Here is a 53,800-nt window from a genome sequence, read left to right as displayed (position 1 = left end):
GGCTGCTCATCCGTTAAGTCTGCGACCTCTTCTGCAGCAATATCAACCGGTTCTAGCGGACTTAGCGCCATACTATACGCCTCCTATCCGGTCGAGAATGACGTAAACTTGCGCGGACTCATTGGACGCGACGATTACGCGGTCACCGGCCGCCAGTGCTGCGCCGAGCTTTATATCCGCGTCGGTTACCGTAATTGACGACGTTTGCCCGTCTATTTCCACGGCTCCACCGCTTATCGTAGCTTTGCGTGTATGCTCCGTCAGATGCTCGCAGATAGCGAGGTCGTCCGCGTCCAATTCTACCGGCATGTTATCGATTTTGATGCGCAGATTAGGAGGCGCGGCCGTTACCGTCGCAAACTCGATATCTACGTCTTTGTTGTAGCCTAGCGTCTTGATTAATGCTTGGAACTGACTAGGCTTGCTTCCTTCGATTAATTGCGTCAATGCTCCGCACCTCCTAACGATTGCTTATCGATTGTATAAATGAATCCGATGCTTTCGGCTTTTTCGTCTTCTTCGCTTTAGTCGTCTTGCCGGCCGCTTTCTTTTTCTTCTTCTTAACTTCGGCCTTCTTAACCGGATCGTCTTCGTATTCCAATTTCGGCAGGTCGTCCGTTTTGGATAGCGTGACGTCCATCAGATGCACGCCGCCTTGGAACGTATGAGTATCCGCGTTAACGTAAAACCCGCCCACCAAGTCCGTCATGCTTTCGAACGCGTAAACGGCTGTACCGGCCACTACGTCCGCAATGCCGAGCGCTTCGACCGATACCTCTTCGTTTACTTTTGCGAGATCCTTTAACCGTTGCTTGGCGAGCTGTGTTATCGCGGATTGCTTAAGGTCGGATTCCGCCTGCTCTAAATGCTGCATAAGTCCGTACTGCTTCACCATGGCCGCGTCCGTTTCCGTAGCCGTCAGCGGCTTCTTATCGTCGCCACCGATTACCTTAACGGATGTGCGCGTCTCCTCTATCGATCGCGACCGGCTTGCACTCGTAATATTGACACCGTCTTCGAGCATCCAACGCACGGCTCCGTCCTTCTTCTCGCGTAGATGGAGTTTACCGTTGCTCGCGACCGGAACGAATTTGCGTCCGTTCTGCTTGCGCGTTTCAGTGAGAGCGGTAACGATCATGTCCCATAACGTCATATTGCGCAGTATCAACTTCGGAATAACGTAGCCTGTCGCCGAGATATCGCCCGTTGGGATTCCGTAAGCCTTGCCGATTTCCTTAACGATGGCTTGCGCAGTCATATTCACAAATTTGCGCGTATCTACGTTCTTCGTGAGGTAGACATTCTCGTCGTGCGCGATTAGCGTCGCGTCGCCGCGGTTGTTCACGCTGTATTCGAAAATGATGCCGCGGAACAGGCCGACCCCGTCCGCATAGAAACGGATCTCCTTACCGACTTCGATATCAACCGCCTGCTCCTCGCCATTTATCGTATTGGACAGCGATACCTGCAGCGTACGATGCGGCTTCGCGACGTCTCCGGACCATTTGACGGATTTAACGAGCGGTTCGATGTAATACTTGCCGTCGTACAATACGCGAATATTCGTCGCCATTACGGTATCACCAACTTCATGCCAGGCCGGATAACGTTCGGATTTGCGCCGATCGCCTTTTTATTAGCGTCGTAAATCTTCCGCCAATCGTTTCCTTTACCGTAAACTGTTGCGCTGATCTTAAAGAGCGAATCGCCGGATTTAACCGTATAGGACGACGGAACGACTCGCGTACTCGGCCGCTGTGCTGACGTTGTTGCCTTCGGTGCGGCTGCGCTACTGTTCGCGTTGGGATCGCCCTTCTTCGCGACCTTAATAAACGTGTATTCTTTGAGGTCGAGCGTGTAGTAAATATCGCTAGGCTCACCGCCGCGCTCCTCGTATTCGAAATTACGAATTGTGACCGCGATATTAATCGGCGTGTTGGTGACGATGTAGCGGACGGGCTTTCCTGACCGCTGCCACCGTTCGATTGTCTTAACGTATTCCCACGGATCTAATAGCCTCGGATGTTCGCAGAAGGAGGCGTTATAATCACGCGGAAACAAAGAAGACAGCGAAAACTCTTTCTGGCGGCCGTTACCGATAATGGTATACTCGCCGAGATTAGAGACTTCGATGTCTTCGTAACTGTGCGCAGATGCTACGGTAATTGTTGCCGGATTGACCGGTAACCACATCACTTCCGCGCCGTTATTAAATTTCAGCCAAAACTGCGGCTTTCCTCGCGCCATGTATTCGCCTCCTTACTGTGATAGATCGTGTACCAACCTACCTACGAACTCCTCATAATCCATTCCGTTGTTGATGTGGATAGGTCCGTTAATATTCACGACAGGCGCCATCCGGCCCCCATTCGCTCCGCCTTCACCGCGCCAACGTTTCGCCTCTTCGCGTGTGAGAACCGCTTCGCCGGCGTGCAATGACGCGGGGTAATTGTTATACGGAACATTGCGGAGTCCGCCTGCGTGTCCCTTACCGCTAATCATTCCGCCGATCGTGGACCATACGCTTTTATTGCCGAGTTCTTTCGACAAGCGCGTATACTCTGCGGCCTGTTCTGGCGTCATTTCTCCGGATTTAAACTTCTTATTCAAATCGCTAGTCGTCTTCATGCTGTTAAATCCCGCAACCGTAGCCGCACCAGCTCCGCCAACTACTGCGCCAGGCAAGCCGGCAAACGCTCCGCCAGTGCCTCCGCCAAGAACCGCCGCAGCAACAGGGTCCTCTTTGATGGCCGCGATAATACCGGATACGAGTCCTCTACCGAGTTTTAGTCCGACTTCTGTAAGTCTTGGGACGGCCGCACTCAATCCGTCAACCATAACCCCTGTGACTTTCTCGGTTATGAGTTTGAAGGAGGCCGCGCCGCTCTCACTCCACCATTGGTTAAAGTCGTCCATCAACGTATTGAAGATGAACTTTACTTTGCTCTCCAATGTTGTGAGCTTCTGAAATTCCGGATTGTCTGTAAAATTCGTCTTGATGTACGCTTTCGCACGGTCAACCATCGATTGGATTCCGGCCGTAATCTGCGGACTGTACGCCTCGATGAAATCCGCAGCTCCATTCGCGATATCCTTAACGAGTGGCAGTATTGGCATCATGCCCGCAATCTGCAGCGTCTCGAGTGCGCCACGGAATTGCTCAACCGCACCGGCCGCGTTATCCATCTTCTTACGCGCAACATCGAGCGCCGTTACCTTCGACATTTCCTCGCGGAACTCTTCTACGCCTTCCGAACCCTCTTTAAACAGGATCGTAGCCGCACGTACCGCGTCCGTACCGAACATCAGTTTAAGCGCATGCTGCCGCTCTTGGTTCGTCAACTTCGCCATGGATTTACGCAAGGTTCCCGCGATATCGTTCAGCGATTTGATATTACCGGCCGCGTCGAAGAACTGGTTCGATCCGTCCGCCGTCACGAGTCCGAGTGCGCGGAATAATTCGATTTGCTCGTCCGTTACCGGCTGCAGCGTTTGAAGCATCGTTTTCAATGACGTACCGGCGTCCGATCCTTTAAGGCCGCGGTTCGCGAATAGGCCGAGCGCAACGTTAACGTCTTCGAAGTTCATGCCGAGACCGGCCGCAACCGCCGAAGACATCGAAAGGGAGTAGCGCAATTCCTCGACGCTTGTTGCGGATGCGTTCGCCGTGCCTGCGAGAATGTCCGCCGCCTGTGCCGCTGTCATGCCGTCTTCCTGGAACGCGTTAAGCGCGGTCGACATAATTTCCGCAGCCGCTGCGAGATCAAGTCCGCCAGCCGTCGCGAGGTTAAGTGCCGCCTCCAATGCGCCCGATTGGACGGTTGCTGGCCGTATGCCCGCCTTGAGCAACTCTTCGATGGCTTGCGCAGCTTCTAGCGCGTTATACTTCGTAGCCGCGCCCATTTTGAGGGCGAGCGCCTGCATCTGCGCCATTTCCTTTTCGGTAGCGCCTGTTAACGCTTCGATTGACGACATTTGCGCCTCGAAGTCCATCGCCTTACCGAGCGATTTCCCGCCGAAATATGCCGCCGTGCCGAGCGCTGCGATTCCGCCGAATAACGCGCCCTTACCGATGCCGGCGCCCATGCTGCGGAAAACGTTCTTAACCTTCGTGTTGAGTCCGTCCATCGCCCTTTCCGCGTTCTTTGTGGCGCGCTCAACTCCGGACAATTCACGTTTTACGTTGGTCGACGCGGAACTTGCGGCTTGCTGCGCCCTGGCGAGCATCTTATTGGTGTCCGTGAACTCCGAGCTTGCTTTTTTGGCGCGATCTAGTTGCTTCTCTAAGTCCTTTAGCGTCCGACTTGCGCCATCGTCTTTAATTCGGATGCGCCCTTCGAGATTAAATGCCACTTACTCGCCGACCTCCTCCCTGTGCACGATTTTGCGCTCTCTCTGCGGTTTTCCGTTCCTTTTCCTCGTCTTCCAGGACTAAGAGCATCGATGCAAATAGGAAGATTTGATGACGTTTTTCCTTTGCGTAAATTTCATCAGGCGGGATGTGGTGCCGCTGGAAAATAACATGAAGAAGGAACGGAACACCCCCCGCCTTGATTAGTTTTTTGCGTCGTCGATTAACTCTTCCTCATTGCCGAATCCAGACAATTCAAGGATGGCGCGCATTACCTTCACCATTTCGCCTGGTAGCAACGCTTTTGTGACGCAATCAATGTCGTCAGCGGCTTCGTACTTTGCCTTGAGTGCTTTATCGTTAAAGTCCGGATCAACGCAACCCTTGACGATGACCAGCGTGTTAAACATCTGATCGTCCGTTACCTTACCGCCCTTACCATCCGGTTTAGCGGCGCGGTCATTAATCTTGCGCAGGTCTTCATTGCCGAGCGCCTTGACGGTGAAATGTGTTTTTAAACGTGCGATGTATACTTCCTTAGTAAGTTCAAGCGTTGCGCCGAGCAGCGCGTCTAATCCTTTAGCCATGCGTTTATCCCTCCGAAAATTAAAAGAGCGAACCGGAGTCCGCCCTCTTGTCGTTTATTTGCGTTTTTAGTTCGGTCTAATTGCGTCGATAACTTCGTAACCAGAGAATACGAATGTGTACTCCTGCTCGACGATCGCGCCGACTTCGTAATTGATTACCGGAATGTTGTCGAAAGTAACGTTTTTCAAACGAACGCGATATGCTCCGAAAGATTCCGGATCATCGAGAACGACCTGCAGCTCGGTTACGAACGGCGAACTCGCGTCATCCGTTACCTGGTTCATTTTCTCGATCCATTCCGACGTAACGAAATATCCGGAAATGCTGCCGGAACCTTTAAGCGTGGTCGTTTTGTTTCCGAGCCAACGCGTACCAGCAAGGCGAATCTCCTCCATGCCGATCTCGATGTTCGCTTCGACAGCGGTTGTATTCGTCAGCCAGTTACCGTCTTGGTCGTAAAGGTAGCCGTAGTTACCGCTTATGACGCGCTTGGCGTCCATTGGTCCTGCCATCTATGATTCACCGCCTTAAATGTTAATTGTGAGGAAGATTCGTTCAATGCTGTCGACTTCGACGTAGCTGATCGTGAGGAATACGGAATCGCCAACGCTAGGACGGTTCGGGTCCAGCGCTACGGCCGGCGCAGTTAGAACACCCTCGGCCTCAAGCGTTTCAAGGTACGCTTTAATTGCGATCATCAGCGTTGCCTGGCCTGCCGCATTGTTGTTCAATTTACCGATGTAGTTGTCGGTAGCCGTGCGCGTAATGTCGGTCGCAATCGCTTGCCGTGCGCGAATATTCCGGATCTTCTTGCCGGATGTGGTGGCGCCACTTTCGATTTTCACCTTCGCGCCATCATGTACGAGCAGAAGCGAACCGGCTTCGAGTGCTGCCGTTATCTGCGCGTTAGTCAAGCGTTTGTTTACGTCCTCAAGCGGTGCCGGATCGTACGTAATCGATTCGTTAATCGGAGTGCCTGCGATGTCGCCCGCCACCCACGGCGCGTATTCTGCGGATGTGTATGTCTCCGTGCCGATAACGCCGCCGACCGTCACGTTTACGATGTAGTCATCGCTGTTAAGCGTTGTCCGTGCGATGCCTGCCGCTGGATCTGCGTCGGATGCTGCGTCGCCACCGATCACAACGAAGAAATGTTTACCTTCCTCGCGATTGCGTTCAACCCACGTTTTAGTTGCCGCTTGCTGGTCCGGATCGGACTCGCCGTCGAATACGAACACGTTGAACGGTCGCGTATCGAATGCTTCGCGCATATCGACGTAATCCTGTTCCACTGGCGCTGTCGGCATCGTGTAGACGAGAACGTCACGCGCACCGCCTTGAAGCGCGAGTAGAATCGACTCAACGTTAGCGAGTCCGAATTGTGCTGCGGCCTCAGATTCGGATGCCACCGTATAGAACGTTTTGGCTGTCGCTGTATTTGCGTAACTCAGCAACGGAATAGCGACGGTACCGCGTGCGCCTCCGTTGATCTGAGCGGCCGCGGCTTCTTTGAAGTTAATGTAGATGCCTGGGCGCTTTGGTAGCGCTGTTGGGTCCCATTGACCTGCTGCCATGTGAGTACCTCCTTTTGAGTATAAAAAGAGCGCCCCAATTCAGGACGCCCGTTAAATCCGTCGTACGTTGACGTTATTAATTTTTGGATACTGCGTTTGGTTTCGCGCCTCTCTTACGCTCGTATCAAGCACGCCGATAATTACGAACAGGCCGTTCTCAGTCTTGGCCGGTTGCGATACGGAAAACGCATTAACGCGGATATGCTCGATCAACTCCGACTGGTATACCGCAGAACCTAGCGCATCCATATTCGCCAGCACTGTGTCCGGCCTGTTCGCAACGTGGACGATTTGATAGGCGCGATCTATCCGGAAGTGGTAACGCGTTTCCGTCTCGCGGTCTTCGTCAATCATCCGCACATAGAACGAATTAGGCGGAGGTTGCGCCGGTACGTCTTGCTTTCCGGTCGTCGCGGTCGGGAATAACGCTTTGATATACGCTTCTATCGCGACCGTGTCCGTTATTACGCTCAAATTACGTCATCCCCTTCCGCTGCAGCTCCGCCTCGATTGCGTCTTCAATTAGCCGGTGCATACGCGATTCGCTATCGTTCTTCGCTTGCTCTAAGAAGTCGAGGACCGTGCCAGGCTCGCGCGCTGTTCCACCGCTCTTGGCCGCCACATCATGCAGATATAGCGAGTAGTTGAAGCCGTTATTAAACGCATTCGCAACGACCGATCCCGTTATACCGTCCGGTCCCACTTTCGGCGTCGTATGGTCGATACGTGCGCGCAGATTACCGCCGCGGCGACCTTTATAACGGCCGATTGGCGCAATGTTCGTCGCCTTCAATTGCCAGTATTCAAGCGCATCCTCAACGCCATTGACCGCGCCATCTTGGACGGCCTCGCCCGCCTTATCCATCATCTTCGCGAATTTAGCGAAATCCATTTCGAACTCGATCGACATTAGACGAACACCTCCGTTATCAAAGGCGTCCCATCAACGCGCCGCTTAACCGCAATCCGGACCGGTTCACGCTCGACGATTACGCCGATTTCGTTCTCATACCGGATCTTGTCGCGGTATGAGATACGCGCCAATCCTTCGAGTACAATGCGGAGCTGAACGACGGCCTCATCGCCGTATTGATTCGCGACCGTACGCGTCTCTTCTTGAACGAAGCAGTCAAGCGTAAATGGCGGAAGCTCGATCGGCTGCCCCCACCCGTCATCAACTGCACTAGGCTTAACGGTGACACTCTGGCCATCAGTGACAGCGAGCATCAGGCGGCATTCATAGCGATTTAATCCGCCGAGTCCTCGCGCATCAATGTCCGTCAGAATGTACCGCTGATTATGGCGCCATATCTTAAGCGCGGTGTAAATGCCGACTTCCGGATCGAATGACGCCGTGTAATCGTTGTTGTCGAACGAATAGTCGCCGACAGCTCGCGCCGGACTTCCGTTCGGTACGCGCGGTTCCGACCATATGACGTTAGCGACCGTTTGGCGGCCGTCTGTGTGCTCGACGATAACGGATTCGGTGCGGTGCTGCTTAATGTCCGCCCGATTTGCGCGTATAAATTCGACGTCTGCGTCCGTTAACATTACCGCACCTCCTCCGATAAGATGTATTGCGTATAGGCCGTACAGTACGGATGAATGTTGTAGATGTCTGCGTCACCTGGTAAGAAGATGCCGGCGCCGAGTCCGTGGCGGTTCTGCTGCGATACCGATACGCATTTCTCCGATTGATGGACGCCGGGAATAAGGCGAAGCGCGCTAACGAATTTCGATTTCTCGGCCGTATAACCTATCGCGGTTCTGTATGCCGTATTCGCCTCCGTTATTGCGAGTCTTCGCGCTTTCCAGGCTTCCGTATCATATACGCCCCTTATCTCACGTACCATTTTCGTCGTTGTGTCTCCGCGGATGATTCCGCGCCGCAGCACGTTACCCATTTCCGCACGCTGATCACCGGCAAACTGCCATACGCGATTCGATAGCGTTAATCCGTCAGGTCCGGTACGTTGCGCCAGGTATTCCGCAATATTGCGCGGCGTTGGCTTGCGTCCATTCAATCCGGACAGAATCTCGCTTTCAGCCACCTTCGCAGTCAAAACGAAATCAGCCGATAAGCCGAGCGCCTTCTGGAACGCCGTAAAAGCGTCACTATACGCAATATCTACGCTGTCTTCCATCGCACCGATTAACGCCGATTCGGTGACGTCTCGGATCTCGCGTTCGACCGCCTCTAGGTCGCGGAGTAGAGTATTGACGCGCGATCGACTTATCGTATTGTCCTTATTCGCGTATTCCTCTATTAAATCCACGACCTGCAGGCGCGTACTTGCGACATCCTTAACGACACTGTCGGACATATCCTCGGACGCTTCGAGATAGGCGTCATGCAATTCGGCCAATAATTCGTTTAGCTTGCGTTCGTTCTCCGTCACTGGCGCCACCACCAGCCATAACGCCTCGGCTCCGTTATATCGCGGTCAAGACGACGCGCCACCTTAAACGTTGAAGCCGATTTGCGTCCGATAATTACGCCCCGTTCACGCTCATACTCCGCAGCAAGATCGGCGGCGAGTTTGCGGTACTGTTCTGAGACCATCGTCTTATCTACCGCCTCTTCGCCATCCGTATACTTGAAGTAATGCGCAACCGAGAACGCAATCGCTCGAGCGCCTTGTATCTGCGCCAACGTTATAACGAGCGGCGTCTCATCATCCGGAATGTCTGCGGCAGTTAACGGCGAGTATCCGTATTGGTAGAGCGCCTCGATTAACCACGCATCGATGTCCGCGGGCAATACGCCGGGAACGTTGCGAAAACGGGCGGCCAAGCGCTCAGTTAATTCGGGCAATGTCGCCATACTGCCGCCTCCTTATTTGCCGCGTTTGGATTTCGTTGTTTCTGCGGGCTTATCTTCCGACTTCTCCGCTTTCTTTTCCTCTACTACGCGTACATAGCCGATGCTGGCGAGGTGTTTCGCGGTCTTCGCTTCCACGTCGAGAACCGCGCCTTTACCTTTGCCGTCGACTATCGCATCGAGGACTTCGACCTTTACGTTAGCCATTATTACGGAGTGTAAACGTCAGCGTGGAAGATGAGAGATGGCGCTTCAACCGCAGGGAAACCGGCTGCTACCGTGCGCAGAATCGACTGAATCGGCTCGTCTTTGTCCTTGGCTTCCAAAACAATACCTGGTTGGAAGTTGTTCTCGACAGTTGGACCGTAGAGGTAATTACCTACGCCCTCGGACAGCATTACAACGCGATTAACCGGGAAGAACTCGATTGTTTCGTCTTGGCCGGTATAGATGTCCTTAACGGTCACCTTGCGGTTGGTAACGACTTGAACTGGCGGCAGTCCGTACCCGCCGAGTACGCTATTCAATTCGTCTACACTTACGCGAGTAGCTCCGCTATTCAATCCGCGTGCTTCGGTTACGATTACGGTATTTTTCAAGAGCAGCGCCTGAACTTCGCGGGACATCAGAATAACGTCCGGAGCTTTACCGTTGGCAACCGTGTATGCGTCAACCCAATCCAGCAGGTCGCCGATAACGTCCGCGCTGATGTCGCTCCATGCGGAAGTACCGGTCAATGCGACTTTATTCTCCGCAGGGATACCGAAATCGATTGTGACCTTGACGCCGTTTTTGTTGTATGTGAAAGTGCCTTTAGTCAGTGCTTCCATCTTGATAACGTCAACACGGCGGGCGATTGCGTTGACCAAGTCTACGCCTTTAACAGTCAAACGGTCGATCATCGACTGTCTTTCGCCATCATTGCGGGCCTGGTTCAGCGCGAGCAATTCTTCTTCGGTTGCGATGTATTTCAGACCCATCTTTGCAATCTCGCCCATTCTGGACGCTACTGCATCGCGGTCAACAACCGGAGGCTCGGAACCGTAACCGATCATTGCGCCAATGTGTTGGGATTTCTTGATGATGTCGTACGCAAAGGTATTAGAGAAGATGCGGTCGTCCGGGAGGAAGCGATCGCCAAGCGTTGGAACCTCGTTTCTGTCCGCCAGTGTTGCGTCTACCAAGCCGCGAAGTGCGGGTTTTTGAAATTGCTCAAGATATGTGATACCTGCCATTTAAATTTCCTCCTAATGTGTGTTTTTGGGCGCAAAAAAGACGCCTCCGATTTTCGAAAGGCGCCTGCTTTTTAGATATGAGTTACGAAACGAATCATTGGCGTTACTGCTTTGAAATCCGCGAGTGCTGCGTTCGTCGGCAACTTCGCTTCATACACGGAACCGCGAACGATTACCTCGCCAACAACAAAATCGGTAGCTCCATCGGATACCAGGTCGATGTTCAAGATTCCGAAATTATCGAAGCCTGTTGCGGTTGTGAACGGTTCGTATTTACCGGAAGTAGTGTTGCGCGCGATGAGCGTTCCAACTTCGACTGTGCCGGCCGGAAACTTCGTACCGTCAAGCGTTGCGCCACCTTCGATAAATTGGAGATGCTCGGACGCAAGAATGTTCTTTCCGCCTCTGAATGCTGTTTGAGATGTTTTCAAGCTATAAGCTGGCATTTGTTTTCCTCCTTGGTTTTGGTTATGTCAACGAATCCAATTAACGGCGCAGTTTACCCGCGGCTTTCAAGCGTTCATACTGCGTCTTGCCGACGTTAGTTAAATCGCCTGGCTTCGGATCTGGCTTGCGGCCGTTCCCCGGATTCGGGTCGACCCCGTTTGCTTTCGGCGGCATGTCCGCAATGACTTCGGCAATACTCGCCTTAATTGCGTCTTCATCCTCGCCGGTTACGTACTTGCTAACGCGCGCCAATTGTTCCGCCGAATATCCGGCCTCAATCAGCAATTGCGTTTTCGTAGCGTTGAGTGCTGCCGTTTTTGCTTCGGTGCGAGCGCGGTCGAGTTCCGCCTGTGCGCTCTTGTACAGCGCTTTGTATTCCTCGTTTTTCTCGCGTTCCTTGCGTTCGGCTTCCGCCTGTGCGGCCGCTTTCTCGTCGTCGAATTTCTTCTGCTGGCGCGCTAGGCGATCGTTGAGTATCTTGTCGATATACTCCTGCTGCTCTTTGTTAAATTCGGGCTTGGCCGGCTTTTGGTCTGCGCCTTCCTGTCCGCCATTTTCGCCGCCTTCCTCCGCAAATAACTGCAGGTCAAGCGGTAATCTAAATCGTTGTTTCATCGCAATACCTCCGTTTTAAAGTCGCGTCGACTATTACGTTAAATGACCGCCAGTTTAACGACATGCCGTAAGTCGGTCACGCTATTCGAGGATCTCGATAACGTAACTATCTTCGTTCTCTTCGACGATCTGCCACCACTTGGCCGCCGTATCCGGACGCACTGGATCGTCAAATGATCCGGTCCCGATTTTCGGTACGTTTACAATCACGGCGCCACCGCCTTAATCTCGAAATCGTCCCATACGCCACTTGTTCCGTTGCCGTTGCGCATACCGAAGCACTTGTTATCGATAAGCGCGGTATCCGTGACGGACACGACTTTCAGACCGTTATAGTAGGCGTCGATATTGGCGTCGTTAAGCACGATCTCTAATTCAGCCCACTCGATACCGCTCGGCGGATTGTACGAACCGAGTGCGTTCCAGGCGCCGGCGACGTTCTTATATAGGCGGCCGTCCTTGCCCCATTGGTAAAAGTTATCGCGAGAATCCGGATTGTATCGGACGATGATCGACGCATCCGATGCGCCCATTTGTACGCGTGCCTTGACGGATACCTTGTCCGCGCCAGGCAGGTTAACGTACGCAATCTGATCGTAGTCCGGACTCGCAATAATCTTCGCGGTGTTACCCGATATGCCCCAACTTCCCGCAAACACGGACCACGGTTCGCCTAACGCGGCGGCATCCGCACGATTAAAGTCATCCGCAAATAATACCGATGGCTCAGCGTTTATCTTTGTCGCGCCCATTCCTACGCCTACTCCGATAATCATCGTTAGTACACCGCGACAATGCCGGTCGCCGTCGTTCCGGTCGCCTTAACACTAACAACTGATAACGGATGTACAATGCCGGCAGCCAATCCGGTAAATTTGACTTCGCTTCCGCCGGCCATGACTACGACAACGTCTCCGGGGCTGCCTACGTACAGCCCTTTCGTCGCGCCACGCGTTAAATTTGCGTTATTGTTGGGCGTAACTGCCTGTGCATCGACCGCATTAGCGCCGGCCAAATGCGTGACGGTTGAGTTTGAAAACCTAGACACTACCGTTTCCTCCTTGGTACGGGTCTGTCTCCGCTCGTCTTTCCGCCGTCTCACCTGCGATTTCTTGCTTTTTCGCCGCAACATTCTCTACGCCTAAACGGCGCATAGCTCCGGCAATGGATTCAAATCCTGACGCGGTTTCCTCCGTCAACAACTCAACGAGTGACTTGCGATTATCCGGCAACGGAAGAACGAATTTAATCTCGTTTGAATAGTCGTTAATCGACCGTATAATCGTTTTGTCGTACGCAAAAACAGCGCGATCGAGGCGCGCCTTAAGGTAGCGTATAGACTTTTCGTGCAACTCCTGCAGTCCGTCCTGCCATTCGAGCCAATGTTCTTCGGTTTCCTGTATGATCGATTGGAATAGTACGTGTAGCGCGTCACCATTGAGTCCGCCGAAGTTTAGTTCTTGCGGTACAACGTTAGGGAGCGACGTAATCTCGTGCAATGCCGCTTTCAATCGCGAATACTGTCCGTCGAATGCCGCGGACCAAGAGAACGTACCTTCTATCCGTTTGACGTCCGGCTTGGTGTCTGCGCCTGGGCCAGCAACTACTTCTAGACTTGCACCGGGGGCAATCTGCACCTTATCGGCCGTTCCTGCAGGTACGTTTAAAAACGCCGTCATCGCGAACATTTCGAATTTAAGCGAATCAGCCGCGTCCTCATTCATCGCGTTAAGGCGATCGGTAACAGCGCGCATCGCTTCGATTTCTGACGTATCCATTTCCTCGCCAGACAATCCTGGCACCGCGAACGCTACGAGCGGTAGGAAATCGATTCCCATCGACGCCTTCTCCGTAATCGTGTGGTAGCGTTTCAAGTCCGTAGTATATTCGGCGTCTTCGTAATAACACGCTCCACCTTCGAGCGTAAACGATTCTTTGCGGATGAGCGTCCGCCCGCCCTCTTCGCGTTCTGACACGAAGTGGCCGCCGATCAATAGCGTCATGTCTTCGTCGGAATAAACAGGAACAAATTCGGTATCCGGCCGCCATACCCAACGCAGCTTACCGGTATTCGTGTCAAATACGATCTTGCATACGACGCGGCGGGCGATAAGGTAATCGCGAGCTGCCTTCGTTAAGGACGTGCGCATCTTGTTTTCGCGCCATAACTGATACAGCAACGATTCGTAATTTGCGGCAACCTGCGCCTGCGCTGGCGTGGGCTCTTGCGGAGTCGGAACGTTAATTCCGTGTTGGCCGCCCATCAACCAGCGCGCTTTCTTATCGATAAACGATTTGAAATAGTTCGTCGGGAATCGCGTCGGATCGTAGTCTAGTCCGGGTGGACGCGGCATATCTTCCGCAGCTACTAATTGGCCCGTCTCCGGGCTAACGTGCTGCTTGCCGGCGTAGTATTCGTAATCTCGTAGTTGGCGGTCGATCCTGCGCCAAGTCTGCGCCCCCAACGCCTGCTGCAGCGGAGAGAAAATAAGGCGCTCGTAAAAGTCCTCGCTAATCGTCTCATATGGCGCTAAGTATTTCGCTAACATTTGCGTCCTCCTTTCGATTGATTATCGTGTTCGCTTGCGTGTATTTCGGATATACCCTGCCGATGACTGCGCAACAGATAACGCCATGGACAGCGCATCGGGTCCGTCATCGTGGTTATGATTCGGGTACAATTCGAACATTTCGAGTAGTAGTCGTTGTTCGCGTTTAAAGCGTATTCGTCCCGCCTGAATGTCCGGCAGTAACGCCTCAATCCGCAGGCTTTTCCTTGTGCGCTGCTTTATCTGTTTCAGGCGCGTTTGTGACGGATAACCGCGCTTTTGTAGAGCCTCCGCTAATTTCTGCGCGAACCATTCCTGCGCCTGCTGCGCCTCAACGCCTAACCCTTCGTAGTAATATTCAAAAGTCTTATCTACTGCGGTGTTGAGTAAGACGTCTGGATGGATGCGTTGCATAAACACGTCCAGGACATAAAAAATACCGCTCGGTGATTTGCCGACGGTAACAATCGCGCTATAGTCGCCTTTCTCTTTTCCCATCGCGAAGTCAATTCCACAGTAAATTTCTAGTTGTTCGCGGTCGATGTCTGTATCAACGTAGTAAACGAAGTCTTCCGGCTTAAATACCTGCGATTCCTCGTCGATCGGGTTGCCGAGGTACTCCTGATTGAACGCCTTGGTACCGATAGCCTCGCGCTTTTCCATGAAATACTTGTACGTATAGGCTTGCGGCCACAATACTTCCGTACCGCGCAGCATTTCCGCCTCGTTCTCCGCATAGAAGGCGTCGGCCTCGTCTTTTGCTTCGTCTCTGTCCGCGTTATAAATCTCGCGCCATTGTTGCCATAAGTCCTCGCGCTCAGACCAGCGTAGAATCGCCGGGAACTTGCGCGAGATAAAGTCCTTACGCTTAGTCAGTACGTGATTCAGCAGTGAGTCATAATGAACGATAGTTCCCATGTATACGCAAATGCCGCCGAAGCCTAGCGCCTCGAGCATTTCCGTCCGGAACCAGTTAAGGTTCTTCGCGCGGAGTTCTTTCGTATTCGTGTTGTCGCCGGATTCCAAATCGTCGAGCAAAAACAAGTCTGGCCGATGTGACCCGTGACGGAGTCCGCGCATCTGCGTACCCATGCCCTTCGCTTCGACTTTCGTTCCGGTTAGCGTGATAAATTCGTACTTGTTGTCCGTCTCGTTCATCGACTTTCGCGGATGAAGTAAAACGCCGAAATCTTCGCGCAGCTTCTCGTTGAATACGAGCTGATTACGCGCCCATTGGATAAAGTCGCCGGCTACGTCCGTTGTCTCCGAAACCTCGACGATATAGTGCTTGTGCCGATATACCGCTTGGTGGCACAGATACGAGTTCGATAGATAGGCGGTCTTGGCGTGGCGTCGTCCTACCGACCATCCGACGTTCGATTCGATTCCGCCGCGCGAGATATCGTCCAGCAGCGAACATAGCGTCCGGTGAAACTCCGCCGCGTCTTCGTATTTCTGTCCGGCTGGTATCAAATTATCGGGATTGCCCGGATTTAGGTCCTCCGAGAAATATTCGTATGTGAAATAGAGCAAATCGTACTCAGCGCGATCGATACGCTTGAGCCGCTTTAACTCCGCAATCGTAGCGCGCAATGATTCTTCGTGATATGTCGTTGCTCGGCCGGCTTTGACTAGGTCGCGTAGTTTCTTGGCGCGCTCACTAACGAGCTTGATGCGCTCTTCTCGCGCAGCTTTATCAAGCCAGGCATCGTTGACAAATGCGATTGGAACGCACCTCCTTCGTTATTCTTCGCCGTCGACTTCCGCCAGCAGTACGTCCAGCTCTTCGAGTTCCTGCGTGATTTCTTTGTTCGAACGCGTTGACGTAGCGTCTTTAGATTCGACGGCGACCTGCTGCGTAATGAGACCGTGCCGCTTAAAGTAGAGATCGATACCCTTGACGCTTGGTTGCGGTCCGTTTATCGTCTTCATTAGCTGGCGGTAGACGTACGCACGCTCAGACGCTAGGAAATCATCCGCGACATAATTGACGTACTCAATAAAAGCGCGATTTTGCGTACGCCACTTAAACAGCGATTGGCGGCTGATGCCGATTTCTTCAGCGATTTCATCGAATGACTTGCGCTCGTCTTCCGCTGCGAACTCGCGCTCAACGCATAGTAGCGCGGCTTTAATTTGGCGCCCTTCTAATCGTGCTTCGAGTGCGGCTTTCTTCTTATCGGACATGGTTGCGTCCTCCTTCCGTAAAATTAGCGTGGATTTAGCGTTTGATTGCGCTAGGTGACCGTTTATACTCCGGAAACACAAAAACGCCTAAATCAACGGTCAGATTCGGCGTAGAGTATATGCTTGCGTTTGAGATTACGTTAACCCCTCGGTTATAAAATTTTGCGAGAAATGTTCGGACGTCAGGTGGCGCTCACTTTTCGTAACCACCCCCGGGGGCCTACGCTTTAGTGCTTTACAGTACGGACATGTGCACAAAACATGGGTTTTGCACATAAGTCTAAACGGAAGAATCCGCATGGTTACGCGGTTTTCATTTTTCGTATCCATTTTCACGCCGATATACACGCGATATTCATCGTTTATACACCGTTTATGCATGAAAATAACGCTGAACCCCGTGAGTTTTCGAAGGCTGTCCGTCCGGAGCGTTTCAGCGGATAATCGCAGGGTTCCGTCAACTAACGAAGCCACTCGTAAAAATTTCGCTTCTATTATATACGCTAATTTCCGCCTATATTTCGCAGGTTTACAGCGTAGATACTGTCGCAGTACATTTCCGGCTTAATTCGTACCTATATACCGCGAGTAACTCCGCATCAGCCCAGCCTTGATTTAACCGTACTGCTGCGATTAGCTTTCCGGACGTGTGTACGAGTTCTACGCCAAGCGGTACCTTTACGTATTCCCATTCGCCATTAATCCGCGACTTATACCAGTCAACGAACGCTCGGTATGTCGTATGGTCAACGATTTCCATAGCGCAATCCCCTTCCGCTATCCATACCGTAAAAGAAGGATAAAGAATAACAATACGCCAGGAAATAACGCCATGTATACGATCGTCTTTACGGTATCCCAAACGTGATCATGACGCCATATAGCGCTTCTTGCGAAAGCGAAACACGCTATAAATAACGCAATGTGAACGCCTAGCAATACGTACATTACCGTTAACATAGCGCAATCCCTCCGATTAAGGCTAACGTTAGTGTTAGCGTTATTGTTTTTGATTTGCCTACATGAGAGGCTTCTTTGAGTGGGCTTCATGCATCTAGAAGCAAAGGTCTAAAGCCTGCCGCGGCCTTCTGGCCTTGCCCCAGTCCGGCTAACACCGTCCTGGAATTATGACAATTAGACCGCGTAAATCTCTTCTCCTAAAAGAATAACGCAGACAAAGATTATATGATTCACGACGTCGCCGTTAGGCGGCGGAAGTGACGGACGTGATCTTCGTCCGACTTATAGCGCCACTACAGCGCTAGTAACTCCGTCTGGCAATCCGTCTTCAAATTCGTAATTATAGTCGTCTGCCTTTGCGTAGCTGTTAAACGTCTGATACCGGTCCTTACCTTGCGCCAACAGAACGAAAGTATCACCGTTATTGTCCGTAATCTGAATACCGTATTTTTGCGTCATATTATCGTCTCCTTTGATATTATAGATAAGAAGGAATCTATTTCGCGTAAGTGAGTAAACGGGAGATAAACGGCGAAAACTTTAGATTATTCCCGATTTCCTCCCGTTTTTGAGTGTGCAAAAAAGGTCTTGTATTTCGGCCATTTCGTGCAAAAAAGGTCGTGTATATAGGCCAATTTATGGTAATTCCTACGTAGTCTCGAACCGTTGTGCCGCGAAAAGTGTCCGCAAGGTTCCGTCCGGTTCGCCTGATTTACGATAGAACACGTACGGATTAAGCACCGTCAGCGTCTCGCGGTCGTCGTATTCTTTCGTCCATTCACCGGTAACTCCGGCCTTGCGCAATCTCTTCATGGCTGCGCGAGTCTTGTCCGCACTCATGTCGAGTACGCCCGCGATATGCTTCTCGTTGAGATAGCGCACGTCTTCTGGATTCTCCGCAAATGGATCGGAGCAGATAACGTTTGTATCCAGGTGAACGTACGGAAGCAGCTTGTACAGTATGCCGAGATCGGCCGCAGTCAATCGTACGCGCCGCAACGTAGTAAAGAACGTCTTAATTAACGCGTCCACTTCGTCGCCAGCTTTTTTGCGGAAATGATAGCGGTCGCTCAGCGTATACGTACCGTTGGTGCCTCCGAATACGATGCTGTGCGCTTCTAGCTCGTCAAGCACTACGTTAGCTGTACGCTTAGATACGTTCCATATGGCGGCAAAGTCAGCGGCCTTAAGAGGCTTCCCGTCGCGTCCATTGTGTACGAGCAGTCCCGATTTAAACGCAATGTACGGCTGCAGGAGCAGCACATAGCCGCAATACTTATTCGATAGCGACTCCGTTATCTCGCGCATATTACGCATGTCCGAGAACGAAAAATGACGTTGGTCACGTTCGGCATATTTACGCCGGCGCTCAACGTCTTTCTGTTCCATCGATTTATATTCGTAAACGCGTCCGGCTTCATCTCGCGCCATGCGTCCGCTAGTTGGCGTTAGCGTGCCGATTGGCCCTCCGTTAAGAAGCTTCGTTACCTTACGCGTTGTTGCGCTACTCATTCGCATACACCGCCTTCTGTACCGCCTCCAACTCCCGTAACGCCTGCGCAGCTCTCTTCGCCTCGCGCTGGATCGCTTTGAGTCCGCGGATGGTTTCCGTGATGTCAACGTTGATGTTTACGTTTAGTTCGCGCGTTGATTGCGCCATTTATAACGTCCCCTTTGCGTCTATAGTGTCCGGAGTTTATCCGGTGATGTCCTAATCTCTAAGTCCGAAGAAATCGCAAAATATACGGTTAGACATGAAAAAGACGCCATTTCTGGCGCCTAAATCCTAGCGATAGTACTCCGGAACAGCTCGATATCCGATTTCACGGCAGGCTACGAACGGCTCCGTCAACTCTCCGCCTGTTTCCCGCAGATTATACGATATAACCGCGCCAGGCGACGTATCTTTCTTGTACTGCTCTGCGCGTTGTTTGTTGCGTATCTTTGCGTGTTCGTCCATATAAATCAATTCGTTTTTACCGCGTGTGCGACGAATCGGCTTGCGGTAGTCCTTTCCGTCTGACGCAAGGAATACGCCGACGGGAGCGTGCTTATCGCTCGTAGTATCTTCGTCTCCATCGCTTCTAATCGGTGTTTCTCCGCGGATATTAGTACGGGCAGAGCCGCGCCTTCCTTCGCGACGTCTCGATAATTGAATCTCGCTTAATATTGGATACTCGTTATGCTCCGATTTATACGGGTCAGGGTCCGTCAATTCCTCGCGCAGTACATAATCGGTCAGGCGCTCAAGCTGCGCCCGATCCGGTATCTCTCCGTTTGCTTCGATATAGCGGTCAATTAACGCCTGCACAGCCGCCATACGCTCCGTTCTGTCTGCGATATTGGCTGCGATGAGTGCCGTTGTGTCCTCGTTGAATTTCGTCTTAAAGTCCGTCATTGTCCGTCTCCTCTTCGTCAAATTCGACCGTTACCACGCCATATTCCCACCGCTCAAACACGCCGGCAATCGCCTCTGCAGCGCGGTCAATCGCTTCGCTAACGTTTTTCTGCGCAATCCCCATAATCCCGGCCGCCTTCGCTTGCGTTATGTCCCGCCCATATACCCACGCAATCGCCTCCGTCTGGCGCTCCGTTAAGTCGGCGCTGTTAATTGCGCTGTGCAAATCGATCAATATATCGCTGGCCGCCGTGTCGCCTTTGTAGCGCCGCTCGGCTATGCGGTGGCGATCGCGTAATAACGCCTTAACGCCGGCCACGCTATCGAGACAGTATTTCACCTCGTATGCTCGCGCCTGTTTTTCCGTATCTACTTTAACTGCGCCCATTAGACCGCCTCCAGTTCGCTTGAACTCGCGCTTGCCTGTTGCGCAAGTTCAGCTGTTTGTTTTAATCGATTAACTAGCGGACGGCCAACCGCTCGGATAACGTTAACCGTGACGGCATTTCCCGCCTGTTTATAGCGCTGTGAATCCGATATGCCTGCGGCGGCAACCGTATCATGTTGTGCGTCGGTAAATCCCTGTAAACGCCAGCACTCACGCGGTGTCAGTTTGCGGATGCGGTAGCGTGGATAACGACCGATTGCGACCCCGTGCTTGTCCTGCGCGGTGAGCGTGAACGATTCCTCTCCGTCGTCTTTAAAGCGGCGTCCGTTTTGGCGTTTCTCTTCGCGATCTGGCGTTAGGACTGCGCGGACTTCTTCCATTACGTGAGTCCTACGCCCTTTTCCGATATCGCCGGGCGATGTTCCCTTCGCGTAGTTGGCGTCCACTGTGTACGCCAAGCCAGAACCGTCCGAGTATTGTTCGAGTTGAGGTTCGATTACTTGTTTAGGTTCTTTGTAGTCGTTGGCCTGGGGAGTCGGGCAATAGTCGGGATAGATCCTAAACGCGTCCTTCGGTTTGGTATCGAGAATCTGCGGCTCCGCAATCTTCTGCTCTCGTCCGCCGCCGCTGACTACCGTAATAGTTGGCGCAAGGCCGTCGACGGAATAGACGCGGTTCATCTGGTCATTACCGTAGTGTTCGGGTGAGCCGGCTATGATCGGCGAATCTACCGCAATTAATCCGCCTGGGTTCCGTCCTCCGCCGTTTTGAGCTGTCATTGTAGGCATAATCCCGTCCGTGCTGTGAACACGATACTGTTGCGTATTCTTACCTACGAAACCAACCCGCTGAATGTCCGCATCTTTCTCGGAGATCTGCGCAATCAACTTCGCCGTCTTTTCCTCGCTAAGATAATACCTCTCGTCAACTTGCGTCTCCAGAACGTCCCTTAACCGCGTAGTCACTACGCTATTCTCAGGCCAGTCGAAGTTAAACGTACGTATGCCAAGCGCTTGCGCCCTCCGTTTAGCCTTCGCAACCACATCGCTGCCGGTTACGTCCCATTCCGCATGTTCCGCGTCACGATCACACGCAACGAAGATCCGCTCGCGATTCTGCGGCACTCCGAAATGTTTCGAATTGAGGACACGGAAGTCAATCGCATAGCCGATATCGTTAAGGATTGCGCACATAGTTTCGAACGTCTTGCCGCCGTCATGCGATAACAGCCCCTTCACGTTCTCCAGCAGCATCAATCGCGGCTGTTTAGTGGAAGCAATACGCGCAATCTCGAAGAATAACGTACCGCGCGCATCCTCGAATCCCTTACGCTGACCGGCGACCGAAAACGCTTGGCACGGGAATCCGCCGACCAGTACGTCATGATCCGGAATGATGTGCGCATCAACCTTCGTAATATCTCCGTGCAGTTCTGACGCGCCGTTATAGAGCGCACGATACGCCTGGCTTGCGTATTTATCGATTTCGGACGCGAAGACACACTCTCCGCCTAATCCGTCCAATGCGGAACGAAATCCGCCAATGCCGGCAAACAATTCGATGTATTTAAACGTCACCTAACCGCCTCCATATCGTTTACTTTTCGTTTAATTTACGTATAATTAGCGATAGAACCCCGTTAAAGGAGTGATAAACGATGTCCCAACGCTTTAATATCGAAGAAATTCCGCTCGTCAACTTATTCGTCGCAACGGACAAGCAGCGCCGCCTTCGCCTGTCATCGGACATCATCGCGCTGTATGACTTACGCAATGGCAACCGCGTCACACTCGGCTACGACCACACGGCGCAAGTAATAGCGCTCCGGCTCGCTAATTCTGCGTCAGATCCGACCGCAGCCAACGTCGATAAACGCGGCTACGTATCGGCGGCGCATTTCTACCGTAAGACGCAGATACCGCAAGAAGCGCGACGCTACGTGTTCATTGCGGATCAGGACGGTTGGCTGCTGTTTGAGGCGGAGACGGCGGATTAGATCGCGCGCTCTTTTCTAGCGGAGTCCTGTCGTCATATGGCGCGCCTCTGTCCGCGTCAATCCGTCCGTAAAAGTAGCCGGCGCGATAAGCCTCGCGGTATATCTCAAGCGGAGACATTGCGCAACACCTCGTCAACCTTCGCGTACAATTCCGCCAGCGTGCCGTCGTTAACGATTTCGTAGTCGACGTCGAAACTGCGCACATGGCTTTCGGTATCATGCGTCAAATCGCGTAGATTGAACGTGTCGCCGGACTTGATGGCGCGATCGATGCGGAGGGCTTCCGGAGCTGTTACGCGGATGATGACGTAGCCTTCCGAGCGGCAGCGGACAAATTCGTTAGGCTGGCGGAGGTCGCTGATGACTGCGCGGAATTCTTTACCGTACATATAGTAGTCGCCTACGCTCCAGTCCGCGGCTTCTTCGATATTATCAAAACACTTCCGTACCCATATATCCGGATCGCGTTCGCGACAAAATTGTCCGAATGTCTGATACCCTTCGCGTGGCTTCGTTTTGGACGGACCGAATATCTTGTGATAATGGCGCTTAAGCTCGTCGCCGAAAGCGAACGGAGTGTATCCGTATTGGCGTGCCAGGTATTCGGCAACGGCGTCCTTGCCGCTGCGCATTTCGCCGGTGATTGCGATGTTAGGTAGCGCGGTCATCAAGCGCCCACCACCTCGCGGCTGTCATCGATAATATGAGCGTTAGGGATACCGACGCACTGGCTGTATCCGCCCTGGCTGCGTCTTCTTTCTTTGGTAACTACTCCGGCAACGTCCACATAATTGTGTTCTACGCGAATCACTTTGCCTGCATCGCCGATATCGTAGTAGTGGCGTACCCCATCCGCGTTATTACCGCTGATTATAACTACGTCACCCACACGCGGCTCCTCCGGATTCGGCACGTTCAAGTATTCCGCCGGCACTTCGAGACCAAGCGCACACCGAAGCGCGATCGCACGTCCGATATGAGCGTTAAATACGTCGTTTGGTGCGGCTTTGGCGATGCCTTTGCGGAATGGTTTACCGCCTCTTATCACCGAGATTAAGGCGACGACGGTGCGTTTTTTGCGGTTAACGATAAAATCGCACTTATCCGTTATAGAAGATCCGTCTTTATCCGTGAACCAGATAGTCGGACTGTATCCGGCATAGTAATTTCGGTCGAGCAACGCCTTAACGTCAGCCTTCGCACGCTCAACGATTTCGTCGCGGATTTGTTGAAGCGATTTAGCGCGCGGCATATTTGCGAAACTCGGCGGCATATCATCGGCCGACCCTTCCGCAACCTTAACGGCTGCCGCGACTTCACTAACGCTCATAGATAATTCCGCAGGGTTAGCGGATTCAATTACCGTACGCACTTGCGCCTGCAACTCGGCGACTTTCGCTTCGAGTCCGCTTACTTGCGTCTGTAGCGCGGCAATATTAGCGGCCACCTGGTCGAGCGGTGGCTGTTCGGATAGTGGGGCGGTAGGTGCGTCGGATTTGACGAATTCAACCGGTTCGAGTACGCGGTAGTCGCTATGCGGAATCGCGTTGTCCTCTCCGTTCAAATCCGTAATATCTACGCCAAAGTAATCGTGAGCCTCTACCTCAAATACCGCGCCAGGGCCGTAATTACGAGGATTGACCGAGCAATCCTCTAGCGCAATCACGCGCTCGCCTACCGCTGCCTTCCGGTCGACCATACGGAGGCGCTCGTTATCGATGCGGATAATTTCGGACGGTTCGAGGACTACGTATTCTTCATGCGCAGGGTTAAGCGTTGACCCGTCGTCCCATTTTCCGGATGTATCGATGAGATCCGAGTAATTAGCCGCTTTCGTTACGGTGTAAATTTCGCCTTTACGGTTCTCGCCGAGCATTTCCTCCGCGATAATCTTAATCCGTTCACCAACGGTCGCCTTACGCTTAACCTCGCGATATTCGCGTTCGATTCCGCCGAGGGATTCGTCTTTCAATACCGTGATATTTTCGTTCATTCCGATTCCTCCTCGATTTTTATACTCACCGTTTGCCTTCCGAATTGCTTTGCGTCGTGTAAATTCGCCATTAATACGTCAATCTTGCGCCCTTTAATCGCCGACCCAACGTCAGCAGCGACCGCGTCGATTTCCGTGCCGTCTGGCTGACGGATTGTGAACGCCGTGCCTAGCGCTATTTCGCGAGGGTTGACCGCAACGACTCGCCGCCCATCGACCGTAATGTGTTGGCGCACATCAAGGCCGGTATAGGTGACGCCGGTGCATCCGGTATCGCATAGCGCAATGTAGGCCGTAGCCGTGAAGGACCGCCACGTCTCCGGTTCTTCCGTGGCTTCGAATTGGCGCCACTCTGCGGATGAGGTCCGATGATTGCCTGTTTCACCGGAACTTTCCGTCTTTGCTTGCGCATGCTCTACGCCTGTATTAACGCCGGTAAATGCGACTGATACGGCAACTATGGCCGCGATTACTGCTCGGATGCGACCGCCTCCTCTTTCGAAAGTAATTCGCCAACAGCGACGGGGAATCGCGCCTCGATCAGCGTCAGCACCGCCTTGGCATACGCCTGAATCTCTACCTGCGCGTCGTGCTCGAGTCGTTGCGCTAGGAAATGCGCGATACTCTGCAGGCTGGCGGTCCAGTACCAGCGGACGTACATTCCGTAGGCTGGCAGGAATAGGCGCGCTTGTTCTGCGCAGATTCCCTCCCTTAACGCTTGAGCGTATAATTGGACGCCGTCCTCGATATACTCGGTTAGTATCGCGGACCACTGACCGTCATCTTTCTCGATTGGCTCTCCACTACCTTGTTTCGAATTTTCTGGCGCGCTTCTCCATTCGCCGACTTCCGGTACGTAAAACGTCAACTCCTCCGTAATATAGCGCCGGCTCGATTCGTTCCAAGCGTCGAGGCTATCGCCGGTTCCTTCCATGTGCGCCGAGCCGACGATGTACTTCCACCATTGGCGCGCGACCATTAATGGTGCATACACTTCGAATTGAGCGATTGCATGGCGGAATGGCGACGTATGGCCTTCTCGCGCGAGGAACTTGATTAAGCGGATATCGCGCTCGGTCAGCTCATGCGATTCCTTTGCGTAGGATACTCGCGCTGCATTTGCGACGGTTAAGTCCGATCCCATTACGTCGACTAGGCGGACATATCCGTTATCGAGTACGTTGATTCTGTCGGTCAATTTGCGTCCTCCTCACTTACGTATACGTTGACGGTGACGTCTGCGCAGTCGTCCGTTACATCGCGGAGCCATTGGCGGCCGTTCTCGTGCATCTCGCGCAATTTATCCGCTTGTTCTTCCGGACTGAGTGCGTCATAAATGGCGTCCAGTTCCTCGTCAAACGGAACCCGCGCAGTCATTTCGAAGATTAGTGTGCGTTTCATTTGCGTTCCTCCTTCGTTAATTTACCGTTAAGCCATTCCGCCAAGCGTACGAGTCCGATAGCGACCGCGAACTCTCGCCAGGCTTGCGCGTGTTCTTCCGCGAGTTCGGCGAATGATTTGCGCCGGCTCATTTGCCGATTAAGTCCGACACTGACGGAAGCGCTTCGAATGCTTTACGCATGTTCTCGGCCGCCTCTTCCGCCGTCACTCCGTAACCTTCTTTCGCGCTCGTTCCGTCCTGCCTGGCGTGATTCTCCGCATTCTTTTTGAGATAGATTGCGTAGACATCATCCGCAGTCAGTCCGACTTTGTCCGAAAGGCTTACGAGGAAGTGCCACATATCGATGACTTCGCCCTGCAGCGCTGTCTTATCGACCGGCTTCGGATTCTTCCACCACTTCCAGTTAACTTCGCGTCGGATCTCGTCAATTTCGGACTCCATTGCGAGCGTGATTCCGATAACCCACTCGTCAACCGTCTTATCGATGCCGCGTTCGGAAATGATGCGATCATCCAGCGCTTTTTGCATTGTGAAGATTTGCGTTAGTTTATCGTTCAATCGGCGTTCTCCTTTCGTTATTTGAGTGCGTCAAGAATCTCTTTGACGGTGTAATATTCCGGATTAACAACGTGCATTACGTAATCCGGCAGGCTTAGCAGACTCGCGGCGAATAAAATCAATGCGCCGATACCACCAATAAACCAGCCCATAAACACGTAAAATTCCATGTCTTCGTTGTACTTCTCCATTGTGAGCCGCGCCAACTTATATACGACAATCGGTATGACGACGACCACTGCCAGACTCAACAGTCCGTACGTAATCCCTTCCGCCACCATCTGACGCGTCATCACCTCGTAGACATGCGTCACGGCCACGCCTAATTGTTGCGCCAATGATTCGATGTACTCCGCAATCTTATCGTTCACTTTACGTCCTCCTTCACTTCCTCTAATTCAATCGCGGAAAATTTTCCGACTTCGACTTTCGCGTATCTGCCGCTCAGCTTCTTCGCTTCCTTGACGGCATTTTCACGTGTCTTATACGTCTTAATTTGGCCGTCTTTGTAGTAGCGATTCGGCTTACCATCGATTAGAATCACGTATTCCTTACCGTTCATATTCCGTTCTCCTTTCGTTTTACCAGCGTAATTTGTCCGCATGCTGCGCCAGCTTACCGCGGAAATTCACCGTCAACTCACAAACGGCCGCGTACGGTTCATTGCGGAAATGTTCGATGTACGGGACGAATCCGGATTTGCCTTCGTCCTTGAGATCGCACTGACCGTCGTGTCCGATAATGATGACGTGGCAGTCCGTGTGAATCCTCGTAAGCACCTTTTTAAGCTCGCCGCGCGTCATGTTTTGTGCTTCATCGATGATGACCGTTTTCCCCTTGAGATTCATGCCGCGAGCGAATACGTGCGACATCGGATAAACCCACGTATCACCGCGCTTAGATGACGATAGGTTTTCCGGATTGTATATCGCCTTTTCCGGGTCATCGCCGATCTCATACAGCGCATCAGTTAGCGGAGTAATATACGCGGCTTCCTTTTCGCGCTGCGTGCCTGGGCGGAATCCCATGCGCCCTTCTTCGACCGGACTAAATACGTAGACTAGCGGCTTGCCGAGTAACTTCGCAACGGCGACAGCGAGCGTAGTCTTTCCGGTACCTGACGGCGCGTTAACAATCGTGAGCTGGCGGTCGAATATCGAGTTGACATAGGCGCGCTGCTCGTCCGTTAGCTTGGCGTCGAATCCGAAGAATAGCGAATCTTTCGGTAGTGGCATAGCGTGGCCTCCTTCGTTATTTGATGTGTTCGTCTACCGCACTATCAGCGAATGACAATGCGGCAAGGATTAGCGCGCAACCTATTGTGAATCCGTCCAGTTCGATGAGGTTAGTTGCGTGTAGTATGAAAAGAACTGCCCAATAGGCCGCGAATAACCAAAGTAGCACTTTCAACCGATCACCTCCACATCAATTGTCTTACACTACATACGTTCCCTCTCAGGCGCTTTCCGCACAGTTTGCGGTAATTATTTTTGCGCCTTACATATACTTCAATGCCGCTCAAGTCCAATCCGCACACCTAAACGCAAAAAAAGGAGACGGAAAATTCTCCGCCTCCCTCGTTTATAAATCGTCGAATCCGTTATCGCCGCCCACCTTGCCGTAGTTGCGCGACTTCCCTTCGAAAAAGTCCGTCTTCGTCGCGTTAAGCGCATCGTCCGAGAACGGTTTAATCCACGGCATGCAGTTAACGTCGACGCCTTCGTATAGTTTTGGCAATCCCATCATGCGCAGGCGCCTATTCGCGATATAACGGATGTAATCGGACAGCTCTCTGAGATCAATACCGCGGACGTTAGCGAGTGTATAGCGCGCCCAATTCGTCTCGAGTTCGACGGCGCGGTCGACGGTTGCGGTGACATACTCGCGATTGGCCGGCGTATCGAGTTCCGGAAAGTCGACGAGTAGCTGCTTGAATACTTCCGCGAAGAAATAGCAATGTTGGTTCTCATCGCGCTGGATATAACTGATCATTTGAGACGTTCCCATCATCTTCTGATCGCGCGCCAAGTTATAGAAGAACGCGAACGTACTGTAGAAGAAAATCCCTTCGAGAATGAGATCCGCAACCAACGCTTCGAAAAACGTCTGCGGCGACGGCTCATCGCGGAACTTCTGGTAAATGTCGCTGATAAACGTGTTCCTTTCGAGCAACACGGCGTCATGCTTCCAATATTCGAAAATCTCGCGCTGTTCTTTATCGCTTACTATCGACGACAATACGTACGAATACGATTGGTTGTGTACGACCTCCTGTTGACCGATAATGGCCGCGATTGCTTCGAGCGAGCTATCGGTGAAATATCGCTTGACGTCGCCGACGAACATCGTTTGCATCGAGTCCAGGACCGCTAGCAATCCGATATTAATCTTAAACGTGCGCTGTTCCTCCGGATCGATGAGCGCAAACTGCTGCGCATCCTTCGCCATCGGAATTTCGTCCGCAATCCAGTGATTAAGTAGTAGAACCTTGTAGAGCTTATACATATGCGGCATGCGAATGTCGTTCCAGTTGAGAATGCCGGAACACTCTCCGTCAATAATCCGCGTAGATTTATTCGGTGCGTTCGTGTTGAATATTGCTTGTTGGCGCAAAATATCGCCCTCCTATTCGTTATTTAGCTGACGCAACTCTCACATTCTTCAATCGTTAGTGCGCGGCTCCGGATGTAGTACGTACTCTTAATTCCGGACCTCCACGCGTCTAAATGAAGCGCAAGGAATGCGCTCGCCTTAATGTCCGGTGTCACGTAAAGGTTGAATGACTGCGCTTGGTCAACGTGTTTCTGCCGTACGGCGGCCGCCTTAATCGACCAGTGTTGATCGATAGTAAACGCGGTTTTGTAGTACCACATCGTAGCTGGCGAGAGATCCGGCGCAGGATTAGCGATCTTATACGTTGTCTTTTCCTCGTACGACAGCAGCTCGTAAATTGGGTCGATGCTGGCGGTCGAGCCTGCGATAATGGACGTTGACCCGTTAGGTGCGATCGCGAGCAGATACCCGTTGCGAATACCGTGCTGGACGACCTGCAGCGTCAATTGCGCCCACTTATCGGACTCTTTGACGGACTCGGCGTTCTCATCGATATAGCCGCGTTTAACGAAATACTCTCCGCTATGCCATTCGCTACCCTCGAACGCTGGGTATGCGCCCTTCTCTTTCGCCAGGTCAGCGCTTGCCTTAATCGTTAGATACGCGATGTCTTCGTACAGGCGGTCGTTATATGCGACGGCTTCGTCCGACTCCCAGCGGATACCTTCAAGCGCGAGTAGATGGTGGAGTCCGAACGTACCGAGTCCGACTGCGCGGTACTGTTGATTCGTATGTTGCGCCTGCAGGATTTCGATATTGTTGATATCGATAACGTTATCGAGCATGCGGACTTGAATCGGAATTAAGCGATCGAGTACGCTGGCCGGAACAGCTCGTGCGAGGCTAATCGACGACAGATTGCATACGACGAAGTCGCCTGGGACTTTCGTGATTACGATTCGCGTCTGGCCGTCCCTCATAACGAGTTCTTCCGACTCGGTTACGGTCGGTGATTGGTTCTGCATGATTTCCGTACACAAGTTCGAAGAGTAGATCATGCCGCGATGACTGTTCGGATTGGCGCGGTTAACCGTATCCCGATAAAACATGTACGGAGTCCCGGTCTCAAGCTGCGACTTCATGATCCGTTTCATGATATCGATTGCCGGTACGGTAATACGCGGTAACAACGGATGAGCCAACGCTTCGGCGTACTTCTCGCGGAATGAGCCGGCGCCGACTTCCTCATCGTAGAAGTCCTCGAGGCCCCATCCGAATATTTTTCGGACCTCATGCGGACAGAATAACGCCCATTCTCCGCGTTGCTTCACCGTTTCCATGAAGAGATCCGGAATGCAGACGCCGTGGAAGATATCATGCGCGCGCATCCGTTCGTCTCCGTTGTTCAGCTTGAGGTCGAGGAACGCGAGAATGTCCTTATGGAATACGTCGAGATAGACGGCGATTGCGCCTTTACGTGTACCGAGCTGATCAACGCTGACGGCCGTATTGTTAAGCTGGCGAATCCACGGAATGACGCCGCTAGACGTATTCTTATGGCCGCGAATGTCCGATCCTCTTGCGCGCACCTTGCCGAGATAAACGCCGATGCCGCCGCCCATTTTACTAAGTCGCGCCACGTCCGTATTAGAATCGAATATGCCTTCGAGCGAATCGTCGACCGTATCGATAAAGCACGACGATAACTGGCCGCCCGTTGCTTTGCCCGCGTTAGATAGCGTAGGCGTTGCGACCGTCATGTACAGGTTCGACATCGCCCAATACGCTTCCTTAACGAGATCCAGGCGCTTGTCTTCCGGTTCGTTCTGCATAAGGAACATCGCGATAACCATATAGCGTTCTTGCGGCAGCTCCATAATGCGCCCGTCAAAGTCTGTCGCCAGATAGCGCTCCTGCAGCGTCAGAAGTCCGATATAATCGAAAAGTAGATCGCGCTCATGGTCGATCTCTTCGCCCAACTCTTCGATATCCTGACGCGAATATACTTCCGTCAATTCCTTACGATAGACGCCGCGATTAACGAGGTCTTCTACTAGCGGATAGAATGCGCCGTACGGACCGTGACTGTACGATTTGTAGCGCCGATTAACTGCGGCCTTCTTATATAGCGTAGTCAGCAGCGCACGAGCCGCCGCGAATTTCCATTCCGGAGTTTCCTTCGTTACGAGTTCGAGCGCAGACATAGCGAACGCATTCGTAATCTCTTCGCCCGATACGGATTCGGCGCGGAGCTTTGCGTTGACACCGCGTATGAGCTGCGTCTTATCTACGCCGTTTAAGCCGGAGAGAATCCGGTCGGCGAACATAGATAAGCGGTCAGGATCGAACGTGAGTCGGCGGTTATTTGGCTTCGTTACATATTGCGGTGTGTGCGTGATATGTCATCGCTCCGTTTCGTATTTTTGTATTTGGCGCTCAATCTGCGAGAGTCTGGCGCATAGCCTTGCGATATCTTCGCCCTTGATGCGGAGGGCTTCGGTTATTTGCTCGCGTTCATGGCGCAAGTAGTGGGCGAGGAGTTCATTGCGGCTCATTTGCGGCGCCGTCTATTGCGCTCGATTTTACGTTCAGTCAGTACGTCTGAGATAACGCAAGCTGTGAAGATTATCAAGCCAATCGCCAACATTAACGCAAGTCCGCCCCAAAACGGTAACGTCACCCACCACCACGACCAGTTAATTATGCCGGTCAGTTTAAGCGTTACGAATACGATGCCGAGAAGTCCCATAACGCCGATACCTCCGCCTTGAGTCCCGTTTTTACTCATTACGCAATCCCTCCGTCTATTAGATTTTCGCGTATCAAGTACGCCAGTGTTACCGTAATTGCGTCCGCCTCGTCGCCGTCTTTATTAAGCGGTAAATCCGGTCGGTTGAAGAATATACGCACGGCTTCCGCAATCATCGCCTTATCGTTCCGCTTACCTGGCGAGTCTGTTATCCGCCTTGCCCACGCCTTAACCGTTTGAATGTTGATGTCGTAGATTTCGTAATCCGCGAGGGCGAACTCGGTTACCCCATGGCTTTTGAATATCTGCTTTGTCGGAAGGTTAAACCGCACGATGCCGGCTTCTCGCGGTATCACTCGTTCGATCGGATATTTGCTTATGATCCCCGTTATACCTGCGTGAATCTGACGAAGACGCTCCCCGTCCGATAACTTAGCGTTAGATTTTATAAGTCCGTAATCGACTAACGTCGGTTTCCGATCAGTGACCGATATGATTGCGAATCCTGATTTCGTGAGTGACGTATCAAGTCCGAGGTGTATCGTTGTCTTCGCCAGAATCGACCGCCTCCCCATCGCCGTAGTATCCGCACAGAAACAGGACTACCGCCAGCAATCCGGCAACAATGCGTAGGAATAACGTCGAGTCTCCGAATATTAGCTCCATTACGAAGCCGATGCCGAGCGAAACAGCACCGCCGAGTCCGACGAATAGTAAACCGGTCGCAATCCGTCCTAACATTAAGCAGCGCCTCCATTTCGTAGTTCCATAATTTCCGCCAATACTCTGGCCGCATATTGCTTCTTAAAGTCCGGCATTCTCGATCGCTGGATCGCGCTAACCTCACGCTCAATCTCCACAAGCTCATCCGCAGTAAGTGATTTCGATATGGCGCGTTTGAAATCGTTGAATAGCCAGCGCTCAATATCGAGTTTCGGCGCGTTGCCCGTTTCGGCTGCCGTTACGATATCCGCGAAGTGGTCTAGGACTTCGTTGCGCATATCGTCCGTAATGTAGACGCCGTATGCCGCGATATCCGGATTCTTCGCGAAGTCTTCCTCCGTCATATTCCACGACTTCTTTGCGCCGTTTACGTAGATGATGACGTAGATGTCAACGTCGTACATGATCGAGTAGCATACGCATTGCTTAACGTGGTCCTCCTTCGGTCCGTTGCGCTTCGAGTAGGCCGACGTCATGGCTGATGTTGTCTGCTTCGATTTGATCTCGAGGCCTACGCGCAGCACTTCACCGTCTTCGGAAACGTAGCGCATGATGCCGTCGCCGGTTCCGTATAGCGCGAATTTCTTGCCGCGATGTTCGATAATAACGCTTTTCTTGGCGAAGTCTTCAAACATCGGCTCGCCGCGGTCATTGCGTTCGAATGAGAACGTGTTCGGAATTGCCAGCGTATCCATGTGCTTCTCCGCAAATAAGATATCGCGCTGCAGCATGTCCCCGATTGCCGTTCCCAACCGGACCCAACGGCCTTGGTGCGGTGGCCTTACGCCAGACTCACGTTTAGCTCCGCGCATCTTTTCGTACAGTCCGCGTGGGTCAGCGTTGGCCGATGACGGTGAGAAGTACGGAATGCCTCGCGGCGGCCATACTTTGCGTGACTTATCCGATAAGATGTCGCTATACCATTTGTGTATCTGCGCGTCGAGTGCGTCGTCGTACACTTCGGGCGCCGAATGCCATGCGTTCAAGAAGTCCGTAAAGTCTTGCGCTATTTTATCCGCGATTGATTGCGTCAGTTAAACCGCCTCCTAATAAATTTCGTACTGGTAATCATAGAGTCCGAGCCCACCTTCAGAAGTAACGTAGGCAATCGCGTAGCAACTGACAGCGTACCCGGGACTATCGAATCCACCACAGTACACATACTCGCATGGGATTCCGAAGGTTTTCTTTATAACGTGCACAGCGTACTCCACCGCCTCGTAACCCCGCTTATCCATGCCGCTCTCCGCCGCCGCGATCGCTTCCGATATCTTAGCGTAAACCTGCTCTTTATTCGCCATTACGCCAAACCTCCTTCGTTAAAGTTTAATATTCATACATTGTGGAAATACTGGTACTAAGGTAAGAGAGTCGGCCGACCCTCAACTACATACCTACACGAATGATGGTGCGCACCACGGTATTTTCTTTGGACCATACCTAAGGGAAGTGAATATTTAGCTGGAAACCGACGGGTTTCTGGCTATTCGTGCTGCTATTTATCGTTTTCGTTAACAAACACGTATTCCAACGCCTCGCCGCGCTTGCCGGCCTCGTACGCCAATTTGACCGCGTCGGCAATGCTGTATGCTCCGTTAAGATCGCGGAAGAATACCGCATCCTCCGGCTCGCCTGCGCGGATATCGACGTACACACTCCGTCCAGTATCGTCAGTCACCTTTACCTCGATCGAACCTTTACCGCAATACTCGTCGTAATCCTCACCGATATCGTGCGTCTCTACGATTTTCATTCCGCGTCATCTCCTTCGTTTATTTATCCGCGATTGACTGCGTCAGTTAAACCGCCTCCTTCGTTTTCTTAATAGTCCGTACGATCGCGCCTGGCGGTACGTATTTAAGCGGTCGCTCATCCGAATCGATAACAACATTCCGATAGCTGATTCCGTTAGTCTCGGCTTTCTCGCGTAGTTTCGCGTAAACCTGTAGCGTAGCCTCTACGTCATTCATAGCGCGATGATGTCCGTTTAGTTCGATATTGTAGCGCGGACATACGTCTTTGAGACTTGCGCTTTCGTCCGGATCGACTAGACGAGCTAATGCGCGAGTGCATACGAACTTCGGTACATCTACAACTGGGTCTATAAAAGAAATGTCGAACGGAGCATTATGCGCGACGACTGTCGTACCAAACGCAAAAGAGTGCAAAGTAACGAGAGCATCTGTTTTACGTGGAGCTCCGCGCAAATCCTCTGTCTTAATTCCGGTCAACTCCGTAATTTCGGGCGGAATCTCTACGCCTGGCGGCAGCGCAACGAACGTTTGGAACCGGCCAATTTCGCGATAAGCAAGGCCGGGCGTGTCCGTAATGATTTCCGCGCGGATGGCGGCGATTTCCGTAATGTGGTCGGTCGCTGGATCGAGGCCGGTCGTTTCGATATCGATAACAGTTACGATTTCAGGTGCGATCATACTTCGTCCTCCTCTTCGTCTTCGTCCGCGTACGGCTCCCACCCGCAGGAACAACCGTGGTCGCCATATTCGTCCGCGAGTACCGTGATTCTGCGCCGGCACTGCGGACATGTATACGCTGCTGTTTCGCGTTCCATTTATGCGGCATCCTTCGCGACACGATACGGAAGCACAATCGCATCAATCTCGTTTTCCTCGTCGCGGAGTACGATCGGACTCATTGCGCCGGTAATTCCGATAATGACGCGCTGGCTACCGGCGTCCTTAAATACGTTGAGCGCGCTAAGCAGGTATTCGGCGTTAAACGTAATGTCCGCGTAAGGACCAAATTGGTCCGCCGTAATCATCGCGGAATAGGAAACGTTGGCCTCCGCGCTATTGACCGTCAATTTTACACCGCTCGCTGCCGAGTCCAGCCGCGCTACATACGTTTTATCGCCGGACAACTTCGCGGTTTCGAGCGCCACTTTTACGCGGGCGATTGCGTCTTTGATGCCGGAAAGAAATCCCGTATTAATCAACGTAACTTGCGTCGGAAGTTCTTGCGGAATGATTCGCGAGGTGTCCGGAAACACTCCGTCAATAACTGCGCCGGTTTTCGCGTGTGACGTAAATTCCTCCGTAAAGTTATGCACGCCGCCGATTCGGAGTAGCGAGTGCCGGTCCGTGCAAACAACGGAACCGTCTGCGGAGTAATGCACGCCCTGTAACACCGGAGTTGCTTCGGATTTCGTCGTAAAGTGCTTCGCGTGCTTCATAATCAATTCGAGTTTCTTCGCCTGTGTAATCGCCATTTATGCGGCCTCCCCGTATTTATTCGCAAACTCCGGCAGCGGCCGGTTATTCGCGTAATCCCATTCGCTCGCTGCGTATTCTTGCATCCAGCGCGGCTCAATTACAATGTCCGTAACTAGCGGCACGTTTAACGTCACCGTCTTCGTCATGATGTCGTCAATTAGCGCGATCGTCTCGGGCGTAAGGTCTTCGTTCGGGACCGAATCCTTAATCTCGTCGTGAATGGACGCGTTAAATTCCCATCCGCGTTCTCTGCAGACTTGAGCGTTACGGTTTCCGTTCATCTTAAGGATGTCGGCACCGGTTCCTTGAATGACCGCGTTAAAGGCTGCGCGCTCCCAATACCCGATAAGACCGCGTTTAGCTGCGAGTATGTCGATTTCGTCCTGAATTGCGGTTAGTTTCGCGTCTAATTTCGGATCGCGCACAAACTCCGCTGTCTTTACGTCCATTTTGTATCCGTCTAGTAATCCGAGTTTTTGGCGCAATGCTTTCCGCTCGATATAAAGCCGGATTAACCGTTGCTCATTCTTGGCTTGCGCCGCCGCCACGCTCTTATAATCCGGAAATCGGCGCTTGCGGCCGTACAACGTCTCGACGTATCCGTTAATCCGCATGAAGTCGCGAATGTCCGCAACCATCTGTTTAAAACTCGGAAACGTCCGCTCAAAGTTTTCGAAGAACATATGCGCAACTTCATCCGTCACGTTCATTTTCTTCGCAAACGATTTCGGCGATTGGTCGTACGATACCGCAAGCTGGCCGGTCTTCATCATCTTCCGCGGCTGGAACGTGCCGGTCGGATCATACGCCTTGTCGACGCAATACTCTTCCGCCAGGCCGAACGTCATCATCGCCATCGTCGTATAGAGGTCGACGCCGTCTACGAAGATTTGACGCATGGAGTTATCGCCGTAACGGGTGTACATGATGTGAGCCATAATACGCGGTTCAATCTGACCGAGGTCAGCTCCGATAAACGTAAAGCCTTCGCGTGGTACGAATTGATTACGGACGCGATTGCCTGCGCCTTTTGATGGCATGTTCTGCAGATTCGTGCCTTTCGGTACCTTGCGATCATCAGCGATTAGTTTGCGTACGATTGCGTGATAATTGGCGTCGGTTATTACAAGACTCATTCTGACTCAATCCCGTTTTTAATCAGTAGGTTTAGTATGTCACCCTGAGTCAGTTCGATAATTGCGTAGCTGTCACGTTTAGACTTACTAATCCATTGAATCAGACCGCGCCTTGCTCTATCTTTAGTCCGGTAAACCGACTGACCACTAGTGACTATTTCCCCACTGACTTTTTCAACTATGATAAAATAACCCACGCTTATCCCTCCGTTTCAAATTCACGTAGTATATCGATCGGCCGGCCGCTATATCCCGCGGAACTATACCGCCCTGTCTCCGTACCGCCCGCCTTGAACTCGGAATGTAGACGTCCGTCTCCTTCGAGCGCATCCGGAATCTTCTTCACGTACGTATTCAGCAATTTCACGTACGCCGCAACGGTTGCCAGCGGTTTTAGCGCTTCTTCCTCTTCGTAATAAACTTCGAGGATCTCCGCAGCCGTCGACCGCGCCTTGCCGCGCTTAAACTGACCGGTACGATCACGAATGCCGAGGTAATCGTAAATCAGATACGCGAGGTGGTTTCCGTTCGTTATCGTAAATTCTTCTACGAATAACGGCGCGTGCTCCTCGTCTGCCGGCGCCAATTCCCGCGCTTCCGTCTGCAGCTCCGCAAGCCTAGCGACCGCACTCGTATATTTCTTGAGCGTTGTTTTGCCAGCCGTCTCGCATTCCGCGATAATAGCGCGCTGTTTCTCCTGCGCCTCTTTATTCCGCGCGATTCGTTTACGCTGCGCCTCAATCCACGCCTCGACCTTCTTCGCGTTGAGCGTACGGTCCATCTTCCGAACGAAGTCCGCGTCGATCTTGTACGAATCAACAACGTCCTGGCGCGCCTTTTCGAGTAACGGCGTGAACTCCGCCTCTAGCTCCGCAAGTCCGTCGAGATCCACAACGAAACCGCATCGCGCCATGAATACGTCCGTTTCCGGCAACTTCGAGTCAATGAGCGCATAGCATTCGAGCAGCTTGCCCGCACCACTTGCGGACGGTGCCTTCGCCATTTGAGCGAATTGCCATTCCGTTAGTTTCCATCCGTACAGAACGTCCTTAATCGCGTAGATGCCGACCAATTCGACGCTGAACGGAGCTGGCGACCGGTTGCCGAACATGTCTTCGAACGTGTAAATCGGACCGTTAATGCCGAAGTGGGCGCCGTATTTCGCAATTAGCGGTTTGAGACCGAACGACTCCTCGTGCTCATTTAGCGAGTTCATGGCATCCAGCGAGTCCCATACGCAGCCGCGGATCTCGTATCCGTCTTTAATCGCAACGTGAAGGTCATAACGCGCCGATCCCATGTGAAACGACTTGCCGTGCGCCTGGCTCGATAAATACGGTTGAATGGCCGCCAGCACTTTCGAACGTGTGAGTTGCTTGTCGCCTGCCTTAAACGCACACGTATCGTCAAGGAAATCGAAGCCGTCCTCGCCGCGCATATCAACGTGACCATACGGAAGATAGTAGCCTTCGTCTAATAACGGCAGCCATATCGAAAAGCCAATCGATAGGTCGATATACGTATCTACGCCGGTACCCTCGAAGTCGCCCGCAGTCAGCGTCTCAACGCCGAGTATGCGCCAGCGGTCCGTCCATTCCGCCATTTGCCGCCGACATTCCGTTCTCACACGCTCGATGAACGCCGGTAATTCCGCATCGTCCGTCAGTATATGGAAGTTGGCCGGCTTCGACCGTAATGTCTCCGCGATTCTTTCCGCGCGTTCACTCTGCTTCCTTTCCGCAAGTAGGCGCGATCCTGCTGCAGTTACGTCTGCCTTCGAAATCTGTCCGCCACCGGACCGGAGACTGCCTGTCTCTCCGGTCTTGACGGATTCCTTAACGATATCTACGAGTTGGCGCTCGCGATCCGTTAATTTCATTTGGCTGACGCGCTCGATCGCGTCCTCTAACGATTCTGATGCGTCTATCTTCCGCTTGGCTGCCGCTTTGACAGCTTCGCGTGATGCGCTGTCGTCCGGACGGTTAAGCGAAAGTTTTATTTCGATGTGGATGCGCCCCCTTCCGCGCGGTCAAAGCGCTGTTCGACCGGTACGATGAGTTTTGCACCTTCAACGTAAACGACGTTGTATCTTCCGTTTGGTAGACGTAGGCCGAGGAGTTCGCCCTCTCTGCCGACATCTTCAACTTTTCCGTATATCTGCTCTCCTCTGCCGGAGTACTGCTTGGCCTCGACGATATCACCGCGCTTATACTCGCCGACCTTCCGGTCGATCGCCGCCCACTTCGCTTCCTCTTCGATGCGTGCGACTTCCTCTGCGCTGACCTTTTCGATATTCTTTGCGTCGATATATCCGTTGCCGCCATACGTGATTCTCTTGACTGCGAAATCAAAGATCCGACTCGTTCCTTCCGTAATCTTAACGATATGACCTACGCGATGCTCGTGATTATCACGGATAACCTTTGCGTAATCACCTACGTTAAACGCCGGCTTCGGATTCGTCGCCTCTTCGTATTCCTCACGCGATACCTTGCGGAGTGCGTCGGCGTTGCAGTAAGCACTGTACCCGCGCTGTTCGGAAAGCGATATCTCTAACGCGTAAGGGCCTTCGGTCAGCGTTGGCCGCACTTTTACGTAAGCCCCGCGATAACCTCCGCTAAGGTACCCGTCAGCGTCCGATTTAACTACCGCATAACCGCCGTCCGCAAACTCTCCGATATTCTTCGTACGTTCAAGCGCCTTTTTAGCGGCTTCGACTTCGGCTTCGGTGGCGCGGATCAGACTTTCCGGATCAGCCCACGGGTTTCCGCGGTAGTCGTATCCATCTACTCGTTCGCACTTGTAGCGACTATCCGATTCTCTGACGATGCTAACGATGTCCCCGTCTTTACCTCCGAAAAAGCTACGGTGAGAACTGCCGACAACCTTCGCATACTCTCCGACTTTTAAGCGCTCCGGCTGCGGTACTGGTTCGGCGGGCCTGGCGACATTTACCGGTTCGAGGACGACGTATTCCTCTAACGCGATAACACGTTCCCCTAAAGAATCGACTCGGACGTAACCGTCGGACTGACGTACACTACTCGTAACGAATACGTCTCCGACGACGTACCGATCCTCGTTGGGCCAGCGCTTGATGATCTTAATCCGTTCACCCACTTGCGCCACACGCTTAACCTCGCGATACTCAACCGCAGCAGGCTCCGTCACCTTTTCGTAGACTTCGAATTTTTCTTCGTAAAGATAGTACTTATCACCGTCCTCGTCCGTGATTTGCGGGTCTCCGTCTCTATCCACGTTCTTCACCTCATAAAATGCGCCATTGACAACGTAGCTCGGCGCGTGCGCATCCGTAATCTTAACGATATCGCCCGCCTGCGCCTTACGCTCAACCTTGCGGTATTTAGCGCCCTCAACTTCGACCTCATTACTCGGAACTACTACGCTCAATTTCGCCATTTAATCGATCTCCCCTCGGATATTAATCGTTCCCATTGCGTCGAATACTCGTTCTTCTGCGTACTTGATTGCGCAGTCCATTCCGTAGTTAGCGTGAACGTATCCACCAGCGTCATCAATCCGCTTAACCTCGTCGCCGGCGTAGATTTCGCGGCGGCAATACGCACACTCTGCGACAACGGCCGGCTCGTCTGGCGGTGCGAAACGGTCCATTACGCGCTCTCCTTGGCGGCAAACCGCGACCGGTCTAACGCGATAGGGAGTTCGACCCAACGTTCGGAAGCGCGCGCCTCTGACGCCCAATACTCGCCGAGCAGACGATTCTCGAACATGTAAACGCGCGGTGCTTCGCCCTCGACCGCCCACACGCCAATGATATAATCAGCGTCGGCTCGATCGTAGGCCGTTCCGTTCCCTTTCTTCGCGTAGACAACGAGGTCGCCGTTACGGTCCTCACGCTGCCTAATCGTTTTAACTTGAATCTTCGTAAACTCACCGGTCAATGGGTCCGTCGCGAGGATATCGTATGCCTCCGCCGTTCTTGATTCGTGTACGCGCCATCCATTCGCCAGGAGCGCCACCTGCGCCACTAATTCCGAGTACTTTCCCACGATTTCACTTGCGTGCGCCATTCATTCGTCCCCTTCCGGTATAAATACGATATCGATTTCGGTCGGCTCATCCGGCGGCATTTCAGCGGCGCCGAACGCGGTTGATTCCGCAGGTTCGACGCTCACCGCTATGCTGACCGTAAACAGTCCGTGTTCTTGCGTTAGATTCGTCAGGAACTTCGAAAGATAGGCGCCCGTTTGCGGCAGCTTCTTCGCGTCCCTAACGTTGAGTAAGACGGTAACATTGCGCATTTCTGGTCCTGCTACGTCCATGTATGCCGCCTCCTTTCGGTTGATTGCGTGTTAGAACGGTAAGTCAGAGTCCGCAATGTCGAGCGGTCCGTCGTCGTCAATCGGCGTTACGTTATCGTTGGATTGCGTCTTCGATTGCGTAGTCTCGCCTGGCAATACGGACTTATCGATATGATCCGGATCGGCTTCGTTAAGCAGCGCGATAATATCGTCCTCTTCGCGGAAATTGGCGAGCTCTTCGTAAGGGAACGCGAATCCTACGAACTGCGCGGCCTCTGCCGGTACGTCTGCGTCACCCGATTCGAGAGAATACGATTTGCCGTCGGAGGTCTTCCCGATCTTGATGACGTCGCCCACGATCGAATATTCCTTGTTGAACTTCTTCGCGGCCTTCTCGAGTTTGTCGTAGTCGCCGATAAGGTTATTCGCGTGGAACTCTTTGACGTCCAGAACACGCCAAGTCATATACTCGAGGTCAAACACCGGAATCATAAAGTAGAGTTTCCGCTTTGCCTTCGCTTTGCACGAGATGCATGCGCCGCCGCTCGGCTTTTGATATGCGGTAAAACTGGCACCTACTTGTTTCGGAGAGTGGAGACACGTGTGTTTTCTGACGTAAGTTGCGCGAGTTGCGAAATCTCCATCCTCGTGGCAATAGTAGAAGAACCAGTTATCTGGGTCCGCGAGCATAGCGAATTGGCGGCCGTCTTTGAGTTCTGCACCAAGTCGGACATATCGCGTTACGCCTTCCGGTAATCCGTCATTCAGTCCGTTACCTTTCGGGGCGCTGCGTTCTTCCTCACGCTTTTTCAGTTGGTCGCGAATGGACATTCAATCACGTTCCTTTTCGTTTAATTTGTTGAGCGGCCTGTTGCTCGGTACTCACGGAGATTATTAGTCCCGCCGGCCGGGAATCCGCAGCCGCTCGTAGCGGAGAATATTTACGGAAGGATTGCGCCTGTTTACGTGTCGACCCGCAACTCGACGGCTTACTTTCCTTCCGCTTGGGCACGTCTTTCCTGCGCCCGTGACGCGGTAATAGCGTTACTTTCCGCGAATAATAGTGCCGGACTCGTACGCATAGGTTGCGATCCTCCTACGTGCGGATTACTCCGACTATTCTCGGCGACCGGGATATCCCCGATCCTTCACGTTATTACCGCGTAGCCGACGCAGGAACATCGGCATTATTCAAACGATGTACGCCGCGACTGCTTTCGCAATCTTCCGTTTTTCATGGCGTATCTTTTCAATATCTTCGTTTAATTGCGTCAGATATTCGTCAATTGCGGCAATACGAGCCTGCATCGCCAGCTTAACGGACTGACTACGCGTTTTCTCGGCGCGTAATAAGCAGGCCGCGCGCTCAACGTTAAGCTCTAGCCGCGAGAGTTGATTGCGCTTGACGGTGGCGGATTCTTTGCGTTCGATCTTGCGCAGCTCACGGTTAACGACGTTCTCGACTTTCGTGCGGATTGATGCCGCGGTGTAGTCGCTTGGGTACAACGTAATAACTGTGTCCGTGTCTTCCTCCAGGATAAACGTTATATGATTCTTCGCGAACAACCGAGAAGGGCGCCCTTCTTCCGATACAATGTTCGCAATGAAACGGGCTTTGCGCAGATTTGAACGTATCCATTCCTCCGCAACTTTACGATTAACGCGGAAGTCCTTAACGGCTTCGTCGATCGCGTGAGCACTTACCGAGATTTTCATCCGACGCGCACCCCTTTCAACGTGAGTTCTGGCGTGTAGTAGTCCGCGATATCTTCGTGTTCTTCGATGCCTCCGTTGTAGAGTGCGTCGATGATGCGTGTATTTTTCGAATTATTTTTCGGAGAAAACGAAACCTTTCCCGTTGTTAGCCGTATTGTAGTCATATAGTTAGCCTCCGTTAGGTTTTTGGGCGTATTTAAAGAAGCGTTTGACAAGCACTCAATTTCTGAGTAAAATAGTAAACGTCGAGGTATACTATTGGAATTTTTAGGTAAGTATTATACATAAGAGCATTATGTGGTATAATGTAATTGAGAACGACTCTCATGCCTGAAAAGCCGTTCTCACTTTGGTTAAACTGCCAAGTAATCGCGATGACTCCCAAAACGATTGGCGTCGTAGTGGCGAGCTAACTTGCGAAGCTTGCGTTTAACGTACTCGTGGTGCATTCCTAGCGCTTTGGAGAGCGCCGTGATGGAGTCGTATTCACGGAACTGTGATGCAATTAGTTTTGTTTCACAGTCGACCTTGGACGGGTCATTTACAAGAGAGTCGATCAGTTGGAGCTGGTCGGCTCTTTTTTTATTCTCAATAAAAGTTAATTCTGCGGAGAGTTCGCTGATGATCTCACATATTGGAGTATGTGATCCATCCTCATTCTCGCGGGATTCGTCTACCGTAAGGCTGTACCTTTTCTGTCGGCGTCCGTTATTCCTGCCGATCTTGAGTCTTCCTACGTTCAGCGCTCTTGAGAATGTCTTCCCGAAGTCCTGGATATCATCTCTCTGACACAATTTGAGGAAAGTGTCATCGAAGTAAGTATCCGCGTCATGCTCGTCCCCTTTTCGAAGTGAAATCGTTTGAGTACGGTGCCATCTCCGGAAAGTGTTTACTGCTTCATCGTATAACTCGCGTAAAGTATGATCGCAACGATTAGCGTAGTAAGTATCGGCTTTGATATTCAGTTGTGTTATTTCCAAATCCATCTCTCCTTTACTCTTTATACTTATATGTTCCCTCTCAAGTGCATCTCGCACATTAAAATGAAAAATATGCTAAAATTATTTTGAACAAAATTTCTAACACTGACTTGGAGGAGCGCACAATGGTACTCGTTGCCGTGCGCTGCCGTATCTCCGATCTGGCGTCGAACCGGTTGACCTTTACGTTTGGAAATGGCGGTAGCGCTACCCGTAGGAACTGGGCTTTCGTTCCTGCGCAGGCAGCTTGTCCACGATCCTACACGGTGACTTCCATTATATAGCACGCTTTGATATATTGTCGATAGAAATTGCATTTTTGTAACCAGTTTTTACCGCCGAAAGTCCCTTTAATTTTGCCAACTCATTTGCATCTTTCGCGTAACTCGGTACAATTGCGCACTTCAATCGGACTACTCCGCGCAAATCCGCCACCACTCGATTACGCCACGATTTCCCAGCCGCATCCACATCGCGTATAATCACGATCTCCTCGATCGGTGACCTCGCTATCATATCGCGCTTGCCGGCGTTCCAGGACGTCGCGCCACCGGTTGCGATCGCGGGTATTCCCGCCGACATCAACGTCATAGCGTCGACCTCCGCCTCCACTAGCGCCACCTTACGCAGCCGCCTCGCATATACGACGTCGATTCCGTATAGCATTTCGCGGATTGGTCGTCCGCCTCGTTCGTACCAGAAGACCTTCGTATCCACGCGCCTATACTTAATCGCTCCGAGACTTCCGTCCGGATTGAACCACGGTATGACTACGGCGTGACGATCGCGGTCGAATCCGATACGCATGAGGCGCTGGACCGGTTCGCTAATGCTGCGCTCGCCTAAATATGGATGGCGCCATTTATAGCGGTCGAGAATCGCGCTATCGAGCGGTCGGTACCGTCGCGCCGTCTCCTGCGTGAGTTTCAGCGGCTTAAGCTGCGGGAGCGAGTCGGAATTTGTTTCCGATGAGTTGTACTTATCGCGCAAATACTCAAGCGTTTCGGCCGTCGTCTCGTTACGTAGGAATGCGAGCAGCTTAACGATGCCGCCGCGTGCCCATTCCGGATCTCGTGCGCCAGGATCGCCCCAGTAACCGGCTTTAGCGTCGTCTGTGTCCGCTGTGTAAACGTAGAATGATGGCGTGCGGTCGTAGCGGAACGGTGATACGGCGATCAAGCGGTCATGCGTCCAGGTTGCGCGCTCCCATTCGAAGAGTTCGAGTTCGGCGCGTACGTCGATTTCCATGCGATTTCCCTCCCTTATATAGCTATACGAATGTTGTCCGAAATCACACGCTTAGAACGAAAATTGTTGTGCGGCAGCTTGTCCGGTTTCGAACTCGCGCACGATACCGTAATTAGGAAGGAATACGATTTCGATTTGCGTATCTTCACCACCACTTCGGCCCTTACCCAGTTCCAACAAGCCCCGCCCGTCCTGCGCTAGTGTGTCGATCCCAATAAGTAATGACGCGTCTTCTAATATCGCCTTACTCTTTTTCACGTCCGCACGTTTAGGCGGCTTTAACTCGCGAATCCCGTCCGTCTTTTCCGACGCATCTTCCTCCGCCTGGGTTATAACGTGGATGACTGCGCCGGTAGCTCCAGCAATCCTTCGCAATGCAACGGATGTAGCCGCAATGTCTCCGCCAGCTACGCGCGACGTATTCGCCTCGAAGTCCATATAATAGATCGGATCGATTACGACGACATCCGCTTTTGTCCGCCGAATATCCGCCTCCAGCTCGCGAATTGTACGGACGCTAAAATCCGCATCGTCTACCGCACGAAGCGTTATATTACCCGCGAGCGTGTCCGGCAGCGTAGTCGCAAATGTGCGCAATCCTTCTTCGAACTCTGACGACAGGTTACCGGTTAATAGCGCGCGGTTCTCGAAGCCGGCTTCGTATTTAGCTCCGTCTATCATCGCGGTAACCAGACCCTGGCGCGCTGACAACGATGAGTATGCGCGAGCTAACCACTCATAGCGCGACATCTCCATCGCCCATACGAGAACATTTGCGCCTTGAGCTGCCGATTCGATTCCGTCCTCCATCGTTACAACGGACTTACCACGACCAGACCGGCCGAACCATGCGTAAACGTTGCCACTGATGTAACCGCCTCCGATCGCTTTATTTATAGACGGAAACTTACTCCGCCAAATTTTGAATGATTCACCTTTGCGGCGCTTTTCGTACTCCTCCATAAACGCCGTTGCCGATTCCTTAACGTTAATTCCCTTTTGGCAACGAACACTTGTTCCTAGTTTAATGGATTCGAGTTTCGTCTGCAAGGTAGTAATTACCGTTTCTGTGTCTGCCGAATTGTATAACGACGGGAGTTCTTTGTTAATAACCTCGCTTAATCGCCGTTTTCCTTCCTTTTCCTTTATTTCTCGCGCAAGATATTCAAATGAGTCCGTAACCTCGGGGATGTAGTAAAAATCCGGAAATTTGTCGACGATCGTTGCGTAGCTCGGCGGGTTGCCCCCGTTTTCCTTCGCATAATCGAGCATGAACTTTACAACGCTACTCTCAAGCGGTGTCGCGAAGCTCTCCGGCTCGATGCCGAACTCCTTAAACGCAGCTACGTTATTCTCGTCGATTACTTTCGATACAAATAGTTCGCAAGTCATTCGCTATCTCCGCCCCCTTTTCGATTTGCCCACGAAATGAACCTCACCGCACATGTCGCGTATACGGTCCGCTATCCTGGCGTCAAACAGCCGAAGCATCTCCGCCATCGGAATATTCGACGTATATATCGTCGGCAGTCCGCTAACCACACGCCGATTGATAACGGAATGGAGATCCGCACGGAAAGCGTCAGTTGCGTCACGCACTCCGATGTCATCCGCAATTAGAAACGGAACGGACTCCGCGATTCTCATCGTTCGATAATAGCGTGCGGCGGCCGGCTCTGCCGTTTCGCGCGGCACCATCGGTCGTGAGAATGCGTTATAGTCGCGTTGGAATTCGTTGACGTCCCAGAAGAAGGTCGGACGTTCTAGCGGAGTCTCGCCGCGCTGCAGACATCCGATATAGTGTGCGGTCAGATATTCGTTAAGAAGGGCGGCCGCTGTCGTCGTCTTGCCGGTTCCAGGCTCCGCGCTATACAGATACAGCGATTTGATGCGATCGCCCGTCTTAAACGTGTCGACGTATTTGTCAACGACGGTGTAAGCCGCCGCTTGTCCGGTGCGTGCTGGCGAGTTGTTAACGGTAAGGTGCCGGTATTCTGACGGCAGGCCCGCCGCCCCTACTCGTCCGCCATCGCCGGCGTAACCGTGCATCGCGACATATGACGGACACATCCGATTACACTTATCCGTATCGGCGAGCGTACAGGGTCCGCTTAAGATACAATTTGCGCTGTGATTAATCGCAACCGCCTCCCTTTTATAGTTTAAACCCTTCCATATACTTATCACATGTTTCCTGAAATTGCTCTCGCCGTTTGTTCCAAAGAGGATTATACTTCGGATTGAATTTTTCTGATTGATAAGTGAACACCTTGTCCCAGTTAAGAGGTGGCTTAAGACTGTTTATCTGAAATGTCTCGTAAATCTCCCTTTGCACAGGACAGTCAACGTACACAAATGACACATAAATAAAATTATGCTTAATGTCATCGGTCCCTTCACACCCTCTAATATGCTGGCTGATTCTCTGCTTTAGGCCGGATGCTTTTCCGAGATACATTAATTCATACTGAGCATTGTAAAAATAATATAGACCAGGTCGTTTAGGGATCGACAGGTATTCCCCCACTTCTAAATACTCGACATCACATTTTGGAACCTTAATGTTCATCAACCGTTACCGCCTCCGTCCGTGACGCGTAGGTAATTTCGCAACCACATGCGCCGTAGTGGTTTGTTGTCGTGGGATAATTCCGCCAGGAACAGGAATATGCGCGCTGGACATTCGATAAAATCTACGACTTTCATTTGCGTTCCACCTTTACCATTAGGATTATTGCGGCCATATACGCGGACAGACGCTTCTGCCGGTACTGATTCCGTGTACTCACCGCGGCTTTCTTCTCTGCGAAGTCAATTCGGTCGATTAACGTTTTCATTACGTATCTCCTTTAACGCGAAATAACCTCGCGCTGCCCTGCCGTTTTGGAGGTCGGCAAAGCTGTCGCCGGATCTGCGTAAGAGGTACGCCGGGTCCGTGATCGTTTTAAGCGGAGGTTTTGGTACGTGGGCGGACGTTGAGGGTGTCCGCGAGTAATGCGAGGGTTGGCGCTGATGGCCGAAGAGGTAATGGACAAATGTTACGCTATGACGTATCTAATATTCGTCTTTATGGACTTATAGTACATTATGGAAGAATAATAGTCAACTAGTAGGTATAAAATAAATACAAGTTGATGTATACTAAGTCCAGAAACACGTAGGAGGAGTTCAGGATGTTAATACCATCGTATAAGCCATTAGACATAACACTAATCAAACGAGACAAGATCCGGAAGAATCTACGCGAAGAGGCCGGGATTTCCGGAACTACCCTCGCCAAGATGTCGAACCGCGAATTTGTTTCGCTCTCAGTCATCGCACGCATTTGCGAATACCTGGACTGCCGCATAGAAGACGTTGTCGAGTTCGTAGACGACGCGTTATAACCAATCGACCAACTCGCTAATACTTGGCGCCTCGCTCTCCGCAGCCAGGCGCCTTTTGGCCGCCTCCATTTCCGCCAGCACACGCGGCATTATGCGCGGGAGCATATACGTCAGCAGAAAGCCGGCCGTTAATTGCGGATAGTCAGCGCTCGGCCGATATTCAGCGAAGGCGCGCTCGATCGTTTCGCGTACAGCCTCCGCGCCGTATTCGTTGAGCGCGCGTTTGATTACGCCTTGTTCGTATGTCCATGATCGCGGCACGTATTTCTCGACCGCAAACTTCTCTGCGTTCATATCGATAATCATCGCGTGTACTGTCGCCGTATTCCAATGCTCGAGCGGCAGGTTGCGCCAGTCCTTGCGCTCATCGGCCGTTATTTTCTTGCGTGGCATCGAGCAGCGCCTCCTTTGCGCGTCTAATGTCAGAATCGAGAGCCGCGGACATCTTCTGTTTAATGAGGGCGCCACGTTCAATTGCGCCAACTATTCCGCGAAGTGCTTCGACCAGGCTTTCGTTCTCTTCCGCGTAGCCTGCGCACTCTCCGTTCAACTCCGCGTTAATTAAGTTCGCATCCTTCGCCTCTTTGCGCCAGTAATCGCGAGCCATCCGCAGCCTTTCGAGTTCCTGGACGGCGTCAATTGCGCCCTCTGATTCGTGCTGAATGAACGCCTGTAACCGTGCAATTTCCGTCTGTGCCTCGCGATACTTGTCCTCAAGCGGACTGTACATGACGCAATAGAAGCACCATTCCCCTTCGATATGGCATACGCACATATTACTCATCCTCGCCCACCTCCGGCACAATTTTATCGATCTGATGGCACACATACCGGCGCCGATAATCGCATTTATAATCCGTCTCGTTCGGCAGTATCAGTCCGATTGTCTCGCGTAATAATTCGATGAGCGCTCCGACTTGTTCTTCGGCCGCCATTGCCCTACGGATAGATTCCGGCCAGCCTTCGCGTGCTTCTGCGCAGAATACCGCATCACACTCCCGTTCGAATTTCGCAATTAGATCGCAGCCTTCTTCCGTGAGCCTGTCGTATTCCTCTACGTGCACGCCCACATTAATCCATACGTCACTACTTGCCGCCTCGCATATCGACAGGTCTGCTGCAAGGTCACGCTTATTTTCCGTTGTCATTCCGTTTACACCTCCGATTTACATTAATGGTACTGCGTACAGAATTGCGATTAGTACTATCGGCCACACGAACACGCACACAGCGAATTCCTCTAGCGTGATCGGCGTAATCATCCACGTTACAAATGCGGTAGCCAGTCCGCCGACTACATACGCAAGCAAGAAACTGTTCAATATCCGCTCAAGCACCGACTTCACACGCTCACCCTTTCCGCCCGTAATACCGCAATATCCCGTCAACCGTCCGCAGCTCAAGCGCGGCGTCTAATTGGCGCTCGATTTCCTGCGCGATCGCTGCGACTTCATTACGTTGTTGTTCCGTTGTCATTATGCACTCACCTCCTCGTATTTGCGTCCTGTCTGTTGTTCGAACACGCGTATGGTCATATATCGCTTATACGCGTCCTGCGCCGCTCGTGCTTTTGAAATAGACGCGCCAACCCGGAGACATTCCGCGATAAACTCGTAATCCGTATCACGATGCGGTATGCCCGTTGTTTGTAACCGCCAGTGTACGAGTTCATGGAGTAGCGTCCGTTCAACGTCTTCCGGCGTGCGCTCCGCATTCCGGCGTACTGACATACGGATTTCTTGGCGGCTATGATCCGCGCGCCAGAAATAGCGGCCGTTGTAAGCTCGCCAAGGCCGATCGACTAGCGTTAGCGTACCTGCGTAATCAATGCCCCAATGCTTGCGCGCCAATTCGTTAGCGATCGTCATTAATCGTTCCTGTTCCGCAATTAATTCCGATTTCTTCATTCCGCAGGCGCCTCCCGTTCCTCAATTACGTATATCTTCCCGCGCTGCTCAACGATTTCGTATTTCGTCGCGTCGATAACGTGGCCTGGGCGGAGTGTGACTTCGTGGCGCGTGTATGTGTCAGCGGCTTCGTGCGCTACCCACGTCATGCACCCAAAGAACACGGCGGCAACTATAAACGTGACTACTCCCTTACTATCGGCCGACAGTGACCACAACATCGCCAGAAACCACGCAACTATTGTTAATATGAAGCCGAGCACGAAGAACACTCGCGAAACTGCATCGAATCCTGTTTCAGTGTAAAGTACATCCATCTAACGTTCACCCTTTCCGCAAGAAATGCATGTAATCGTATTCGTCTAACTCTTTGCGCGTATTGCATTTCATACATCCGACGATGTACATCAACGCAAGGTCGATACTCAATCTGCTACTTTTGAGGGCGATACGCGTGTCAATTAGCCGCCAATCATGTGAGCATACCGGCTTCTTCCAGAACATTTACACCGTTCACTCTCCCTTAACTTCAATATCTCGCTCAAATTCGAACTCTTTACCTGAACAAATCGGACAAATACGCGCCTCTGTCTCGTCCGGAAAGTGGCCGTGCTCTATTGCAAAGCAGTATTCGCAGGTGTCACATTTGTATAGGGCCATTCCATTGATTTGCGGCATTTACCGTTCACTCCTTCGTAATTTTTCGCCTTATATATCTATACGGAAGCCGCGCGGAATCACACGGCCGGAGATAATAAATTCGCAAATATGGCCGCAAGACATATCGCTTCTGTCTCCGAACTGGACACCGCGTACTCGTTCTCACCTACGCCAGTCTCCGCAATCCAACGCGCCCATACTTCCGCACGACATTGATCGCCCATGTACGAAACCTCTCCGTATATTCCGTTATGTGAGAGCGCCGCCCACGCTGCGGCAATGTCTTCGGTATAGCGCGGAATTAATATGCGCACTCCATTCGGCTCATAGAACGCACCGTACGTCTCATATCCGAACACAACCTCCGCCACCCATGCGTCACGTTCGCGTGGAGTCAGCGTTTCCCACTTTGCGATAATTTGGTCGCGGTTCAAAACATCGCCTCCTCTGCGGTCCATTTATTTCGTTGAACATTGCCCCTACCAGTTTTTGTTTTACAGGTTCGGCAAAGCGGCTGCCTCCCGCACGACATGCTTTGCTTTCTTTGAAAATCAGTCAACGCCTTCACATCGCCACACTTCGTACATGCCTTTGCGTCAACCTCCGCGCCATCAACCATTATCTTGACGAGTTCTACACGTTTACCTCTCGCCATCATATCGCCTCCTTTTTAATACGCTCACCTTATACGTTCCCGTCCGACCGGGATTCGCACACTTTTGCGTAAATTAATTTCGCCTCTACCGTTACTGCTCTCCTCTCGCAGCCGACTTCGCACATCTTTCGCGAAATTATTTCCGCTTACAAACGTTTTGACACCGCGGTTGTCCGAACCGTACACCTCTGCGCAAAAAAATAACGCCCGTCTCCGACCAAACAAAGGAGATGAGCGTTATATGAAGCGTTATTTAATTCGTCCGAGACTTCGATAGTACTGTTCGAATAATGCGTTCGCTATTTTAGTCATGTCACCGCGCCGTCCGTTTTTAATGTCCTCGTTAATCAATTTCGCGAGGTCATTCCGTATATAGAACGCTTTTGTCGTATGAGTCTCGTTTATACCTTTTTTTGGCTCAGCGACGGGTATTGACGCAAGATTAACGTTTACACTTGCGTGAGTGTTGACGCTAGTGTCTTCATTATTATCTGTGCTAGTATTAATGTTAGGGTTAGTATATTCGTTATTGTCTGCGCTTCCTACCGGCTCGATAAAGTGGTCGTATACGCTCTTATCTGGTTCTGTTGACTTTACCATCAACCGTTTGTATTTGTCTTCAGCCTTCGACACGCTGCATCAGCTCCTTTAAGAAATCGCGATATTGAGATACCGCTTGGTTGATTTCGTTGTTGTTTTCAAATCCGGTGATAGCCAGGCGACCGGCTGCAGCGTTCCGTGTTAGTACGGAATCGAAGCACAGCTCGCCGTACGTTTCTTTGACCTGGCCGATCAAGAATTTATTATCGGACCTACGCGAATCGATTAGTCCCCGCAATATTCCGGCGACTACCATATTCGGAGACACACGTTCCTTAACGTGCCAACACGTTTCGAGAAATCGGCCGAGCGCGGAATAGCAGAATTTACTCGCTTCAAACATCGCCACCACGTAATCGGACGCCGCCAATGCGTTAATTGTCTGATCGCCAAGCGCCGGAGGCATGTCGATAACTATGTAATCGTAATTGTCACGGACGGTTGCGAGAGTCTTCGCGAGGATCAGCGATCGGTCGTTAATTGCCTTCGCACGGAAATCGCTATAAAGCCAGCGCGAGAACGTCGCGAGCAAATCTTCCGCCGCAATTAAGTGCAAATTGTCGGTGACCTGGTAAACGTAGCCGGACGCGTTCTGCGCTTGCATCGCTTCGAGTATCGTCTTTCCGCGGAACTCTACGACATCGCGACCGGTCAGCAACTCCGTCAAATTACCTTGCGAGTCCAAGTCGACCGCCAACACGCGATAATCTTGCGACAATAAGTACGATACGATTCCGCTTGTGGTCGTCTTAGAGCTGCCGCCCTTCTGGATGCCAAACGATATTATTTTCGCTGTCATAAGTATTAAACACATCCCTATGGATATAATTAGCATTATGATAACGCAAAGGCTAGCCACAAGTCAATGCTAGCATTAAAACTAGCGTTAGCGTTAACCCCATACCTTGCGTAAATAATCGTCAAGCAAGTAATCGCAAAGCACACGGTAGAAGTAGCCGCCAAGTCCGTCATCGCTCGAATTGCGGATCTTGCGCTGTTTATATTGGCGTACGACATCGCGCCAGGCTTGTCCGATCGTTTCCCACGAAGCATTCGTCATATCAACGCAGCTCTTCTTAATCGCAACGCATGCGGTTTTCCAACGCGCAGCAATAACGTCAGGCGATCCGTCGTAATACGGCTTCATGAGCGTGATAAATTCCGTTGGAACCGATTTTAAAACGTCATCAACGTCCGGCTCGTTATTATCGATTTTTATCGAATTGGTTTTATCTTTTAATGTTTTATGTGAGTTTGTATCTAAGTTCTTATGTACTTGCGGCTGACTCGCGGAAACCTCGGCCTGGCGAGGCATCTCGGCCAATTTTTCGGACTCGAGCGGTGATTCATTCGCGGATTCATTCGCCGGTTCAACGGCCGCTAATTCCGCGCCTGTAAACTCGCGATTGATAACGTATACGCTATGCGTTTGGCCGCCGCGTTTAGTATGTATCGTATGATGAACGGTTAGGATGCCGGTTTCCTTTAGCGCTTTGATCGCGCGGTTAACCGACGAAAGGGATACGCCGGCTTTACGTGCGATTTCCTCTCGATAGAGCCAGCAGACGCCGACGAAACGCTTGGCGTGGAGTTTAATCGTATTGAGGACGGATTCGGCTGCGGAAGTGAGTTCGTAGACGGAAACGAAGCGCTTGACCACGGCGTTCATTTCGTCCACGTTTGTGAACGATTGATATTCGGAGAAAGACTGCCAATATGCGGATGCGGACTTAAATTTAAACATATAAAAACGCTCCTCTTTGGATACCGATACTTGTCCAAATTTGAGCGCGCTAAAGTCTTCCGTTTTCACTAGTTATGTGATATACTTGTCCCATAACTTAATGATTTACGGAAGTCCTTACTTTGCGCTTCGATCTCATGAAAACCTTTAAGTGATAAACTTTGGTCG

Annotated in this window: 80 protein-coding genes (1 of these 80 cut by a window edge); 2 read left to right on the top strand and 78 right to left on the bottom strand. The window is 52.0% G+C overall.

The features are described from left to right. The 30 genes from C3B52_RS31470 to dcm all read right to left on the bottom strand — a co-directional run. A protein-coding gene (locus tag C3B52_RS31470; protein ID WP_103110284.1) for a DUF2634 domain-containing protein crosses the window boundary here: on the bottom strand, positions 1–71 show its beginning. 346 nt of this gene lie to the left of the window's left edge; only the first 71 of its 417 coding nucleotides appear in the window; the start codon lies at positions 69–71; the stop codon falls past the left edge of the window. 1 nt (position 72) lies between these two features. Then, the gene (locus C3B52_RS31465) at positions 73–447 is read right to left on the bottom strand and encodes a DUF2577 domain-containing protein (RefSeq protein ID WP_103110283.1); all 375 of its coding nucleotides are present in this window, start codon (positions 445–447) and stop codon (positions 73–75) included. A 13-nt stretch (positions 448–460) separates the two neighbouring features. Continuing rightward, positions 461–1,573: an XkdQ/YqbQ family protein gene (locus C3B52_RS31460; RefSeq protein WP_201264967.1), complete on the bottom strand. Its 1,113-nt coding sequence runs from the start codon at positions 1,571–1,573 to the stop codon at positions 461–463. Continuing rightward, positions 1,573–2,247, bottom strand: coding sequence for a LysM peptidoglycan-binding domain-containing protein (locus tag C3B52_RS31455; RefSeq protein WP_103110282.1), 675 nt, complete (start codon positions 2,245–2,247; stop codon positions 1,573–1,575). Before C3B52_RS31455 ends, C3B52_RS31460 begins: the two co-directional genes overlap by 1 nt. Positions 2,248–2,259: 12 nt before the next feature. Beyond that, positions 2,260–4,086: a phage tail tape measure protein gene (locus C3B52_RS31450; protein ID WP_268811917.1), complete on the bottom strand. Its 1,827-nt coding sequence runs from the start codon at positions 4,084–4,086 to the stop codon at positions 2,260–2,262. Between the two features lie 468 nt (positions 4,087–4,554). After that, positions 4,555–4,938 (bottom strand): phage tail assembly chaperone, encoded by a 384-nt coding sequence (locus C3B52_RS31445; protein ID WP_103110281.1) that lies wholly within the window; start codon positions 4,936–4,938, stop codon positions 4,555–4,557. Positions 4,939–5,004: 66 nt separating this feature from the next. Beyond that, positions 5,005–5,451: a phage tail tube protein gene (locus C3B52_RS31440; RefSeq protein WP_103110280.1), complete on the bottom strand. Its 447-nt coding sequence runs from the start codon at positions 5,449–5,451 to the stop codon at positions 5,005–5,007. 15 nt (positions 5,452–5,466) lie between these two features. Further along, entirely contained in the window at positions 5,467–6,513 is a 1,047-nt protein-coding gene (locus C3B52_RS31435; RefSeq protein ID WP_103110279.1) for a phage tail sheath subtilisin-like domain-containing protein, read from the bottom strand. A gap of 51 nt (positions 6,514–6,564) precedes the next feature. Continuing rightward, positions 6,565–6,987 carry a hypothetical protein gene (locus C3B52_RS31430; RefSeq protein ID WP_103110278.1) on the bottom strand — a complete coding sequence of 141 codons (423 nt, stop codon included), beginning with the start codon at positions 6,985–6,987 and terminating at the stop codon, positions 6,565–6,567. 1 nt (position 6,988) lies between these two features. Then, the gene (locus C3B52_RS31425) at positions 6,989–7,423 is read right to left on the bottom strand and encodes a hypothetical protein (RefSeq protein ID WP_103110277.1); all 435 of its coding nucleotides are present in this window, start codon (positions 7,421–7,423) and stop codon (positions 6,989–6,991) included. After that, positions 7,423–7,740: a hypothetical protein gene (locus tag C3B52_RS36945; RefSeq protein ID WP_164685007.1), complete on the bottom strand. Its 318-nt coding sequence runs from the start codon at positions 7,738–7,740 to the stop codon at positions 7,423–7,425. The genes C3B52_RS31425 and C3B52_RS36945 overlap by 1 nt, the downstream gene beginning before the upstream one ends. A 323-nt stretch (positions 7,741–8,063) precedes the next feature. After that, positions 8,064–8,912, bottom strand: a complete 849-nt coding sequence (locus C3B52_RS31415; RefSeq protein ID WP_103110275.1) for a hypothetical protein — start codon at positions 8,910–8,912, stop codon at positions 8,064–8,066. Beyond that, the gene (locus C3B52_RS31410) at positions 8,909–9,337 is read right to left on the bottom strand and encodes a hypothetical protein (protein WP_103110274.1); all 429 of its coding nucleotides are present in this window, start codon (positions 9,335–9,337) and stop codon (positions 8,909–8,911) included. The genes C3B52_RS31415 and C3B52_RS31410 overlap by 4 nt, the downstream gene beginning before the upstream one ends. Before the next feature lie 12 nt (positions 9,338–9,349). Next, positions 9,350–9,472 carry a hypothetical protein gene (locus C3B52_RS37930; protein WP_268811916.1) on the bottom strand — a complete coding sequence of 41 codons (123 nt, stop codon included), beginning with the start codon at positions 9,470–9,472 and terminating at the stop codon, positions 9,350–9,352. A 71-nt stretch (positions 9,473–9,543) separates the two neighbouring features. Beyond that, positions 9,544–10,569, bottom strand: coding sequence for a major capsid protein (locus tag C3B52_RS31400; protein ID WP_103110272.1), 1,026 nt, complete (start codon positions 10,567–10,569; stop codon positions 9,544–9,546). 71 nt (positions 10,570–10,640) lie between these two features. Beyond that, positions 10,641–11,015, bottom strand: a complete 375-nt coding sequence (locus tag C3B52_RS31395) for a hypothetical protein (RefSeq protein WP_103110271.1) — start codon at positions 11,013–11,015, stop codon at positions 10,641–10,643. Between the two features lie 40 nt (positions 11,016–11,055). After that, on the bottom strand, positions 11,056–11,631 hold the full coding sequence (locus tag C3B52_RS31390) for a capsid assembly scaffolding protein Gp46 family protein (protein ID WP_103110270.1): 576 nt from the start codon (positions 11,629–11,631) through the stop codon (positions 11,056–11,058). 81 nt (positions 11,632–11,712) lie between these two features. After that, on the bottom strand, positions 11,713–11,841 hold the full coding sequence (locus C3B52_RS37925) for a hypothetical protein (protein WP_268811915.1): 129 nt from the start codon (positions 11,839–11,841) through the stop codon (positions 11,713–11,715). Further along, on the bottom strand, positions 11,838–12,383 hold the full coding sequence (locus tag C3B52_RS31385) for a hypothetical protein (RefSeq protein ID WP_235615917.1): 546 nt from the start codon (positions 12,381–12,383) through the stop codon (positions 11,838–11,840). Before C3B52_RS31385 ends, C3B52_RS37925 begins: the two co-directional genes overlap by 4 nt. Positions 12,384–12,409: 26 nt before the next feature. Beyond that, positions 12,410–12,679, bottom strand: a complete 270-nt coding sequence (locus C3B52_RS31380) for a spike base protein, RCAP_Rcc01079 family (RefSeq protein WP_201264966.1) — start codon at positions 12,677–12,679, stop codon at positions 12,410–12,412. Further along, complete coding sequence (locus C3B52_RS31375; protein WP_103110268.1) at positions 12,672–14,180, bottom strand: phage portal protein; 1,509 nt, start codon at positions 14,178–14,180, stop codon at positions 12,672–12,674. The genes C3B52_RS31380 and C3B52_RS31375 overlap by 8 nt, the downstream gene beginning before the upstream one ends. A gap of 21 nt (positions 14,181–14,201) precedes the next feature. After that, positions 14,202–15,773 (bottom strand): phage terminase large subunit, encoded by a 1,572-nt coding sequence (gene terL, locus C3B52_RS31370; protein WP_235615916.1) that lies wholly within the window; start codon positions 15,771–15,773, stop codon positions 14,202–14,204. 150 nt (positions 15,774–15,923) lie between these two features. After that, a complete protein-coding gene (locus C3B52_RS31365; protein WP_103110266.1) occupies positions 15,924–16,367 on the bottom strand; it encodes a phBC6A51 family helix-turn-helix protein in 444 nt (147 codons plus the stop codon). A gap of 529 nt (positions 16,368–16,896) precedes the next feature. Then, positions 16,897–17,127 carry a hypothetical protein gene (locus C3B52_RS31360; RefSeq protein ID WP_103110265.1) on the bottom strand — a complete coding sequence of 77 codons (231 nt, stop codon included), beginning with the start codon at positions 17,125–17,127 and terminating at the stop codon, positions 16,897–16,899. A gap of 482 nt (positions 17,128–17,609) precedes the next feature. Beyond that, positions 17,610–17,786: a hypothetical protein gene (locus tag C3B52_RS36940; protein ID WP_164684998.1), complete on the bottom strand. Its 177-nt coding sequence runs from the start codon at positions 17,784–17,786 to the stop codon at positions 17,610–17,612. Between the two features lie 189 nt (positions 17,787–17,975). Further along, positions 17,976–18,839 (bottom strand): hypothetical protein, encoded by an 864-nt coding sequence (locus C3B52_RS31350; protein ID WP_103110263.1) that lies wholly within the window; start codon positions 18,837–18,839, stop codon positions 17,976–17,978. Next, a complete protein-coding gene (locus tag C3B52_RS36935; RefSeq protein ID WP_164685006.1) occupies positions 18,832–18,987 on the bottom strand; it encodes a hypothetical protein in 156 nt (51 codons plus the stop codon). The genes C3B52_RS31350 and C3B52_RS36935 overlap by 8 nt, the downstream gene beginning before the upstream one ends. 126 nt (positions 18,988–19,113) lie before the next feature. Then, positions 19,114–19,725, bottom strand: coding sequence for a hypothetical protein (locus C3B52_RS31345; protein ID WP_103110262.1), 612 nt, complete (start codon positions 19,723–19,725; stop codon positions 19,114–19,116). Beyond that, positions 19,712–20,113, bottom strand: a complete 402-nt coding sequence (locus C3B52_RS31340; RefSeq protein WP_103110261.1) for a sigma factor-like helix-turn-helix DNA-binding protein — start codon at positions 20,111–20,113, stop codon at positions 19,712–19,714. Before C3B52_RS31340 ends, C3B52_RS31345 begins: the two co-directional genes overlap by 14 nt. After that, positions 20,113–21,690, bottom strand: coding sequence for a DNA (cytosine-5-)-methyltransferase (gene dcm / locus C3B52_RS31335; protein ID WP_235615915.1), 1,578 nt, complete (start codon positions 21,688–21,690; stop codon positions 20,113–20,115). The genes C3B52_RS31340 and dcm overlap by 1 nt, the downstream gene beginning before the upstream one ends. Before the next feature lie 80 nt (positions 21,691–21,770). Between dcm and C3B52_RS31330 the strand changes: the two genes are divergently transcribed. Next, complete coding sequence (locus tag C3B52_RS31330; protein ID WP_103110260.1) at positions 21,771–22,109, top strand: hypothetical protein; 339 nt, start codon at positions 21,771–21,773, stop codon at positions 22,107–22,109. Positions 22,110–22,213: 104 nt separating this feature from the next. Here C3B52_RS31330 and C3B52_RS31325 read toward each other — a convergent pair whose 3' ends face one another. The 37 genes from C3B52_RS31325 to C3B52_RS37920 form a co-directional block, all read right to left on the bottom strand. Then, a complete protein-coding gene (locus C3B52_RS31325; RefSeq protein WP_103110259.1) occupies positions 22,214–22,777 on the bottom strand; it encodes an adenylate kinase in 564 nt (187 codons plus the stop codon). Next, positions 22,777–24,102, bottom strand: coding sequence for a hypothetical protein (locus tag C3B52_RS31320; RefSeq protein WP_103110258.1), 1,326 nt, complete (start codon positions 24,100–24,102; stop codon positions 22,777–22,779). The genes C3B52_RS31325 and C3B52_RS31320 overlap by 1 nt, the downstream gene beginning before the upstream one ends. Beyond that, a complete protein-coding gene (locus C3B52_RS36930) occupies positions 24,099–24,338 on the bottom strand; it encodes a 3D domain-containing protein (RefSeq protein WP_164685005.1) in 240 nt (79 codons plus the stop codon). Before C3B52_RS36930 ends, C3B52_RS31320 begins: the two co-directional genes overlap by 4 nt. Before the next feature lie 233 nt (positions 24,339–24,571). Beyond that, positions 24,572–25,300 (bottom strand): FAD-dependent thymidylate synthase, encoded by a 729-nt coding sequence (gene thyX, locus C3B52_RS31310; protein ID WP_103110257.1) that lies wholly within the window; start codon positions 25,298–25,300, stop codon positions 24,572–24,574. After that, on the bottom strand, positions 25,297–25,503 hold the full coding sequence (locus C3B52_RS31305; RefSeq protein WP_103110256.1) for a hypothetical protein: 207 nt from the start codon (positions 25,501–25,503) through the stop codon (positions 25,297–25,299). The genes thyX and C3B52_RS31305 overlap by 4 nt, the downstream gene beginning before the upstream one ends. Before the next feature lie 127 nt (positions 25,504–25,630). Further along, positions 25,631–26,062: a dUTPase gene (locus tag C3B52_RS31300; RefSeq protein ID WP_103110255.1), complete on the bottom strand. Its 432-nt coding sequence runs from the start codon at positions 26,060–26,062 to the stop codon at positions 25,631–25,633. Positions 26,063–26,079: 17 nt separating this feature from the next. Next, positions 26,080–26,433 (bottom strand): hypothetical protein, encoded by a 354-nt coding sequence (locus tag C3B52_RS31295; protein ID WP_103110254.1) that lies wholly within the window; start codon positions 26,431–26,433, stop codon positions 26,080–26,082. After that, positions 26,430–26,624 (bottom strand): hypothetical protein, encoded by a 195-nt coding sequence (locus C3B52_RS31290; RefSeq protein ID WP_103110253.1) that lies wholly within the window; start codon positions 26,622–26,624, stop codon positions 26,430–26,432. Before C3B52_RS31290 ends, C3B52_RS31295 begins: the two co-directional genes overlap by 4 nt. A 19-nt stretch (positions 26,625–26,643) precedes the next feature. Next, positions 26,644–27,297 carry a PhoH family protein gene (locus tag C3B52_RS31285; RefSeq protein ID WP_103110252.1) on the bottom strand — a complete coding sequence of 218 codons (654 nt, stop codon included), beginning with the start codon at positions 27,295–27,297 and terminating at the stop codon, positions 26,644–26,646. Between the two features lie 346 nt (positions 27,298–27,643). Beyond that, entirely contained in the window at positions 27,644–28,675 is a 1,032-nt protein-coding gene (locus tag C3B52_RS31280) for a ribonucleotide-diphosphate reductase subunit beta (protein ID WP_103110251.1), read from the bottom strand. A gap of 23 nt (positions 28,676–28,698) precedes the next feature. Then, positions 28,699–31,014 (bottom strand): ribonucleoside-diphosphate reductase subunit alpha, encoded by a 2,316-nt coding sequence (locus C3B52_RS31275; RefSeq protein WP_103110250.1) that lies wholly within the window; start codon positions 31,012–31,014, stop codon positions 28,699–28,701. Positions 31,015–31,017: 3 nt separating this feature from the next. Then, the gene (locus C3B52_RS36925) at positions 31,018–31,170 is read right to left on the bottom strand and encodes a hypothetical protein (protein WP_164685004.1); all 153 of its coding nucleotides are present in this window, start codon (positions 31,168–31,170) and stop codon (positions 31,018–31,020) included. Beyond that, a complete protein-coding gene (locus C3B52_RS31270; RefSeq protein ID WP_103110249.1) occupies positions 31,167–31,403 on the bottom strand; it encodes a hypothetical protein in 237 nt (78 codons plus the stop codon). Before C3B52_RS31270 ends, C3B52_RS36925 begins: the two co-directional genes overlap by 4 nt. Then, positions 31,403–31,939: a crossover junction endodeoxyribonuclease RuvC gene (locus tag C3B52_RS31265; protein WP_103110248.1), complete on the bottom strand. Its 537-nt coding sequence runs from the start codon at positions 31,937–31,939 to the stop codon at positions 31,403–31,405. The genes C3B52_RS31270 and C3B52_RS31265 overlap by 1 nt, the downstream gene beginning before the upstream one ends. After that, complete coding sequence (locus tag C3B52_RS31260) at positions 31,890–32,105, bottom strand: hypothetical protein (RefSeq protein ID WP_103110247.1); 216 nt, start codon at positions 32,103–32,105, stop codon at positions 31,890–31,892. Before C3B52_RS31260 ends, C3B52_RS31265 begins: the two co-directional genes overlap by 50 nt. Beyond that, positions 32,105–33,073 (bottom strand): hypothetical protein, encoded by a 969-nt coding sequence (locus C3B52_RS31255; RefSeq protein ID WP_235615913.1) that lies wholly within the window; start codon positions 33,071–33,073, stop codon positions 32,105–32,107. The genes C3B52_RS31260 and C3B52_RS31255 overlap by 1 nt, the downstream gene beginning before the upstream one ends. A gap of 60 nt (positions 33,074–33,133) precedes the next feature. Beyond that, positions 33,134–33,388 carry a hypothetical protein gene (locus C3B52_RS31250; RefSeq protein WP_103110245.1) on the bottom strand — a complete coding sequence of 85 codons (255 nt, stop codon included), beginning with the start codon at positions 33,386–33,388 and terminating at the stop codon, positions 33,134–33,136. A 194-nt stretch (positions 33,389–33,582) separates the two neighbouring features. Then, positions 33,583–33,840 (bottom strand): hypothetical protein, encoded by a 258-nt coding sequence (locus tag C3B52_RS31245; protein WP_103110244.1) that lies wholly within the window; start codon positions 33,838–33,840, stop codon positions 33,583–33,585. A 46-nt stretch (positions 33,841–33,886) separates the two neighbouring features. Further along, complete coding sequence (locus C3B52_RS31240) at positions 33,887–34,519, bottom strand: 3'-5' exonuclease (RefSeq protein ID WP_103110243.1); 633 nt, start codon at positions 34,517–34,519, stop codon at positions 33,887–33,889. Further along, a complete protein-coding gene (locus C3B52_RS36920; RefSeq protein ID WP_164685003.1) occupies positions 34,516–34,656 on the bottom strand; it encodes a hypothetical protein in 141 nt (46 codons plus the stop codon). The genes C3B52_RS31240 and C3B52_RS36920 overlap by 4 nt, the downstream gene beginning before the upstream one ends. Then, entirely contained in the window at positions 34,657–35,313 is a 657-nt protein-coding gene (locus C3B52_RS31235) for a hypothetical protein (RefSeq protein WP_103110242.1), read from the bottom strand. It lies immediately after the preceding gene. Next, positions 35,314–36,453, bottom strand: a complete 1,140-nt coding sequence (locus C3B52_RS31230) for a DNA polymerase (protein ID WP_103110241.1) — start codon at positions 36,451–36,453, stop codon at positions 35,314–35,316. After that, positions 36,450–36,650 (bottom strand): hypothetical protein, encoded by a 201-nt coding sequence (locus C3B52_RS31225; protein ID WP_103110240.1) that lies wholly within the window; start codon positions 36,648–36,650, stop codon positions 36,450–36,452. Before C3B52_RS31225 ends, C3B52_RS31230 begins: the two co-directional genes overlap by 4 nt. A 2-nt stretch (positions 36,651–36,652) precedes the next feature. After that, complete coding sequence (locus C3B52_RS31220) at positions 36,653–38,332, bottom strand: DNA polymerase (RefSeq protein WP_235615912.1); 1,680 nt, start codon at positions 38,330–38,332, stop codon at positions 36,653–36,655. A gap of 116 nt (positions 38,333–38,448) precedes the next feature. Further along, positions 38,449–39,873, bottom strand: coding sequence for a hypothetical protein (locus tag C3B52_RS31215; RefSeq protein ID WP_103110239.1), 1,425 nt, complete (start codon positions 39,871–39,873; stop codon positions 38,449–38,451). Further along, positions 39,874–40,086 (bottom strand): hypothetical protein, encoded by a 213-nt coding sequence (locus C3B52_RS31210; protein WP_103110238.1) that lies wholly within the window; start codon positions 40,084–40,086, stop codon positions 39,874–39,876. Beyond that, the gene (locus C3B52_RS31205) at positions 40,086–40,505 is read right to left on the bottom strand and encodes a hypothetical protein (RefSeq protein ID WP_103110237.1); all 420 of its coding nucleotides are present in this window, start codon (positions 40,503–40,505) and stop codon (positions 40,086–40,088) included. The genes C3B52_RS31210 and C3B52_RS31205 overlap by 1 nt, the downstream gene beginning before the upstream one ends. After that, a complete protein-coding gene (locus tag C3B52_RS31200; RefSeq protein WP_103110236.1) occupies positions 40,506–40,757 on the bottom strand; it encodes a hypothetical protein in 252 nt (83 codons plus the stop codon). It lies immediately after the preceding gene. A gap of 30 nt (positions 40,758–40,787) precedes the next feature. Beyond that, positions 40,788–41,567, bottom strand: a complete 780-nt coding sequence (locus C3B52_RS31195; protein ID WP_103110235.1) for a single-stranded DNA-binding protein — start codon at positions 41,565–41,567, stop codon at positions 40,788–40,790. Positions 41,568–41,927: 360 nt separating this feature from the next. After that, entirely contained in the window at positions 41,928–42,452 is a 525-nt protein-coding gene (locus C3B52_RS31190; protein ID WP_103110234.1) for a hypothetical protein, read from the bottom strand. Further along, entirely contained in the window at positions 42,449–42,616 is a 168-nt protein-coding gene (locus C3B52_RS36915) for a hypothetical protein (protein ID WP_164685002.1), read from the bottom strand. Before C3B52_RS36915 ends, C3B52_RS31190 begins: the two co-directional genes overlap by 4 nt. 189 nt (positions 42,617–42,805) lie before the next feature. Beyond that, positions 42,806–43,432 (bottom strand): hypothetical protein, encoded by a 627-nt coding sequence (locus C3B52_RS31185; protein ID WP_103110233.1) that lies wholly within the window; start codon positions 43,430–43,432, stop codon positions 42,806–42,808. Between the two features lie 276 nt (positions 43,433–43,708). Then, positions 43,709–44,680: a toprim domain-containing protein gene (locus C3B52_RS31180; RefSeq protein ID WP_103110232.1), complete on the bottom strand. Its 972-nt coding sequence runs from the start codon at positions 44,678–44,680 to the stop codon at positions 43,709–43,711. 51 nt (positions 44,681–44,731) lie between these two features. Further along, entirely contained in the window at positions 44,732–46,072 is a 1,341-nt protein-coding gene (locus C3B52_RS31175) for an AAA family ATPase (protein WP_103110231.1), read from the bottom strand. A 3-nt stretch (positions 46,073–46,075) separates the two neighbouring features. Then, complete coding sequence (locus C3B52_RS31170; protein ID WP_103110298.1) at positions 46,076–46,819, bottom strand: DNA replication protein; 744 nt, start codon at positions 46,817–46,819, stop codon at positions 46,076–46,078. 16 nt (positions 46,820–46,835) lie between these two features. Continuing rightward, positions 46,836–47,249, bottom strand: a complete 414-nt coding sequence (locus tag C3B52_RS38305) for a GIY-YIG nuclease family protein (RefSeq protein ID WP_103110230.1) — start codon at positions 47,247–47,249, stop codon at positions 46,836–46,838. Positions 47,250–47,382: 133 nt separating this feature from the next. Beyond that, positions 47,383–47,517: a hypothetical protein gene (locus tag C3B52_RS37920; RefSeq protein ID WP_268811914.1), complete on the bottom strand. Its 135-nt coding sequence runs from the start codon at positions 47,515–47,517 to the stop codon at positions 47,383–47,385. A 336-nt stretch (positions 47,518–47,853) separates the two neighbouring features. Between C3B52_RS37920 and C3B52_RS31160 the strand changes: the two genes are divergently transcribed. After that, positions 47,854–48,066, top strand: a complete 213-nt coding sequence (locus C3B52_RS31160) for a helix-turn-helix domain-containing protein (RefSeq protein ID WP_103110229.1) — start codon at positions 47,854–47,856, stop codon at positions 48,064–48,066. Here the strand turns inward: C3B52_RS31160 and C3B52_RS31155 are convergent. The 11 genes from C3B52_RS31155 to C3B52_RS31110 form a co-directional block, all read right to left on the bottom strand. Then, positions 48,061–48,459, bottom strand: a complete 399-nt coding sequence (locus C3B52_RS31155) for a hypothetical protein (protein WP_103110228.1) — start codon at positions 48,457–48,459, stop codon at positions 48,061–48,063. The genes C3B52_RS31160 and C3B52_RS31155 overlap by 6 nt on opposite strands. After that, positions 48,431–48,850: a hypothetical protein gene (locus C3B52_RS31150; RefSeq protein ID WP_103110227.1), complete on the bottom strand. Its 420-nt coding sequence runs from the start codon at positions 48,848–48,850 to the stop codon at positions 48,431–48,433. Before C3B52_RS31150 ends, C3B52_RS31155 begins: the two co-directional genes overlap by 29 nt. Further along, on the bottom strand, positions 48,843–49,136 hold the full coding sequence (locus tag C3B52_RS31145) for a hypothetical protein (protein WP_164685001.1): 294 nt from the start codon (positions 49,134–49,136) through the stop codon (positions 48,843–48,845). The genes C3B52_RS31150 and C3B52_RS31145 overlap by 8 nt, the downstream gene beginning before the upstream one ends. 96 nt (positions 49,137–49,232) lie before the next feature. After that, positions 49,233–49,412 carry a hypothetical protein gene (locus tag C3B52_RS36910; RefSeq protein ID WP_164685000.1) on the bottom strand — a complete coding sequence of 60 codons (180 nt, stop codon included), beginning with the start codon at positions 49,410–49,412 and terminating at the stop codon, positions 49,233–49,235. Positions 49,413–49,416: 4 nt separating this feature from the next. Then, the gene (locus tag C3B52_RS37915) at positions 49,417–49,542 is read right to left on the bottom strand and encodes a hypothetical protein (RefSeq protein ID WP_268811913.1); all 126 of its coding nucleotides are present in this window, start codon (positions 49,540–49,542) and stop codon (positions 49,417–49,419) included. After that, on the bottom strand, positions 49,542–49,973 hold the full coding sequence (locus C3B52_RS31140) for a hypothetical protein (protein WP_103110225.1): 432 nt from the start codon (positions 49,971–49,973) through the stop codon (positions 49,542–49,544). The genes C3B52_RS37915 and C3B52_RS31140 overlap by 1 nt, the downstream gene beginning before the upstream one ends. Next, the gene (locus C3B52_RS31135) at positions 49,970–50,290 is read right to left on the bottom strand and encodes a hypothetical protein (RefSeq protein ID WP_103110224.1); all 321 of its coding nucleotides are present in this window, start codon (positions 50,288–50,290) and stop codon (positions 49,970–49,972) included. Before C3B52_RS31135 ends, C3B52_RS31140 begins: the two co-directional genes overlap by 4 nt. A 420-nt stretch (positions 50,291–50,710) precedes the next feature. After that, positions 50,711–51,067 carry a BC1872 family protein gene (locus C3B52_RS31130; RefSeq protein ID WP_103110223.1) on the bottom strand — a complete coding sequence of 119 codons (357 nt, stop codon included), beginning with the start codon at positions 51,065–51,067 and terminating at the stop codon, positions 50,711–50,713. Further along, positions 51,064–51,288, bottom strand: a complete 225-nt coding sequence (locus tag C3B52_RS31125) for a hypothetical protein (protein ID WP_103110222.1) — start codon at positions 51,286–51,288, stop codon at positions 51,064–51,066. Before C3B52_RS31125 ends, C3B52_RS31130 begins: the two co-directional genes overlap by 4 nt. 619 nt (positions 51,289–51,907) lie before the next feature. After that, positions 51,908–52,687, bottom strand: coding sequence for a ParA family protein (locus C3B52_RS31115; protein WP_103110220.1), 780 nt, complete (start codon positions 52,685–52,687; stop codon positions 51,908–51,910). Between the two features lie 93 nt (positions 52,688–52,780). After that, complete coding sequence (locus C3B52_RS31110; RefSeq protein WP_103110219.1) at positions 52,781–53,632, bottom strand: winged helix-turn-helix transcriptional regulator; 852 nt, start codon at positions 53,630–53,632, stop codon at positions 52,781–52,783. Positions 53,633–53,800: the final 168 nt, after the last annotated feature.

The organism is Brevibacillus reuszeri (assembly GCF_002897295.1).
Taxonomy (GTDB): Bacteria; Bacillota; Bacilli; order Brevibacillales; family Brevibacillaceae; genus Brevibacillus; species Brevibacillus reuszeri_A.
Note: the sequence above shows the minus strand (reverse complement) of the source record. Positions and strands in the feature narration are given on the sequence as shown.

Bases quoted from the DNA above. Each gene is read 5' to 3' on its own strand.
- C3B52_RS31460 (WP_201264967.1), bottom strand. From the start codon at position 1,573: ATGGCGACGAATATTCGCGTATTGTACGACGGCAAGTATTACATCGAA.
- C3B52_RS31455 (WP_103110282.1), bottom strand. From the start codon at position 2,247: ATGGCGCGAGGAAAGCCGCAGTTTTGGCTGAAATTTAATAACGGCGCG.
- C3B52_RS31450 (WP_268811917.1), bottom strand. From the start codon at position 4,086: ATGGGCGCCGGCATCGGTAAGGGCGCGTTATTCGGCGGAATCGCAGCG.
- C3B52_RS31445 (WP_103110281.1), bottom strand. From the start codon at position 4,938: ATGGCTAAAGGATTAGACGCGCTGCTCGGCGCAACGCTTGAACTTACT.
- C3B52_RS31440 (WP_103110280.1), bottom strand. From the start codon at position 5,451: ATGGCAGGACCAATGGACGCCAAGCGCGTCATAAGCGGTAACTACGGC.
- C3B52_RS31435 (WP_103110279.1), bottom strand. From the start codon at position 6,513: ATGGCAGCAGGTCAATGGGACCCAACAGCGCTACCAAAGCGCCCAGGC.
- C3B52_RS31425 (WP_103110277.1), bottom strand. From the start codon at position 7,423: ATGTCGATCGAGTTCGAAATGGATTTCGCTAAATTCGCGAAGATGATG.
- C3B52_RS36945 (WP_164685007.1), bottom strand. From the start codon at position 7,740: ATGCTCGCTGTCACTGATGGCCAGAGTGTCACCGTTAAGCCTAGTGCA.
- C3B52_RS31410 (WP_103110274.1), bottom strand. From the start codon at position 9,337: ATGGCGACATTGCCCGAATTAACTGAGCGCTTGGCCGCCCGTTTTCGC.
- C3B52_RS31400 (WP_103110272.1), bottom strand. From the start codon at position 10,569: ATGGCAGGTATCACATATCTTGAGCAATTTCAAAAACCCGCACTTCGC.
- C3B52_RS31395 (WP_103110271.1), bottom strand. From the start codon at position 11,015: ATGCCAGCTTATAGCTTGAAAACATCTCAAACAGCATTCAGAGGCGGA.
- C3B52_RS31390 (WP_103110270.1), bottom strand. From the start codon at position 11,631: ATGAAACAACGATTTAGATTACCGCTTGACCTGCAGTTATTTGCGGAG.
- C3B52_RS31385 (WP_235615917.1), bottom strand. From the start codon at position 12,383: ATGGGCGCGACAAAGATAAACGCTGAGCCATCGGTATTATTTGCGGAT.
- C3B52_RS31375 (WP_103110268.1), bottom strand. From the start codon at position 14,180: ATGTTAGCGAAATACTTAGCGCCATATGAGACGATTAGCGAGGACTTT.
- C3B52_RS31365 (WP_103110266.1), bottom strand. From the start codon at position 16,367: ATGTCCGATAAGAAGAAAGCCGCACTCGAAGCACGATTAGAAGGGCGC.
- C3B52_RS31360 (WP_103110265.1), bottom strand. From the start codon at position 17,127: ATGGAAATCGTTGACCATACGACATACCGAGCGTTCGTTGACTGGTAT.
- C3B52_RS36940 (WP_164684998.1), bottom strand. From the start codon at position 17,786: ATGACGCAAAAATACGGTATTCAGATTACGGACAATAACGGTGATACT.
- C3B52_RS31350 (WP_103110263.1), bottom strand. From the start codon at position 18,839: ATGAGTAGCGCAACAACGCGTAAGGTAACGAAGCTTCTTAACGGAGGG.
- C3B52_RS36935 (WP_164685006.1), bottom strand. From the start codon at position 18,987: ATGGCGCAATCAACGCGCGAACTAAACGTAAACATCAACGTTGACATC.
- C3B52_RS31345 (WP_103110262.1), bottom strand. From the start codon at position 19,725: ATGACGGACTTTAAGACGAAATTCAACGAGGACACAACGGCACTCATC.
- C3B52_RS31340 (WP_103110261.1), bottom strand. From the start codon at position 20,113: ATGGGCGCAGTTAAAGTAGATACGGAAAAACAGGCGCGAGCATACGAG.
- C3B52_RS31330 (WP_103110260.1), top strand. From the start codon at position 21,771: ATGTCCCAACGCTTTAATATCGAAGAAATTCCGCTCGTCAACTTATTC.
- C3B52_RS31325 (WP_103110259.1), bottom strand. From the start codon at position 22,777: ATGACCGCGCTACCTAACATCGCAATCACCGGCGAAATGCGCAGCGGC.
- C3B52_RS31320 (WP_103110258.1), bottom strand. From the start codon at position 24,102: ATGAACGAAAATATCACGGTATTGAAAGACGAATCCCTCGGCGGAATC.
- C3B52_RS31305 (WP_103110256.1), bottom strand. From the start codon at position 25,503: ATGAAACGCACACTAATCTTCGAAATGACTGCGCGGGTTCCGTTTGAC.
- C3B52_RS31290 (WP_103110253.1), bottom strand. From the start codon at position 26,624: ATGAACGGTAAGGAATACGTGATTCTAATCGATGGTAAGCCGAATCGC.
- C3B52_RS31285 (WP_103110252.1), bottom strand. From the start codon at position 27,297: ATGCCACTACCGAAAGATTCGCTATTCTTCGGATTCGACGCCAAGCTA.
- C3B52_RS36925 (WP_164685004.1), bottom strand. From the start codon at position 31,170: ATGAGCCGCAATGAACTCCTCGCCCACTACTTGCGCCATGAACGCGAG.
- C3B52_RS31270 (WP_103110249.1), bottom strand. From the start codon at position 31,403: ATGAGTAAAAACGGGACTCAAGGCGGAGGTATCGGCGTTATGGGACTT.
- C3B52_RS31265 (WP_103110248.1), bottom strand. From the start codon at position 31,939: ATGGGGAGGCGGTCGATTCTGGCGAAGACAACGATACACCTCGGACTT.
- C3B52_RS31260 (WP_103110247.1), bottom strand. From the start codon at position 32,105: ATGTTAGGACGGATTGCGACCGGTTTACTATTCGTCGGACTCGGCGGT.
- C3B52_RS31250 (WP_103110245.1), bottom strand. From the start codon at position 33,388: ATGGCGAATAAAGAGCAGGTTTACGCTAAGATATCGGAAGCGATCGCG.
- C3B52_RS31245 (WP_103110244.1), bottom strand. From the start codon at position 33,840: ATGAAAATCGTAGAGACGCACGATATCGGTGAGGATTACGACGAGTAT.
- C3B52_RS31240 (WP_103110243.1), bottom strand. From the start codon at position 34,519: ATGATCGCACCTGAAATCGTAACTGTTATCGATATCGAAACGACCGGC.
- C3B52_RS36920 (WP_164685003.1), bottom strand. From the start codon at position 34,656: ATGGAACGCGAAACAGCAGCGTATACATGTCCGCAGTGCCGGCGCAGA.
- C3B52_RS31235 (WP_103110242.1), bottom strand. From the start codon at position 35,313: ATGGCGATTACACAGGCGAAGAAACTCGAATTGATTATGAAGCACGCG.
- C3B52_RS31230 (WP_103110241.1), bottom strand. From the start codon at position 36,453: ATGAGTCTTGTAATAACCGACGCCAATTATCACGCAATCGTACGCAAA.
- C3B52_RS31220 (WP_235615912.1), bottom strand. From the start codon at position 38,332: ATGAAATTAACGGATCGCGAGCGCCAACTCGTAGATATCGTTAAGGAA.
- C3B52_RS31215 (WP_103110239.1), bottom strand. From the start codon at position 39,873: ATGGCGAAATTGAGCGTAGTAGTTCCGAGTAATGAGGTCGAAGTTGAG.
- C3B52_RS31210 (WP_103110238.1), bottom strand. From the start codon at position 40,086: ATGGACCGTTTCGCACCGCCAGACGAGCCGGCCGTTGTCGCAGAGTGT.
- C3B52_RS31205 (WP_103110237.1), bottom strand. From the start codon at position 40,505: ATGGCGCACGCAAGTGAAATCGTGGGAAAGTACTCGGAATTAGTGGCG.
- C3B52_RS31200 (WP_103110236.1), bottom strand. From the start codon at position 40,757: ATGGACGTAGCAGGACCAGAAATGCGCAATGTTACCGTCTTACTCAAC.
- C3B52_RS31195 (WP_103110235.1), bottom strand. From the start codon at position 41,567: ATGTCCATTCGCGACCAACTGAAAAAGCGTGAGGAAGAACGCAGCGCC.
- C3B52_RS31190 (WP_103110234.1), bottom strand. From the start codon at position 42,452: ATGAAAATCTCGGTAAGTGCTCACGCGATCGACGAAGCCGTTAAGGAC.
- C3B52_RS36915 (WP_164685002.1), bottom strand. From the start codon at position 42,616: ATGACTACAATACGGCTAACAACGGGAAAGGTTTCGTTTTCTCCGAAA.
- C3B52_RS31180 (WP_103110232.1), bottom strand. From the start codon at position 44,680: ATGGAAATCGACGTACGCGCCGAACTCGAACTCTTCGAATGGGAGCGC.
- C3B52_RS31175 (WP_103110231.1), bottom strand. From the start codon at position 46,072: ATGACTTGCGAACTATTTGTATCGAAAGTAATCGACGAGAATAACGTA.
- C3B52_RS38305 (WP_103110230.1), bottom strand. From the start codon at position 47,249: ATGAACATTAAGGTTCCAAAATGTGATGTCGAGTATTTAGAAGTGGGG.
- C3B52_RS37920 (WP_268811914.1), bottom strand. From the start codon at position 47,517: ATGAAAACGTTAATCGACCGAATTGACTTCGCAGAGAAGAAAGCCGCG.
- C3B52_RS31160 (WP_103110229.1), top strand. From the start codon at position 47,854: ATGTTAATACCATCGTATAAGCCATTAGACATAACACTAATCAAACGA.
- C3B52_RS31155 (WP_103110228.1), bottom strand. From the start codon at position 48,459: ATGCCACGCAAGAAAATAACGGCCGATGAGCGCAAGGACTGGCGCAAC.
- C3B52_RS31150 (WP_103110227.1), bottom strand. From the start codon at position 48,850: ATGAGTAATATGTGCGTATGCCATATCGAAGGGGAATGGTGCTTCTAT.
- C3B52_RS37915 (WP_268811913.1), bottom strand. From the start codon at position 49,542: ATGACAACGGAACAACAACGTAATGAAGTCGCAGCGATCGCGCAGGAA.
- C3B52_RS31140 (WP_103110225.1), bottom strand. From the start codon at position 49,973: ATGAAGAAATCGGAATTAATTGCGGAACAGGAACGATTAATGACGATC.
- C3B52_RS31135 (WP_103110224.1), bottom strand. From the start codon at position 50,290: ATGGATGTACTTTACACTGAAACAGGATTCGATGCAGTTTCGCGAGTG.
- C3B52_RS31125 (WP_103110222.1), bottom strand. From the start codon at position 51,288: ATGGCGAGAGGTAAACGTGTAGAACTCGTCAAGATAATGGTTGATGGC.
- C3B52_RS31115 (WP_103110220.1), bottom strand. From the start codon at position 52,687: ATGACAGCGAAAATAATATCGTTTGGCATCCAGAAGGGCGGCAGCTCT.
- C3B52_RS31110 (WP_103110219.1), bottom strand. From the start codon at position 53,632: ATGTTTAAATTTAAGTCCGCATCCGCATATTGGCAGTCTTTCTCCGAA.